40 protein-coding genes are annotated in these 42127 nt (G+C 72.4%); 28 read left to right on the top strand and 12 right to left on the bottom strand.

Annotated elements, in window-relative coordinates:
* Nucleotides 1–216 precede the first annotated feature (216 nt).
* The 7 genes from ACLQ24_RS12915 (at nucleotide 217) to ACLQ24_RS12885 (ending at nucleotide 10217) form a co-directional block, all read left to right on the top strand.
* Nucleotides 217–1767, top strand: a complete 1551-nt coding sequence (locus ACLQ24_RS12915) for an amino acid permease (protein ID WP_425891481.1) — start codon at nucleotides 217–219, stop codon at nucleotides 1765–1767.
* Nucleotides 1768–1882: 115 nt separating this feature from the next.
* Nucleotides 1883–3247, top strand: a complete 1365-nt coding sequence (locus ACLQ24_RS12910; RefSeq protein WP_425891479.1) for a glutamine synthetase family protein — start codon at nucleotides 1883–1885, stop codon at nucleotides 3245–3247.
* A 120-nt stretch (nucleotides 3248–3367) separates the two neighbouring features.
* On the top strand, nucleotides 3368–4714 hold the full coding sequence (locus ACLQ24_RS12905; protein ID WP_425891497.1) for an aldehyde dehydrogenase family protein: 1347 nt from the start codon (nucleotides 3368–3370) through the stop codon (nucleotides 4712–4714).
* 5 nt (nucleotides 4715–4719) lie between these two features.
* Nucleotides 4720–5487 carry a 3-oxoacyl-ACP reductase gene (locus ACLQ24_RS12900; protein ID WP_425891477.1) on the top strand — a complete coding sequence of 256 codons (768 nt, stop codon included), beginning with the start codon at nucleotides 4720–4722 and terminating at the stop codon, nucleotides 5485–5487.
* Between the two features lie 55 nt (nucleotides 5488–5542).
* On the top strand, nucleotides 5543–6292 hold the full coding sequence (locus ACLQ24_RS12895; RefSeq protein ID WP_425891475.1) for a gamma-glutamyl-gamma-aminobutyrate hydrolase family protein: 750 nt from the start codon (nucleotides 5543–5545) through the stop codon (nucleotides 6290–6292).
* 47 nt (nucleotides 6293–6339) lie between these two features.
* Complete coding sequence (locus ACLQ24_RS12890) at nucleotides 6340–6516, top strand: hypothetical protein (protein ID WP_425891473.1); 177 nt, start codon at nucleotides 6340–6342, stop codon at nucleotides 6514–6516.
* Nucleotides 6517–6557: 41 nt separating this feature from the next.
* On the top strand, nucleotides 6558–10217 hold the full coding sequence (locus ACLQ24_RS12885; protein ID WP_425891471.1) for a SpoIIE family protein phosphatase: 3660 nt from the start codon (nucleotides 6558–6560) through the stop codon (nucleotides 10215–10217).
* An 18-nt stretch (nucleotides 10218–10235) separates the two neighbouring features.
* Here the strand turns inward: ACLQ24_RS12885 and ACLQ24_RS12880 are convergent, their stop codons facing one another.
* Nucleotides 10236–10550: an STAS domain-containing protein gene (locus ACLQ24_RS12880; RefSeq protein WP_425891470.1), complete on the bottom strand. Its 315-nt coding sequence runs from the start codon at nucleotides 10548–10550 to the stop codon at nucleotides 10236–10238.
* A gap of 95 nt (nucleotides 10551–10645) precedes the next feature.
* Here ACLQ24_RS12880 and map point away from each other — a divergent pair, with 95 nt between their 5' ends.
* Nucleotides 10646–11503 carry a type I methionyl aminopeptidase gene (gene map, locus ACLQ24_RS12875; RefSeq protein ID WP_425891468.1) on the top strand — a complete coding sequence of 286 codons (858 nt, stop codon included), beginning with the start codon at nucleotides 10646–10648 and terminating at the stop codon, nucleotides 11501–11503.
* The gene (locus ACLQ24_RS12870; RefSeq protein WP_425891466.1) at nucleotides 11500–12213 is read left to right on the top strand and encodes a VIT1/CCC1 transporter family protein; all 714 of its coding nucleotides are present in this window, start codon (nucleotides 11500–11502) and stop codon (nucleotides 12211–12213) included. The genes map and ACLQ24_RS12870 overlap by 4 nt, the downstream gene beginning before the upstream one ends.
* A gap of 292 nt (nucleotides 12214–12505) precedes the next feature.
* Here ACLQ24_RS12870 and ACLQ24_RS12865 read toward each other — a convergent pair whose 3' ends face one another.
* The 6 genes from ACLQ24_RS12865 to ACLQ24_RS12840 form a co-directional block, all read right to left on the bottom strand.
* A complete protein-coding gene (locus ACLQ24_RS12865) occupies nucleotides 12506–13006 on the bottom strand; it encodes a nitroreductase family deazaflavin-dependent oxidoreductase (protein ID WP_425891464.1) in 501 nt (166 codons plus the stop codon).
* A 73-nt stretch (nucleotides 13007–13079) separates the two neighbouring features.
* On the bottom strand, nucleotides 13080–15845 hold the full coding sequence (locus ACLQ24_RS12860) for an FtsX-like permease family protein (protein WP_425891462.1): 2766 nt from the start codon (nucleotides 15843–15845) through the stop codon (nucleotides 13080–13082).
* Between the two features lie 17 nt (nucleotides 15846–15862).
* Entirely contained in the window at nucleotides 15863–16621 is a 759-nt protein-coding gene (locus tag ACLQ24_RS12855; protein WP_425891461.1) for an ABC transporter ATP-binding protein, read from the bottom strand.
* Entirely contained in the window at nucleotides 16594–17196 is a 603-nt protein-coding gene (locus ACLQ24_RS12850; protein ID WP_425891459.1) for a PadR family transcriptional regulator, read from the bottom strand. The genes ACLQ24_RS12855 and ACLQ24_RS12850 overlap by 28 nt, the downstream gene beginning before the upstream one ends.
* 52 nt (nucleotides 17197–17248) lie before the next feature.
* Nucleotides 17249–17686, bottom strand: coding sequence for a ferritin-like domain-containing protein (locus ACLQ24_RS12845; RefSeq protein ID WP_425891457.1), 438 nt, complete (start codon nucleotides 17684–17686; stop codon nucleotides 17249–17251).
* Nucleotides 17683–18135, bottom strand: coding sequence for a hypothetical protein (locus tag ACLQ24_RS12840; RefSeq protein WP_425891495.1), 453 nt, complete (start codon nucleotides 18133–18135; stop codon nucleotides 17683–17685). The genes ACLQ24_RS12845 and ACLQ24_RS12840 overlap by 4 nt, the downstream gene beginning before the upstream one ends.
* 230 nt (nucleotides 18136–18365) lie before the next feature.
* Between ACLQ24_RS12840 and rimP the strand changes: the two genes are divergently transcribed.
* From rimP to ACLQ24_RS12790, 10 genes are all read left to right on the top strand, one after another.
* On the top strand, nucleotides 18366–19064 hold the full coding sequence (rimP, locus tag ACLQ24_RS12835) for a ribosome maturation factor RimP (RefSeq protein ID WP_425891455.1): 699 nt from the start codon (nucleotides 18366–18368) through the stop codon (nucleotides 19062–19064).
* On the top strand, nucleotides 19061–20104 hold the full coding sequence (gene nusA, locus ACLQ24_RS12830) for a transcription termination factor NusA (RefSeq protein WP_425891453.1): 1044 nt from the start codon (nucleotides 19061–19063) through the stop codon (nucleotides 20102–20104). Before rimP ends, nusA begins: the two co-directional genes overlap by 4 nt.
* A gap of 16 nt (nucleotides 20105–20120) precedes the next feature.
* Nucleotides 20121–20453 (top strand): YlxR family protein, encoded by a 333-nt coding sequence (locus ACLQ24_RS12825; RefSeq protein ID WP_355245884.1) that lies wholly within the window; start codon nucleotides 20121–20123, stop codon nucleotides 20451–20453.
* A gap of 93 nt (nucleotides 20454–20546) precedes the next feature.
* Nucleotides 20547–23570 (top strand): translation initiation factor IF-2, encoded by a 3024-nt coding sequence (infB, locus tag ACLQ24_RS12820; protein ID WP_425891450.1) that lies wholly within the window; start codon nucleotides 20547–20549, stop codon nucleotides 23568–23570.
* Between the two features lie 90 nt (nucleotides 23571–23660).
* On the top strand, nucleotides 23661–23957 hold the full coding sequence (locus ACLQ24_RS12815) for a DUF503 domain-containing protein (protein ID WP_039905658.1): 297 nt from the start codon (nucleotides 23661–23663) through the stop codon (nucleotides 23955–23957).
* A gap of 127 nt (nucleotides 23958–24084) precedes the next feature.
* Nucleotides 24085–24585, top strand: a complete 501-nt coding sequence (gene rbfA / locus ACLQ24_RS12810) for a 30S ribosome-binding factor RbfA (RefSeq protein ID WP_425891448.1) — start codon at nucleotides 24085–24087, stop codon at nucleotides 24583–24585.
* Nucleotides 24582–25640, top strand: a complete 1059-nt coding sequence (locus ACLQ24_RS12805) for a DHH family phosphoesterase (RefSeq protein ID WP_425891446.1) — start codon at nucleotides 24582–24584, stop codon at nucleotides 25638–25640. Before rbfA ends, ACLQ24_RS12805 begins: the two co-directional genes overlap by 4 nt.
* A gap of 124 nt (nucleotides 25641–25764) precedes the next feature.
* Nucleotides 25765–26172, top strand: a complete 408-nt coding sequence (locus ACLQ24_RS12800) for a hypothetical protein (RefSeq protein ID WP_425891444.1) — start codon at nucleotides 25765–25767, stop codon at nucleotides 26170–26172.
* On the top strand, nucleotides 26172–26381 hold the full coding sequence (locus ACLQ24_RS12795; RefSeq protein WP_355245992.1) for a DUF6186 family protein: 210 nt from the start codon (nucleotides 26172–26174) through the stop codon (nucleotides 26379–26381). The genes ACLQ24_RS12800 and ACLQ24_RS12795 overlap by 1 nt, the downstream gene beginning before the upstream one ends.
* 474 nt (nucleotides 26382–26855) lie before the next feature.
* A complete protein-coding gene (locus ACLQ24_RS12790; RefSeq protein WP_425891442.1) occupies nucleotides 26856–28178 on the top strand; it encodes an MATE family efflux transporter in 1323 nt (440 codons plus the stop codon).
* Nucleotides 28179–28190: 12 nt separating this feature from the next.
* On the opposite strand, the gene ACLQ24_RS12785 is transcribed toward ACLQ24_RS12790, so the two are convergent.
* Together ACLQ24_RS12785 and ACLQ24_RS12780 are read right to left on the bottom strand one after the other, a co-directional pair.
* The gene (locus ACLQ24_RS12785) at nucleotides 28191–29201 is read right to left on the bottom strand and encodes a hypothetical protein (RefSeq protein WP_425891440.1); all 1011 of its coding nucleotides are present in this window, start codon (nucleotides 29199–29201) and stop codon (nucleotides 28191–28193) included.
* A gap of 11 nt (nucleotides 29202–29212) precedes the next feature.
* Nucleotides 29213–29515, bottom strand: coding sequence for a hypothetical protein (locus ACLQ24_RS12780; RefSeq protein WP_425891439.1), 303 nt, complete (start codon nucleotides 29513–29515; stop codon nucleotides 29213–29215).
* Nucleotides 29516–29702: 187 nt separating this feature from the next.
* On the opposite strand from ACLQ24_RS12780, the gene truB reads away from it, so the two are divergent.
* The 6 genes from truB to dapB all read left to right on the top strand — a co-directional run bounded on the left by truB (nucleotide 29703) and on the right by dapB (nucleotide 36955).
* Nucleotides 29703–30587: a tRNA pseudouridine(55) synthase TruB gene (gene truB, locus ACLQ24_RS12775; RefSeq protein ID WP_425891437.1), complete on the top strand. Its 885-nt coding sequence runs from the start codon at nucleotides 29703–29705 to the stop codon at nucleotides 30585–30587.
* Between the two features lie 79 nt (nucleotides 30588–30666).
* Nucleotides 30667–31596: a bifunctional riboflavin kinase/FAD synthetase gene (locus ACLQ24_RS12770; RefSeq protein ID WP_425891436.1), complete on the top strand. Its 930-nt coding sequence runs from the start codon at nucleotides 30667–30669 to the stop codon at nucleotides 31594–31596.
* Between the two features lie 190 nt (nucleotides 31597–31786).
* Nucleotides 31787–32056 (top strand): 30S ribosomal protein S15, encoded by a 270-nt coding sequence (gene rpsO, locus ACLQ24_RS12765; RefSeq protein WP_007456699.1) that lies wholly within the window; start codon nucleotides 31787–31789, stop codon nucleotides 32054–32056.
* Nucleotides 32057–32282: 226 nt separating this feature from the next.
* Nucleotides 32283–34673, top strand: coding sequence for a polyribonucleotide nucleotidyltransferase (locus tag ACLQ24_RS12760; protein ID WP_425891434.1), 2391 nt, complete (start codon nucleotides 32283–32285; stop codon nucleotides 34671–34673).
* A gap of 47 nt (nucleotides 34674–34720) precedes the next feature.
* On the top strand, nucleotides 34721–36118 hold the full coding sequence (locus ACLQ24_RS12755; protein WP_425891432.1) for a M16 family metallopeptidase: 1398 nt from the start codon (nucleotides 34721–34723) through the stop codon (nucleotides 36116–36118).
* An 84-nt stretch (nucleotides 36119–36202) separates the two neighbouring features.
* On the top strand, nucleotides 36203–36955 hold the full coding sequence (dapB, locus tag ACLQ24_RS12750; protein WP_425891430.1) for a 4-hydroxy-tetrahydrodipicolinate reductase: 753 nt from the start codon (nucleotides 36203–36205) through the stop codon (nucleotides 36953–36955).
* Nucleotides 36956–37041: 86 nt separating this feature from the next.
* Here dapB and ACLQ24_RS12745 read toward each other — a convergent pair whose 3' ends face one another.
* Together ACLQ24_RS12745 and ACLQ24_RS12740 are read right to left on the bottom strand one after the other, a co-directional pair.
* On the bottom strand, nucleotides 37042–37194 hold the full coding sequence (locus ACLQ24_RS12745) for a hypothetical protein (RefSeq protein WP_425891428.1): 153 nt from the start codon (nucleotides 37192–37194) through the stop codon (nucleotides 37042–37044).
* A gap of 114 nt (nucleotides 37195–37308) precedes the next feature.
* Nucleotides 37309–37890: a GNAT family N-acetyltransferase gene (locus ACLQ24_RS12740; protein WP_425891426.1), complete on the bottom strand. Its 582-nt coding sequence runs from the start codon at nucleotides 37888–37890 to the stop codon at nucleotides 37309–37311.
* 36 nt (nucleotides 37891–37926) lie between these two features.
* Between ACLQ24_RS12740 and ACLQ24_RS12735 the strand changes: the two genes are divergently transcribed.
* The gene (locus tag ACLQ24_RS12735; protein ID WP_425891424.1) at nucleotides 37927–39201 is read left to right on the top strand and encodes a glycosyltransferase 87 family protein; all 1275 of its coding nucleotides are present in this window, start codon (nucleotides 37927–37929) and stop codon (nucleotides 39199–39201) included.
* Here ACLQ24_RS12735 and ACLQ24_RS12730 read toward each other — a convergent pair.
* The gene (locus ACLQ24_RS12730; protein WP_425891422.1) at nucleotides 39100–39651 is read right to left on the bottom strand and encodes a GNAT family N-acetyltransferase; all 552 of its coding nucleotides are present in this window, start codon (nucleotides 39649–39651) and stop codon (nucleotides 39100–39102) included. The genes ACLQ24_RS12735 and ACLQ24_RS12730 overlap by 102 nt on opposite strands.
* Nucleotides 39652–39731: 80 nt before the next feature.
* Here ACLQ24_RS12730 and ACLQ24_RS12725 point away from each other — a divergent pair, with 80 nt between their 5' ends.
* Together ACLQ24_RS12725 and ACLQ24_RS12720 are read left to right on the top strand one after the other, a co-directional pair.
* Complete coding sequence (locus ACLQ24_RS12725) at nucleotides 39732–40961, top strand: winged helix-turn-helix domain-containing protein (protein ID WP_425891420.1); 1230 nt, start codon at nucleotides 39732–39734, stop codon at nucleotides 40959–40961.
* 91 nt (nucleotides 40962–41052) lie between these two features.
* Nucleotides 41053–41574: a DUF2752 domain-containing protein gene (locus ACLQ24_RS12720; RefSeq protein WP_425891493.1), complete on the top strand. Its 522-nt coding sequence runs from the start codon at nucleotides 41053–41055 to the stop codon at nucleotides 41572–41574.
* Nucleotides 41575–42127 lie beyond the last annotated feature (553 nt).

Here is a 42127-nt window from a genome sequence, read left to right as displayed (position 1 = left end):
CGTGGGCCGTGGGCCGTGGGCCGTGGGCCGTGGGCCGTGGGCCGTGGGCCGTGGGCCGTGGGCCGTGGGCCGTGGGCCGTGGGCGGTGGGCCGTGGGTACCCGCGAGGTATTGACCGCACCTGATCATCGGGACGACACTTTGCGCACTCGTTGACCGAACCACCTCAGGGAGGTGCGCAGTGGCCACGACGCCCGTTCCGACCGCAGAGCAACCGATGGACGACGATGCCCGGCGGCTCGCCGAGCTCGGCTACAAGCAGGAACTGCGCCGCAAGTGGAGCGGCTTCTCCAACTTCGCGATCTCGTTCTCCATCATCTCGATCCTGGCCGGCTGCTTCACCACGTTCGGCCAGGCGTGGAACAACGGCGGACCGGTCGCCATCTCCTGGGGATGGCCACTGATCTCACTGTTCATCCTGATCATCGGCTTCTGCATGGCCGAGCTGGTATCGGCGTACCCGACGGCCGGCGGCATCTACTGGTGGGCGGCGACCATGGGTCGCCCGGTGCACGGCTGGTTCACCGGCTGGTTGAACCTCGTCGGCCTGGTCGCGGTCACCGCGTCGGTCGACTACGGCTGCGCGACGTTCCTCAACCTCACCCTGTCGGCGCTCTTCGACGGCTGGGCCGGGACGCTGCGGCAGGCGTTCGTCCTCTTCGTGATCATCCTGGCGCTGCACGGCCTCATCAACATCTACGGGCACCGGATCATCGACGTACTCCAGAACGTCTCGGTCTGGTGGCACGTGGCCGGCGCGGCCGTCGTGGTGGCCATCCTGGTGTTCGTTCCGGACAACCACCAGAGCTTCCAGTTCGTGTTCACCGAGCGGTTCAACAACTCCGGCTTCGGTGACGGGGACACCGGCGGGCTGACGTTCTGGTTCTACGTGCTGCCGCTGGGCTTCCTGCTGACCCAGTACACGATCACCGGCTTCGACGCCTGCGCGCACGTCTCCGAGGAGACCCGGGGAGCCTCGCAGGCCGCCGCCCGTGGGCTCTGGCAGTCGATCTTCTACTCGGCGGTCGGCGGCTGGATCCTGCTGCTGGCCTTCCTGTTCGCGGCCACCGACGTCGAGGCGGTCAACGCCGCCGGCGGCTTCTCCGGGGCCATCTTCGAGTCGGCGTTGACCCCGGTCTTCTTCAAGACCGTCATCATCATCTCCACCATCGGGCAGTTCTTCTGCGGCATGAGCTGCGTGACGTCGATGAGCCGGATGGCGTACGCGTTCAGCCGTGACCGGGCCGTGCCGGGCTGGCGGCTCTGGTCGAAGGTCGACCGCAACGGCACGCCGGTCAACGCGATCATCGGCGCCACGATCGCCGGTCTGGTGCTCACCCTGCCGGCGCTCTACGAGAGCTCCGCCGGCATCCCGATCGCCTTCTACGCGGTGGTCTCCGTCGCGGTGCTCGGCCTCTACCTGTCCTTCCTCATCCCGATCGCGCTGCGGCTACGGCTCGGTGACCGGTTCAACCCGGGACCGTGGACGCTGGGACGCAAGTACCGGCTGCTCGGCTGGATCGCGGTCATCGAGATCGCCGTCATCGCGGTCTACTTCGTGCTGCCGATCGTGCCGGCCGGGGTGCCCGGCAACGACGGGTTCACCTGGTCGGCGGTGAACTATGCGCCGCTCGCCGTCGGCGGGGTGCTGCTGGTGGTCGCCGTGTGGTGGTACGCGTCGGCGCGCAAGTGGTTCACCGGCCCGGTGCGTACCGTCGAGCAGCGTGCGGCGGCGGCCGACCCGGCGCCCGCCGACGGCCCGGCCTGACCCGCGCCCGGCGGGATGGTCCGCGCGGCCGTCCCGCCGGGTTTGCCGCCCGCGCCACCGGGGGCATTGACGGTGATCCGGTTTGCCAGTAGACCTTGGTGATGGAGGCCCGCTCATGAGGAATGCGCCGCTCACGCTGGAACAACTGCGGGTCGCCGTCGACGATGGCGAGATCGACACCGTCGTGCTGGCCCTCGTCGACATGCAGGGCCGGTTGCAGGGCAAACGGTTCCACGCGCCGTTCTTCCTCGACCAGGTCGTCGAGGGCGGCACCGAGGGTTGCAACTACCTACTCGCCGTGGACGTCGACATGAACACCGTCGACGGGTACGCGATGTCGAGCTGGGAGCGCGGCTACGGCGACTTCGCCATGGTGCCGGACTTCGCCACGCTGCGGCGGATGCCCTGGCAGCCCGGGTCCGCGCTGCTGCTGGCCGACCTCGCCTGGCTGGACGGCTCCGGTGACGTGGTCGCCTCGCCCCGGCAGATCCTGCGCCGGCAGCTCGACCGGCTGGCCGAGCAGGGGCTGACCGCGTACGCCGGCACCGAGCTGGAGTTCGTGCTGTTCCGCGACTCGTACGAGGACGCCTGGCGGCGCGGCTACCGCGACCTCACGCCGGCCAACCAGTACAACGTGGACTACTCGCTGCTCGGCACGGCCCGGGTGGAGCCGCTGCTGCGCCGAATCCGCACCGAGATGGCCGGCGCAGGCCTCACGCCGGAGAGCGCCAAGGGCGAGTGCAACCTCGGCCAGCACGAGATCGCCTTCCGGTACGACGAGGCGGTGGCGTGTGCCGACCACCACGTCATCTACAAGAACGGCGCGAAGGAGATCGCCGCCCAGGGGGGCATGTCGATCACCTTCATGGCCAAGCCCAACGAGCGGGAGGGCAACTCCTGCCACATCCACTTCTCGCTCCGGGACGCGTCCGGCTCGTCGGCGATGCTCGGTGACGGGCCGGCGCACCTGTCGCCGACCGGGCAGCGGGTGCTCGCCGGGCTGCTCGCCACGATGCGGGAGCTCAGCCTGCTCTTCGCCCCGAACATCAACTCCTACAAGCGGTACCAGCCGGACTCGTTCGCCCCGACGGCGCTGCGTTGGGGCGTGGACAACCGCACCTGCGCGCTGCGGGTGGTCGGGCACGGGCAGGGCATGCGGGTGGAGAACCGGCTGCCCGGGGCCGACGTCAACCCGTACCTGGCGATCGCCGGGCTCATCGCGGGCGCGCTGCACGGCATCGAGCGGGAGTTGGAGTTGGGCCCGGAGTGCACCGGCAACGCGTACGACGACCCGGAGGCCGAGCGTGTCCCCACCACGTTGCGCGACGCCCTGGCCCTCTGGGAGGAGTCGACGCTGGCCCGCGAGGCGTTCGGCGACGAGGTGGTGGCCCACTACGCCAACCAGGCGCGGGTCGAGTTGAAAGCCTTCGACGCGGCGGTCACGGACTGGGAGCTGACCCGTGGCTTCGAACGCCTGTGACGGCCCGCCCCACCGTGTCGATCATGGACTTGTGGTGGGCGGGGTACGGTGGTTCGCGCCTTTCGTTCGGCACCACAACTTCATGATCGACGGGTATCGGAAGGTGGGGGCGTGACGGTTCTGGTGGACCCGGCTTCCGGGGAGGGGCTTCGGGAGGTTTCCGGGGCCTCGGAGGCGGACGTGGACGCGGCGATCTCGCGTGCCGCGTCAGCGTTCGAGGCGTGGCGGGTCGTCGCGCCGGGGGATCGCGCCCGGCTGCTGCGGCGGTTCGCCGCAGTCGTCGACGCGCACCTGGACGAGTTGGCCGCGTTGGAGGTCCGCAACTCCGGGCACACCATCGGCAACGCCCGCTGGGAGGCCGGCAACGTCCGTGACGTACTGGACTACTACGCGGGCGCGCCGGAGCGGTTGACCGGCCGACAGATCCCCGTACCCGGTGGCCTGGACGTCACCTTCCACGAGCCGCTCGGCGTGGTCGGCGTGATCGTGCCGTGGAACTTTCCGATGCCGATCGCCGCCTGGGGTTTCGCCCCGGCCCTCGCCGCCGGCAACACGGTGGTGCTCAAGCCCGCCGAGCTGACCCCGCTCACCGCGCTGCGCCTGGCCGAACTGGCCCGCGAGGCCGGCCTGCCCGACGGCGTGTTCACCGTGCTGCCGGGTGCGGGCGCGGTGGTGGGGGAGCGGTTCGTCAGCCACCCGGCCGTTCGCAAGATCTGCTTCACCGGCTCCACCGAGGTGGGCACGCGCATCATGGCCGGCTGCGCCGCCCAGGTGAAGCGCCTCACCCTGGAGTTGGGCGGCAAGAGCGCCAACATCGTGTTCGCCGACGCCGACCTGGAAACCGCCGCCGCGACCGCGCCCGGCGCGGTCTTCGACAACGCCGGCCAGGACTGCTGCGCGCGGTCGCGGATCCTGGTCCAACGACCGGTGTACGACCGCTTCCTGGAACTGCTCGAACCAGCGGTACGCGCGGTACGGGTCGAGGACCCGTCCCGCGACACCGCGGAGATGGGCCCGCTGATCTCGGCGGCCCAGCGGGACCGCGTCGCCGGTTACGTGACCGGAGCGAAGGTCGCCTTCACCGGCTCCTGCCCGGACGGTCCCGGCTTCTGGCACGCGCCCACCGTGCTGCTGGCCGGTTCGCCGGCCGACCGGCACTGGCGGGAGGAGATCTTCGGGCCGGTGGTCTCGGTGCTGCCGTTCGACGACGAGGCCGACGCGGTCCGGCTCGCCAACGACACCGAGTACGGCCTCTCCGGCTCGATCTGGACCCGGGACGTCGGGCGCGCGCTGCGGATGGCGCGCGCCGTCGACTCGGGCAACCTCAGTGTCAACTCGCACTCCTCCGTGCGCTACTGGACCCCGTTCGGCGGGATGAAGCGCTCCGGACTTGGCCGCGAGCTGGGCCCGGACGCGCTGCACTCCTTCACCGACGTCAAGAACGTGTTCATCGCGACGAAGGAGTGAGGCCAGTGCAGGGTCGGTTGCAGGAGCGGGTGGCCGTGGTCACCGGCGCGGGCAGCGGCATCGGGTTGGCCACCGTCCGGCGGTTCGCCGCCGAGGGGGCCCGGGTGGTGTGCGTGGACATCGACGCGGAGGCCGGCACGCGGGCCGCCGAGGAGTGCGGCGGCGAGTTCGTGGCCACCGACGTGGCCGACGAGTCGGCGGTACGCGATCTGTTCGACGGGGTGGCCGAGCGGCACGGGCGGGTCGACATCGCGTTCAACAACGCCGGCATCTCCCCGCCGGACGATGACTCCATCCTGGACACCGGCCTGGACGCGTGGGAGCGGGTGCTGCGGGTCAACACCACGAGCGTCTACCTGTGCTGCAAGTACGCGATTGCGCACATGCGCCGGCAGGGCAAGGGTTCGATCATCAACACGGCCTCCTTCGTGGCGTTGATGGGTGCCGCGACGTCGCAGATCGCGTACACCGCGAGCAAGGGCGGGGTGCTGGCGATGACCCGCGAGCTGGGCGTGCAGTTCGCCCGCGAGGGCATCCGGGTCAACGCGCTCTGCCCCGGCCCGGTGGCCACGCCGCTGCTGCTGGAGTTGTTCGCCGCCGATCCGGAGCGGGCCGCCCGCCGGCTGGTGCACGTGCCGATGGGTCGGTTCGGTCAGCCGGAGGAGATCGCCGCCGCGGTGGCCTTCCTGGCCAGCGACGACGCCTCCTTCATGACCGCCGCGCAGTTCGTGGTCGACGGCGGCATCACCGGCGCGTACGTGACGCCCCTGTGAGCGCGAGGAGTGAGCCGGTTTTGCGAGCCCCGCAGTCGCGAACGCTGGCGGTCCTGTGAGGCGGCCCCTGATCGGGATCAGCGCGTACGTCGAGCCCGCCGACTGGGCCGTCTGGCGTGGTGTGCGGGCGGTCCTGGTGCCCGAGGCGTACGTGCGGGCGGTGACCGCCGCCGGAGGCCGGGCGGTGGTGCTGCCCCCGGACGACTGGGACGCCGACGTGCTGGCGGTCCTCGACGGGCTGCTGCTGGCCGGGGGCGCGGATGTGGGCCCGGGTCGGTACGGCCAGCAGCCGCACCCGCGGACCGAGGACCGGCCGGATCGCGACGTCGGTGAGCTGACCCTCCTGACGGCGGCCCTCGCCACCGATATGCCCGTGCTCGGTGTCTGCCGGGGAATGCAGTTGCTCGCCGTCGCGTACGGCGGCACCCTCCACCAGCACCTGCCCGACGTGCTGGGCTCCGAGGCGCACCGTCCGGCGCCGGGGGTCTACGGCACCCATCCGGTGCGGTTCGCGCCGGGCAGTCTGGCGGCGCGGACCATGGTCGGGGTTCAGCAGGTCAACTCGTACCACCATCAGGCGGTCGCCACCCCGGGCCGGCTCGCGGTCACCGGCTGGGCCTCCGACGGCGTGATCGAGGCGGTGGAGGACCCGGGTCGTCCCTTCGTGCTCGGGGTGCAGTGGCATCCGGAGAACGAGTCGGACCCGCGCCCGATCACCGCGCTGGTCCGGGCCGCCGGGCGGTCCGGTCCGTCGGTGGGTGACCGCGACGAGGGGGTACGCGTGACGGGGTCAATGGCCATGTGACGCAGGTCGCCCCCGTCGTGTGGGTCGGCCGGCGGGAGGATCAGCGCATGGGCACGGTCTATCCGGAGATCGACGGTCGGCTGCGGGAGTTCATCGCGGCCCAGCCGGTCTTCTTCGTCGCCACCGCGCCTTCCGGTCCCGAGGGTGCAGGTAACCAGCGTCCGCGGGTCGTCATGCGTTACGTTCCTGGTCCGCCGGGGTACAAGTCGGAGCACGGCGCTTGAAGATCAACGGCTGCGGGGTACGGCCGAAGCGGGGAGGCTGCATGAGCTCGGCCCAGGGGGGCGCGGACGCGGGGCGTTCCTTCGCGGACGGCCAGCAGATCCCCCCGCTGTTGGCCGCCGCCTTCGCGAACGGCGGTGAGCTGGGCGAACGGCTCCGCGCCTTCGACTGGTCCACCGCACCACTGGGCGGGCCGTCCCGCTGGCCGGTCGCCCTGGCCAGCGCGGTCGGCATGATGCTCTCCTCCAGCGCGCAGATCGTCATGTTCTGGGGCGACGACCAGCTCGCCTTCTACAACGACGCGTACCGGCCGACGATCGGCAGCAAGCACCCGCACGTGCTCGGTCAACCGGCCCGACACCACTGGGCCGAGACGTGGGACGTCCTCGGTCCGCTGCTCGACGGCGTTCGCCGGACCGGGCTCTCCTACCGTGGCGCCGACCACCCCTTCCTGTTGGACCGCTCCGGCTTCGTCGAGCAGACCTACTTCGACGTCTCGTACGACCCGATCCGGGGCGCCGACGGATCGGTCAGCGGCGTCTACTGCATCGTCAACGAGACCACCGGTCGGGTGGTCGGTGAACGCCGACTGCGGGCGTTGGCGGAACTGGGCGCCGAGCTGGCCGACGTGCGCAGCGCCGGCGAACTGGGCCGGACGGCCGCCGACGTGCTCGGCCGGCACTGCGCCGACGTGCCCTTCGCACTGATCTACCTTGCCGACGATTTGGGTGAGTTCCGCCTGACCGGGGCCAGTGGCGTCGATCCGGCGGCGGTCGCCGTCACGCCGGACAGGTTCGCCGAGCTGGTCGCCGAGGGTGCTTCGGCCACCATGCGGATGGGCGACCTCCTCGTGCAGCGACCCGGCGATGCGGCCGACCAGGCCTTGGTGTTGCCCGTCAAGGCGACCAACGAGACGGTCGGCGCGCTCGTCGTCGGCGTGGCCCGGCGGCTGCCGCTCGGCGACGAGTACCGCGACTTCCTCGACCTGGTGGCCGCGCAGGTCTCCCGGGCGGTCGGCACCCAGCGGGCGTACGAGCAGGAGCGCGCCCGGGCCGCCGAGCTGGCCGCGCTGAACCGGGCGAAGACCAACTTCTTCGCCAACGTCAGCCACGAGTTCCGTACGCCGTTGACCCTGGTGCTCGGCCCGCTGGAGGACATGCTGGCCGACCCGGAACTGCCCGCCGCCTACACCGAGCGGCTCGTGATGATGCACCGCAACGCGTTGCGGCTGCTCAAGCTGGTCAACACCGTGCTCGACTTCTCCCGGCTGGAATCCGGACGGCTCGCCGCCCGCTACCAGCCCACCGACCTGGCCGACTACACCGCCCGACTGGCCAGCACCTTCCGTTCGGCCACCGAGCGCGCCCGCCTGCGCCTGGTCGTGGACTGCCCGCCGCTGCCCGCGCCGGTCTTCGTCGATCGGGACATGTGGGAAAAGATCGTCCTCAACCTGGTGTCGAACGCCGTGAAGTTCACCTTCGACGGCGAGATCCGGGTGCGGGTCCGGGCCGACGGCCGCGTCGCCCGCCTGGATGTCGTCGACACCGGCGTCGGGATCGTCCCGGCCGAGCTGCCGCACGTCTTCGAACGTTTCCACCGGGTGCCCGGCGCGCGCTCCCGTACCCACGAGGGCACCGGCATCGGGCTGGCGCTGGTCCGCGAGCTGGTCGAGATGCACGGCGGTGAGGTGGGGCTGACCAGCCAGGTCGACGAGGGCAGCACCTTCACGGTGACCGTCCCGTTCTCCTCGGCGCACCTGCCCGCCGGCCGGGTGGTCCCGTTCGCCCCCCTGCCGACGGGTGAGCCCGAGCAGGCCCGGCTCTTCGTTGCCGAGACGGGCCTGTGGGCGGACGAGGGCACCCTCGGGGAGGTCGGTTACCAGCCGGCTGCCGCCGCCCCCACCGGCCGCATCCTGGTCGTCGACGACAACGTCGACCTGCGCGAGCACGTCACCCGGTTGCTCTCGCCGAGCTGGGAGGTGGTCACCGCGAGCGACGGGCTGGCAGCACTGACGCTGGCCCGTGAGGGTGGGTTCGACCTGGTGCTCAGCGACGTGATGATGCCCCGGTTGGACGGGTTCGGCCTGGTCGGCGCGCTGCGCGCGGACCCCCGTACCCGCGATGTGCCGATCGTGCTGCTCTCCGCCCGCGCCGGCTCCGCGGAGGCGGTCGCCGGCCTCGCCGCCGGTGCCGACGACTACCTGACCAAGCCGTTCTCCGGGCAGGAGCTGATCGCCCGGGTCCGGTCCAACGTCGAGCTGGGCCAGCTACGCGGGCAGATCATCCGTCGCCTCCGGGCCCTGGCCGACGCGGCGGTGGCGGTCAACACGGCCCGCTCCACCGGCGACGTGCTCAAGGTCGCCGCCCGACACGCGCTCAGCCTCGCCGAGGCGGCCCGGGTCGTGGTGAGCGCGGCCGGCTCCCGGTTCGAGGCCGACGGTGGCGGTGACACCGCCACCGATCCGACGTTCGTGGCTCCGCTGACCGGGACCGGCCGCGAGCAGCTCGGCGAGCTGCGGGTCTGGCGAGCCGCGGAGGACGATGCGCAGGCCGACGAGGCCGCGCTCACCCAGCTGGCCCGACTGGTCGGTGTCCGACTGGAGAACGCCCAGCTCTACGAGGCCGAACACCGCATCGCCACCACGTTGCAGCACAGTCTGCTGCCGAGGCTCCTGCCCCAACTGCCGGGCGCGGTCGTCGCGAGCCGTTACCTGCCGGGCAGCGCCGACGTCGAGGTCGGTGGGGACTGGTACGACGCGCTCGTGCTCGACGGCGACAACCTGGTGCTGGTCATCGGGGACGTGGTCGGCAAGGGCGTCCAGGCCGCCGCGGCGATGGGGCAGCTACGTAACGCGCTGCGGGCGTACCTGTTGGAGGGCTTCGACCCGGGCGAGTCACTGAGCCGCCTCAACCGGCTGGTCCGGTCCACCGAGGAGTCGTCGTTCGCGACGGTGCTCTGCCTGCTGTTCAACCCCCGCACCGGTCGGCTGCGGTACGCCAGCGCCGGCCACCCGTCCCCCCTGCTGATCCGAGGAGACGACGTGGCGTTCCTGCACGACCGCGCGCTCGGCCCGCCCGTCGGCACCATCCCCGGCGCCACCTACCCGACCGCCGAGGGGGAACTGTCCCCGGGCAGCCGGCTGCTGCTCTACACCGATGGGCTGATCGAGGACCGCCAGCTCGACATCGACGCCGCGCTGGCCCAGCTACGCGTCGACGCCGCCACCCCCGGCGAGCACGTGGCGGATCTGGTCGACACGGTGGTCGATCGGGTTACCGGGCGACCGCGCCGCGACGACGTGGCGGTGCTCGCCGTGGAGGCGGCGGAGCTGAACCGGTTCGCGTTGCGGCTGCCGGCGGACCCGACGCGGTTGAGCGTGCTCCGCAAGCGCCTGGAGGACTTCCTCGTCGCGCACAACGTCGGCGAGACGGACCTGTTCGACCTGACCGTGGCGGTCTCGGAGGCCGCCGCGAACGCCATCGAGCACCCCGTCCACCCCGCCGAGGCGATGATCACCGTGGAGGTCGGCATCGAGGACCGGACGGTGATCGCCACGGTGCGCGACACCGGGCAGTGGCGGGAGTCCACCGACTCCGGTTTCCGGGGGCGCGGACTGTCGTTGATCAAGGCGCTGGGTGACCTGATGGTGCGGCGTACCGACGAGGGCACCGAGGTGACGCTGCGGCGGCAGTTGCAGGGCTGACCCCGCGCGCCCGCGGGGTCAGACCGGGTCGAGCCAGGTCTGGTCGCCCAGACCGGAGATCTCCAGCACCCGGCGTACCTGCCGGGACGGCAGCACGGTGAGCGCGCCGGAGAACTGCTGGGCGAGCCGCACCAGGGCGTGGATGGCCGCCGAGTCGAAGAAGGTCACCGCGCGCAGGTCGAGGGTGATCCGGCTGGCGGGCTCGCGCAGGGCGGTCTCCAGCATCGTGTCGGCCGTCGCCATGTCGACCTCGCCGGTCACCACCACGTGGAGGTGCTCTCCGTCGATCTCCACGCGGGCGGAGAAGACGGGTGGTGCTCCCCCTTGATCCACGCAGACACCATGGCACAGCTGACCTGGCAGGGCAACAACCGGTACCGACCGGCCGTGGCACAGGTCACCAGCCGCCGCGGCGATAGGCTTACCGCATGACCGTCCGTGCGCCGCTGACCCCAGGCACGCTCTCCCCGACGCGACCGGTGCCCACTCATATTCCACGCCCGGAGTACGTGGGCAAGAAGGGCCCGCGGCCGTGGCGCGGCTCGCACGTGCAGACGCGGGAGACCATCGAGAAGATGCGGATCGCCAGCCGGCTCGCCGCCCAGGCGACACAGCTCGCGGGCGAGCACTGCAAGCCCGGCGTCACCACCGACGAGATCGACCGCGTGGTGCACGAGTTCCTCTGCGACCACGACGCGTACCCGTCGACGCTCGGCTACCGGGGCTACCCCAAGTCCTGCTGCACCAGCCTCAACGAGGTCATCTGCCACGGCATCCCGGACTCCACCGTCCTCACCGACGGCGACATCATCAACGTCGACGTGACCGCGTACATCGGCGGGGTGCACGGTGACACGGACGCCACCTTCTGCGTCGGCGAGGTCAGCGAGGAGGCCCGGCTCCTCGTCGAGCGCACCCACGAGGCGATGATGCGCGGCATCCGCGCCGTCGCGCCCGGCCGCCAGATCAACGTGGTGGGCCGGGTCATCGAGTCGTACGCCAAGCGGTTCGGCTACGGCGTGGTCCGCGACTTCACCGGCCACGGGATCGGCGAGACCTTCCACAGCGGTCTCTACGTGCCGCACTACGACAGCCCTCGCCCGACCGACGTCATGGAGCCGGGGATGACCTTCACCATCGAGCCGATGATCACCCTCGGCACCTACCAGTACGACATGTGGGACGACGGGTGGACGGTGGTCACCAAGGACCGCAGGTGGACCGCCCAGTTCGAGCACACGATCGTCGTCACCGACGACGGCCACGAGATCCTGACCCTGCCGTGACCGACGCCCCCGCGGCCCTGCGTGAGGCGCACCACGCGGACGTCTCCGGCGGCTGGCTGCGCCCGGCCGTCTTCGGCGCGATGGACGGCCTGGTCACCAACATCGCCCTCATCGCCGGCGTCGGCGGCGGTGGCGTCTCGCCCCACAGCATCGTGCTGACCGGCACCGCAGGCCTGGTGGCCGGCGCGATCTCGATGGGGCTCGGCGAGTACACCAGCGTGCGCTCGGCCAACGAGCAGGTCGCCGCCGAGGTCGCCAAGGAGCGGCGCGAGTTGGAACGGCACCCCGAGGCCGAGGCGCGTGAGCTGGCCGACGCCTGGGTGGCGCGGGGCCTGCCCCGCGACCTCGCCACGCAGGTCGCCGAGGCGGTACGGCGCGACCCGGAGGAGGCGCTGCGGGTACACGTCCGCGAGGAGTTGGGCGTCGACCCCGACGACCAGCCCAGCCCGTGGGCGGCGGCGATCTCCTCGCTCGTGTTCTTCTCGGTGGGGGCACTGATCCCACTGCTGCCGTACCTGCTCGGCGCCACCGAACTCTGGCTGGCGCTCGCCGTCGGCGGTCTCGGGCTGTCCGCCGCCGGTGCGGTGGTGGCCCGGTTCACCAACCGACCCTGGTGGACCAGCGGCCTACGTCAACTCGTGCTGGGCGCGGCCGCGGCCGCGGCCACCTACCTGGTCGGCTCCCTGATCGGGGTGCAGGGCGGGCTGTGATGCCCGCTCACCCGCCGAGCAGTTCGTCGATCGTGCCGTCGACCGGGCGGCCACGCGCCGCCAGCTCGTCGGCCTGCCGCGCCAGCACCGCACCGACCTCGGTCATGTCCGCGCCGGCCAAGCCCGTGCGCCGCGCTGCCCCGGTACCAGGCCTGCCGCGCCGCCGTGCTGAACTCCGCCGGCCGGGCCCGGGCGAGTCGGCCCAAGTGCTCGTCCCGCAACGTCCGCAGCCAGCCCGTCGGGTCGTACAGCGACCGGTGGTGACACCTCCCCTTGGGCGGCTGCCGTCAGCCTAGCCAGCCGACGGCGGGCCGGCCGGTGCGCCGCGCCCGGTCGGCACCAGCCGGAAGATGCGGATCTCGCGCCCGCCGGCCCGCTCGACGTACGTGCGGTACGCCGGCCACTGGGCGACGAGCAAATCCCACAGGCGGTCCCGTTCGGCCCCGGTGGCCGGCTCGGCGTGCACCGGGAAACGGCGACCCTTCACGTCCACCTCGGCGGCGGGTTCGGCGAGCAGGTTCATGGCCCAACCGGGCTGGTGGGTCTGCCCCCAGTTGGAGCCGATCACCACGTACGCGTCGCCGTCGGGCACGTAGAGCAGGGGATTGCTGCGCGGCTTGCCGGACCGGCGGCCGGTCGTGGTGATCACCAGGGACGGGAGCAGACCGAGGGCGACCACCCGGCCTCGAGTGAGCCGGCCGACGATCCGGTCGGCGGGGACCAGCAGTCGGGCGGCGGCCCCGAACCAGCGGTGGTGGCCGAGCCGACGGGTGAGGGTAGCGAGCGCTGACACGCGGATCAGTCTGCCGGCTGCCCCGACCCGGCGGCACCCCCGGACGGTCCGGTTCCCTCCCGCGCCGGCGACCTCAGTCCAGGCGACGTTCGATCGGCAGCCCCGCCCGGGTGAACAGGCCCGCGCCGAGCATCGCCACCACCGGCACCAGCACCAGCACGCCCAGCGCCGGCCACGGCACCAGGTACGGGTACGCCTCCCGTGCCGGCCAGGCCGTGGCGTACTCCCGGTTGGCCGAGAACAGCACGATCGCCGCGGTGCCGAGACCGGCCACGATGCCGAGCACCGAACCGAGACCCGCGATCACCCCGGCCTGGCAGATCGCCAGCAGTCGGCGTACGGCGGGGGCCGCGCCGACCGCTGCGAGCGTGGACAGCTCGGCGCGGCCCTCGGCGGCGGCGAGCGCGGTGGCGATCCCGGCCGCGCCCATCGTGATCACCCCGGCCGCGGCGGCGAGCAGCAGCAGCAGCGGTGAGTCGTCGCGGGGGGCGGCACCCTGCTCCACCTGCACGGAGAACGTTCCGAAGGCCCGCAGGTCGGCGGTGAACCGGTCCTGGCGACGTTGACTGGGCGGCGTCGGGGTGTCGACCACCCAACCGTTCGAAACCGGCTTCAGGGCGAGCTGCCGGGCCGCCGACGCGGACAGCAGGAGGCGAGGCTGGCCGCTCGTCGGCGCCAGGGCGTACCCGGTCAGGTCCCGTCGCGTGGTGGTCGCCTCGTCCCGCCCGGCCCGTACCTCGTTCACCTGCACGGTCACCAGGCCGTCGTGCAGGTAGCGCGGATCGGTCACCACCACGCCCCCGGCGCGCAGCACGGCGGTGGCGGCGGTGGTCACCGCCGGGTCGGCGCCGGTGAGCAGCGGCAGCGCGCTGCCGTCGTCCACCAGCGTCTGTACGTAGCTCCCGAAGTAGTCCGCCGCGCGGTCCCGGCAGCGCGGGTCTGCCAGCGCCTGCCGACGTTGGCTCGCGGACAGGTTGTCCCCGGGCAGGAAGGGGCAGACACGATCCGGCGGGAGTTCCGGTACGACGGAGCAGTAGCTGGCCGGGCCGTCGGCCGACGGGCAGGCCGTCGCCTGCACCAGGGCTACGGCGCTGGCGCCGAGGTGCTCCCGGGCGGCGGTGCTGACCTGCTCCAACGTCGGTTCCGGCCGCAGGGTCGCGTCATCGCGGTTGACCAGTACGTGACCGGTGGGCAGCAGCGGCTGATAGGTACGGGCGTCGCGGACCGCGTCGCTGGCCAGGTAGCCGCCGAGCGCGACGCTGCCGGCCACCGCCGCCATCACGGCGCAGATCGCCGGCGCCGCGGCGGCCCGGTTACGGCTCGCGTCGCGCAGCGCGATCCGGGGCGCCGGCGGCAGCACCCGGCCGAGCCGGGCGAGCCCGCCGATCAGGGTGGGTGTGCAACAGACCAGGCCCAGCTCCCCGAGGATCAGACCGGTCAGGATCACCGCGGGGGACGTCCGACTGGCCCCGAACGCCGCCCCGCCGACCACCAGCGTCAACCCGATGACGAGGGCGCGGGCCCGGGGCGGGGGAGGGGTCCGTCGACCGGCGAGCCCGGCCATGACGTCCTGCCGGGCCGCCGTCCAGGCCGGCGCCAACGCCGCCAGCACCCCGGCCAGCACCGCGACCCCGCCGAGCACGACCAGGGCCAGCGGCCAGCAGCGGTACCCGCCGAAGCGGGCGCCGAACACGTACTGCTCCATGATGGGACGGCCGGCGAACGCCGCTCCGACACCGAGCAGCAGCCCGGCCGCGGCGCCCAGCACGCCCAGCACCACCCCGTCGGCGAGCACGACCCGACGCAGGTGGGCCGCGTCCCCGCCGGCCACCGCGACCAGCGCCAGGTCCCGGCGTCGACGGCGAACCCCCACCGCGAACGCCGGCCCGACCAGTAGCACCACCTCCAGCAACCCCAGCCCGGCGATCAGCACCATCGTGCTCAGGTCGCTGGTGTTGGCGGGGCCGACGTACCCGATGAAGCTCCGGGAAGACGTCGTCGAAGCCGGCACGTGGCGACGCGCCACCACCACTCCGCGTTCGTTGAGCCGGGCGACCATCGCCGCGTCGACGCTGCCGGGCACGTCGATCAGCCACCGACTGTCCGGCTGCGCATCGGCGCGGCCGACGGCCGCCGGGTGCAGCGCGATCACCGGGCCGAGGTCGTCAGGGAACTCGACCACACCGACCACCGTGTACGTCCGGGTCCGGTCGGCGGTGGGCACCGCCTCGCCGAGGCGTCCGTCCAGCCGGCGCAGCGCTGTCGGACTCAGCGCGACCTCTCCGGGTTGCTGCGGCGCCCGTCCCGAGCGGAACCGCACCAGGCCGCGGGCCAGCGGGTCGGTGAGGTCGAGGATCCATGCCTGGAGGGTCTCGTCGCCACGTGGACCCCGCACCGTCACGGGGCTCCCGGCGCGGATCTCGGTGACCCGGCTGCCGGGGCCGAGCAACGCGGTCACCTCGTCGGCGGTGGTCGGACGGCCCATCGCCGACTGGCCGCCATCACGGGGATACCAGGTGTCGCCCCACTCGTCCTGGACGACCGGGGTGTCGGCGAACCAGCGCAGCTCCGCGTCGGCGACGCCCAGCCGGCGGTCGAGCTGTTCCTGCGGTGTCAGCTCGGCCATGTCGTAGCTCGCCGCCAGGAAGGTCAGCACCAGCACCGGAAGCGCGATCATCGCCAGCACCAGGGCGGTACGCCGTCGCGCCCGCCGCGACTCCCGGCGGGCGATCCGCAGCGCGGCCCGCCACGACCCGGTCAGTTCGGCGAACCGTCGCCGCCGCCCGGGTTCGAGCGGTGTCCGTGGCCCGACCGGGGTGTCGACGCGGCCGCGTGTCACCGGCGTCCGGCGCAGGGTCAACGGTCGCTACCGGAGAGGAGTTGCTCGACGCTGCCCAGCGGCGCGGTCGTGTCGACAAGCACGCCGTCGCGCAGGAACACCACCCGGTCGGCCCAGCCGGCGTGCCGCGCCTCGTGGGTGACCAGGATGCCGGCGGCGCCCGCGTCGACACGGCGGCGCAGCAGGTGCAGCACCGCCTCGCCGGTCTGCGAGTCGAGCGCCCCGGTGGGTTCGTCGGCGAGCACCAACCGTCGCTCGCCGACAAGCGCGCGGGCGATGGCCACCCGCTGCTGCTGCCCACCGGAGAGCTGGTCGGGGAAGCGGTCCCCCAGCGCCGGCAGGCCCACCTCGGTCAGCGCGGCCAGGGCGGCCGCCCGGGCCCGGCGGCCGCCGACACCGTCGAGCTCCAGGGGAAGCGCCACGTTCTCCAGCGCGCTCAGGCTGCCCAGCAGGTTGAGGTGCTGGAAGATGTAGCCGATGCGGCGTCGGCGTAGCTGCGCCAGCCCCCGGCGGTCCAGCGCGCCGAGCGGCTGTCCCTCTACTCGGACGTCCCCACGGGTCGGGCGGTCGAGTCCGCCGGCGAGGGCCAGCAGCGTCGACTTTCCGGAGCCGGACGGGCCCATCACGGCGACCAGCTCGCCGGGCCGGACGACCAGGCTGACACCGCGCAGCGCGTGCACCGCCGCCGGGCCGACCCCGTGGGTGCGGTGGACGGCGCGCAGCTCAAGCACCGCGTCGTCCGATCCGCTCACCGTCGCGCCTCCTCGTCGGTCCATCGTGCGGCGTCGGACGCCGCAGTAGCGGCCGGTCGGGGTGGATGCGGCGGCGGACCGCCGGGCTGGTGTCGCACCAGACTGCTCTCGCAGTGGTCCAGCCAACGCACCTCGGCCTCGGCCTGGAACACCATCGAGTCCAGGACCAGCCGCCACGGCAGGTCCTCCGGTCGGTCGCTGCCGTACTTCAACCGGGTCAACTCCTGCAACGCGCGCATCGTCGCGCTGCGCTGGGCCTGCACCACCGAGCGGACGTCCACGCCGGGGGTGGTGAGCGCCAGGGCCAGTTTGATCGCCAGCTCGTCGCGCGGCCGGTCGGTGCGGCTGATCGGGGTGGCGAACCACAGCGCGAGGTCCGCCCGGCCGGCGTCGGTGATCTCGTACGGGCGCTGCCCGGCCTCGCTCTCCGGCAGCGGGCGCACCAGACCGTCCCGCTCCAGCCGGGCCAGCGTGGTGTAGACCTGCCCGATGTTCAGCGGCCAGGTCGAGCCGGTCGACTCCTCGAATGCGGCGCGCAGCTGGTATCCGTACATCTGGCCGCGTTCGAGGAGGGCGAGCAGCCCGTGACGGATGGACATGGCAACGGAGTATGCATACCCGGTATGGGCTCCGCAACCGGGGCGGGTCGGTTCAGGTCGGGCGACCGGGAAATGCGACAGTCGGTGGGGTCATCCCGGCGGCCTTGCGCCACCGGGTGGCCCGCACGGCGTACTCGACCAGAGCCGCCAGCGCCTGGTCACGATCGGCGCCGGTGGTGGACGCCAACGCGGCCCGCCAGTGTGCCGCGGTGCGCTCCTCCACCTCGACGGCCAGCCGTAACCCGCTCGCCCGGTCGGTGACGGGGAACGGCAGCGCGTACCCGGCCCGACCCGGTGGAATGGTGCCCCCCGCGGTGCTCAACTGCACCACCAGCGCGTCGCGCCGGCGTCGGTGCGCGGCCTCCGCCTGGTGGGCGGCGTCGCGTGCGGCACCGGTGAGTCGGACGCCGATCCGCCCGTAGGCGTAGATGGCCGCGTACTCGGCGGAGAGGGCGGCGGCGAGGGCCTCCTCGGCGGTGGGCTGCCTCACTTCAGTGCCTCCTGGTGGGTGGCCCGCGCGGCGGCGATCGACCCGAGCAGCGCTGCCCGCTCGGCGGGCGCCGCCGCGCAGGCGGCGGTGGCGGACTGTTGGGCGGCCTTCTCCCGCGCGCGCAGGGCGGCGAGCGCGCCGGCCGGCTCGGTGGCTGCGGTGGCGCTCGGGTCGACGGCGGGCGCGGACCCGAGGGTGACGCCGACGATTCGGGCGAGCTCGGTGGCGTGCGCGGTGTGCGTGTCCGCAATGGGATTGAGTCGGTCGGCCAGGTCCGGGTGGGCGGCGGCGCTCGCCCGGTACGCCGCGGCCAGGCCCAGCGACTCGTCCACCATCTGCCGCAGCGGGTCCGGTGGTGGCGCCGGCTCGTCGTCACGGTCGAAAAGATCACAGCCTGTCAGCGGCGCTGCCGCTGCGCCGAGCGCCAGGAGCGCTCCGGCGCGCAGGATCTTTCGCCGGGAATGTCCGGATACTTGGTTGCGCGGTGTCGTTCTGCCGATCCCCACCGGGCAAGTCAACACCATCGGGGCCGGTGTGGGGGCCACCGACGTCGGTGCGCCGCCCGGTCCGCCGCCCGGCAGGCGCGTTACGCTCTGCGCAGCCGCCGGCGCGTCCGCTCCGGTGGCGTGCCGACATGGCGGGACGACCGTCCCTCATCGACCAGGGAAAGGGTGCGCAGATGACGCAGCGTGGCCGTGCCACCAGGTCGACGGGTCGACCCCGCGACGACGCGGGCCCCCGCGGTCCACGCGGCGGCGGTGATCTCGCGGCCCGGCGTACCCGGTTGCGGGCCGTGATCGAGCCGGTGGTCAACGGCGTGGGCTGCGACCTGGAGGACCTGTCGGTCTCCCGGGCGGGTCGCCGGCACGTGGTGCGGGTGATCGTGGACGCGGACGGCGGAATCGACCTGGACGCCGTCGCGGACGTCTCCCGCGCGGTCTCCAAGGCGCTGGACGCGGCCGAGGAGGCCGACGGCGACATCGTCGCCGGGGAATACCAGCTCGAGGTCAGCTCGCCCGGCGTGGACCGGCCGCTCACCCTGCCCCGGCACTGGCGGCGCAACGTGGGCCGACTGGTCAAGGTCACCGTCCGGGGCGCTGCCGCGCTGCCCGGCCAGCGCGGCGAGCAGCCCTCCGGGGACCGCCAGCTGACCGGCCGGGTGGTCGGGGCCGACGACGAGGGCGTGCGACTGGAGACCGACGGTGGCGAGGGCCGGTGGGCGTACGCCCAGCTGGGCCCGGGTCGGGTGCAGGTCGAGTTCACCCGCCTCGCCGAGCTGGGTGAGCCGGACGATTTCGACGACGCGGACGAGACCGACGAGTACGACGATGCAGACGACATCGACGACGATGATGATGTGGAGGACGAGGAGAGGTGAACATCGACCTCGCGGCGCTGCGCGCACTCGAGCGCGAGCGGGAGATCCCGTTCGACACGATCCTCGCGGCGATCGAGACCGCGTTGCTGACCGCCTACCGGCACACCGACGGCGCCGAACCGCACGCCCGGGTGGAGATCGACCGTAAGTCCGGCGCGGCCCTGGTGTACGCGCAGGAGATGGACTCCGACGGCTCGCTGGTGCGGGAGTGGGACGACACTCCGCACGACTTCGGCCGGATCGCCGCCATGACCGCCAAGCAGGTGATCCTCCAGCGCCTGCGGGAGGCCACCGACGAGGTGCACTTCGGCGAGTACGTGGGCCGCGAGGGTGACCTGGTCACCGGCGTGGTGCAGGCGCACGAGACGCGTACCGAGAAGGGCATCGTCAGCGTCGACCTGGGCAAGCTGGAGGGCGTGCTGCCGCAGTCCGAGCAGGTGCCCGGCGAGCGGTACGCGCACGGCGAGCGGGTCCGGTGCGTGGTGGTGCACGTGGCCAAGGGCATGCGTGGGCCGCAGATCACCCTGTCCCGGTCGCACCCGGCGCTGGTCAAGAAGCTGTTCGCGCTGGAGGTCCCGGAGATCGCCGACGGCACCGTCGAGATCGGCGCGATCGCCCGTGAGGCAGGTCACCGTACGAAGATCGCCGTCCGTTCCACCACCCCCGGTGTGAACGCCAAGGGCGCCTGTATCGGCCCGATGGGTCAGCGGGTGCGTGCCGTGATGAGCGAGCTGCACGGTGAGAAGATCGACATCATCGACTGGTCGGATGACCCGGCCACCTTCGTCGGGAACGCGTTGTCCCCGGCCAAGGCGCTGCGGGTCGAGGTCGTGGACCTGGCCGGACGGGCTGCCCGGGTGACCGTTCCGGACTTCCAGCTCTCGCTCGCCATCGGCCGTGAGGGGCAGAATGCCCGTCTTGCTGCCCGACTGACCGGTTGGCGGATCGATATTCGGTCCGACGCGGAGCAGGTCGCTCCGGCCGCCCGTGGGGCTGCGGATCAGGTGCCGGAGCCGGGCAGCGCGATCTCGGGCAGCTAGGGGTAGACTTCTTCCAGTGGTACGACGCACTCAGCCGGAGCGCACCTGTGTGGGTTGCCGGCAACGTGCGCCGGCCAGCGAATTGCTGCGGGTCGTCGCGATCGGAAACGAGGCTGGTCACAGCCTCCGGCCGGATCCGCGCCGCAGGCTGCCGGGTCGGGGAGCGAACATGCACCCGGATCCGGCCTGCTTCGCGCTGGCGGTGCGGCGCCGCGCCTTCGGGCGAGCGCTGCGCATCACCGAGGTCCTCGACCACGGTGTGCTGGCAGAGCATGTCGATGCGCCAACCACTACGTCCGGTCAGCCCGACCGGGCGAGGGTCGCTAGCAGGGTAGGACGACCGACATGAGCACACGATGAAGTCCCTGAAATGACCAGGCTTCAAGTGCACGAGTGAGGTCGCTGCGGGTGCTGCCCGCACGACCTCGGAGTGAGGAGTGCAGTGGCAGGCAAGGCCCGCGTACACGAGCTTGCAAAAGAGCTCGGGGTCGAGAGTAAGACCGTTCTCGCCAAGCTCAAGGAGATGGGCGAGTTCGTCAAGTCCGCGTCCAGCACGGTCGAGGCGCCCGTCGCCCGACGGCTGAGGAACGCATTCGTCGCGTCCGCCGGTGCTCCGGCGCCGGCCGCCCCGTCGGCGCCCGCGCCGACGCCGGCTTCGACGCCGACCCCGACGCCGTCCCCGACCCCGGGCGCGCCCCGGGTCTCGGCCAAGCCGATGCCGCCTCGGCGGCCGGCCGCGCCGGTGCCCGGTCCGAAGCCCAAGGGTCCGGTGCCCGGTGCGCCGCAGTCGGCGGCCCCGGTCGCCAAGCCGGCGAGTGCCCACGACATCGAGGTGGCGGCCGCGGAGGCGCGTGCCGCCGCGCTGAAGGCTGAGCAGGAGGCCGCGGTCAAGGCCGCGCAGGCCGCCCGCCAGCAGCAGCGTGAAAACCCCGTCCGCCGGGAGCCTCCGGCCGACGGCAACCGGCCCGGTCCTCGGCCGGGTCCCGCGGCCATGCCGCCCCGTCCCGGTTCACCGGCTGCTCGACCGAGCACGCCGGCTCCCGGTCCGGGTGCTCGGCCGGGCGGTCGTCCGCCGGCGCGCGGTGCCGGCAACAACCCGTTCGGCATCCAGGGCGGCCAGCAGCAGCGGCCGCCGGCCGCTGGCGCGGGTGGCCCCCGGCCGAACAGCCCGGCGGGTATGCCGCCGAGGCCGAGCCCGAACTCCATGCCGCCGCGGCCGAGCCCGGCGTCCATGCCGAGTCAGCGTCCGGCCGCCGGTCGTCCCGGCCCCGGTGGCGCGGGTCGCCCCGGTGGCGGTGGCGCCGGTCGTCCCGGTGGCGGTGGCGGTGGTTTCCGTGGCGGTCCCGGCGGTGGCGCCGGTGGCGGTGGCGGTGGCGGTTACCGCGGCGGCCCCGGTGGCGGCGCGGGTGCCGGCGGTGGCGGTGGCTACCGTGGCGGTCCCGGCGGCGGCGGCGGTGCTCCCGGTGGCGGTTTCCGTCCGGGTGGCCCGGCCGGTGGCGGCGGTCGTCCGGGTGCGGGCGGTCGTGGCCGTGGCGGCGGCGCCGCGGGTGCCTTCGGGCGTCCGGGTGGTCGGCCGACGCGCGGTCGCAAGTCCAAGAAGCAGCGCAGACAGGAGTTCGACAACCTGTCGGCTCCGACCATGAGCTCGGGTGCTCCCCGGGGTCAGGGTCAGGTCGTCCGGCTCTCCCGTGGCGCCTCGCTGTCGGACTTCGCCGACAAGATCAACGCCAACCCGGGTTCGCTGGTCCAGGAGATGTTCAACCTGGGCGAGATGGTGACCGCGACCCAGTCCTGTTCTGACGACACCCTGCACCTGCTGGGTGAGCACCTGGGCTTCGACATCCAGATCGTCAGCCCGGAGGACGAGGACCGCGAGCTGCTCGCGCAGTTCAACATCGACCTCGACGCGGAGGTGGCCGAGGAGCGTCTGGTCAGCCGTGCGCCGGTGGTGACCGTCATGGGTCACGTCGACCACGGTAAGACCAAGCTGCTCGACGCCATCCGTAAGGCGAACGTCGTGGCCGGCGAGGCGGGTGGCATCACCCAGCACATCGGTGCGTACCAGGTCCACGTCCCGCACGAGGGCGAGGACCGGGCGGTCACGTTCATCGACACCCCGGGTCACGAGGCGTTCACCGCCATGCGTGCCCGTGGTGCCCAGGTCACGGACATCGTGATCCTGGTCGTCGCGGCCGACGACGGCGTGATGCCGCAGACCATCGAGGCGTTGAACCACGCCAAGGCGGCCGACGTGCCGATCGTGGTCGCGGTCAACAAGGTCGACAAGCCGGACGCCAACCCGGACAAGGTCCGCCAGCAGCTGACCGAGTACGGCCTGGTCGCCGAGGAGTACGGCGGCGACACCATGTTCGTCAACGTGGCCGCGAAGCCGGGCATCGGCATCGAGGAGCTGCTCGAGGCCGTCCTGCTGACCGCCGACGCGTCGCTGGAGCTGACCGCTCCGATCGACGGGCCGGCGCAGGGTGTGGCCATCGAGGCGCACCTGGACAAGGGCCGCGGTGCGGTGGCGACGGTGCTGGTGCAGAAGGGCACCCTGCGGGCGGGCGACTCGATCGTCGCCGGTGGGGCGCACGGCCGGGTCCGGGCCATGCTCGACGAGAACGGCAACCAGCTCTCCGAGGCTGGTCCGGCGCGTCCGGTCATGGTTCTGGGTCTGACTGCGCCGCCCGGTGCGGGTGACACGTTCCTCGCCGCGGCGGACGACCGTACGGTGCGGCAGATCGCCGAGCAGCGGCAGGCACGGCGGCGGGCGGCGTCCTTCGCCAACTCCCGTGGCCGGGCCACTCTTGAGACGCTCATGGAGCAGCTCAAGGAGGGCGAGAAGACGTCGCTCAACCTCATCCTCAAGGGCGATGTCTCCGGTTCGGTGGAGGCCCTCGAGGACGCGCTGTTCAACCTCGACATCCCCGAGGAGGTCCAGCTCAAGGTCCTCGACCGGGGCGTCGGCGCGATCACCGAGAGCAACGTCATGCTCGCCAGCGCGTCGTCCGAGCCGGTCACGATCATCGGCTTCAACGTGCGGGCCTCGAACAAGGTCCGCGAGATGGCCGACCGCGAGGGCGTGGAGATCCGGTACTACACCGTCATCTACCAGGCCATCGAGGAGATCGAGGCAGCGCTCAAGGGCCTGCTCAAGCCGGAGTACGAGGAGGCCGAGCTGGGCAGCGCGGAGATCCGCGACGTGTTCCGCTCGTCCAAGATCGGCAACATCTCCGGTTGCATCGTCCGGTCGGGCATCATCCGGCGCAACGCGAAGGCTCGGCTGCTTCGGGACGGGACGGTCGTGGCGGACAACCTCACGATCACCTCGCTCAAGCGGTTCAAGGACGACGCCACGGAGGTCCGCGAGGGCTTCGAGTGCGGTCTGACCCTGGGTGGTTACAACAACGTCCAGGTCGGCGACGTCATCGAGACCTTCGAGATGCGGGAGAAGGTTCGCGCCTGATCCGGCAGTGACACGCTGATCAAGGGGTTTACGCCGGGCGGCGTAAACCCCTTGATCATGCGGGGTGGGGCGGCGGTATCGTCCCAGGCGATGTTCACCGGAACCGCGGTCTTCGACCTGCTGCTGCCGGGCGACTCCCGGTCGCTCAAAGCCAAGAGATCATATGTACGGCCGATCGTGGCGGCGCTGCGCCGCTTCGAGGTCTCGGCCGCCGAGGTGGGTGCGCTCGATCTGCACGGTCGAGCGGAGATAGCGGTGGCCGTGGTCGCCGCCGAGGCGGCGCACGTCCGCGAGGTGCTCGACTCGTGTGAGCACCTGGTGGCCGCTCGCCCCGAGGTCGAGCTGCTGTCGGTTCGACGCCGGTTGTACGGCGTGGATGACGACTGACCCACGGGGCTGGCGGTGCCCGGCGACCGGTGCCGCCACGAAGGTAGTGTTCGAGATGTTGGCCGGTCGGCCGGCGGCCTCCGGGCCGCCGGGCCGGCCGGGAGCGGGACGCCGTGGAGGTGGCGAGATGTCTGATCCGGCCAAGGTACGCCGGCACGCGGAACGGGTGCGTGAGCTGGTCGCTTCGGTGGTGCGGAGCCAGATCAAGGACCCGCGCCTGGGCATGATCACCATCACCGACGCTCGGATTACCGCGGACCTGCGCGACGCGACGGTCTTCTACACGGTGCTGGGTGACGCGGTGGCCCAGGCGGACACCGCGGCCGCCCTGGAGAGCGCCAAGGGGCTGCTGCGCAGCACGGTCGGTAAGGCGCTCGGGCTGCGGCACTCGCCGACGCTGGCGTTCGTCCTCGACGACGTGCAGGACCAGGTCAAGCACATCGACGACCTGCTCGCCGCGGCTCGCAACGCCGACGCGGAGGTGCAGCGGCTCGCCGCCCGGGCGGAGTACGCGGGCGAGGCACAGCCGTACCGGGTCGAGGACGAGGCGGACGAGGCCGACGAGACGGACGATGCCGCCGAGGCCGCCGACGTCACGGAGAACCCCCGGGGTGGGGCAGCGCGGTGACGGGCGCCGCCGGTGCCCAACTCGCCGCGACGGTCGACGTCGGCCCGGCCGAGGCGGACTGGGCGGCGGCCGAGGCGTTGATCCGCGCTCTCCCGTCGACCGCTCGGGTGTTGTTGATCTGTCACGTCAACCCGGACGGTGACGCGCTGGGCAGCATGCTCGGCTTCGGTCTGGGTCTGCGTCAGTTCGGCGTACACCGGTTGCAGGCGACCTTTCCCGGGCCGCCGGAGGTGCCCGAACCGTTCCGGGGTCTGCCCGGGTTGGAGCTGTTGGTCCCGGCGAGCGCTGCGGATCCGGCCCCGGACCTGGTGATCTGCTTCGACGCGGCCAGCGAGTCGCGTCTCGGTGAGCTGGCCGACCGGTTGTCGACGGCCCCTGCCGCTCTGGTGCTGGACCACCATGCCTCGAATCCGGGCTTCGGCGCGGTCAACCTGGTCGACCCGGGGGCCGCGGCCACGTCGGTGGTCGCCGATCGACTGTTGGCGCGGCTGGGCGTGACCGTGGACCGGGCCATCGCCGAGTGCCTGTACGTGGCGCTGACCACGGACACCGGCTCGTTCCGGTTCGAGGCGACCACTCCGGCCGTACACCAGTTGGCCGCCCGGCTGCTCGCCACCGGCATCTCGCCCGGTGACATCTCCCGGCGGGTCTTCGACACCAGGCCCTTCGGCGCGGTCCGCCTCTTCGGAGAGGTGCTCGGCCGTGCCCGCCTGGAGCCGGCCGCCGCCGATGGTCGAGGGCTGGTGTGGACCTTCGCCACCCTCGACGACCTGGCCCGCCACGACCAGCGGCCGTACGTGTTGGAGGCGCTCATCGACTCGGTGCGGTGCACCGCCGAGGCGGACGTGAGCTGCGTGTTGAAGCAGACCGGGCCCGACGAGTGGGCCGTGTCGATGCGCAGCAGGGGCGCGGTGAACGTCAGCCGTGTGGCGGTCGTGTTGGGCGGCGGCGGCCACACGTTCGCTGCCGGTTTCACCGGCCGGGGGAGCGCCGAGCAGGTCGTGGCGGCGATCCGTGGCGAGTTGGGCGCGGCGCTGATCGCTGGCGTCGTCTGACCGCTCGCGGCCCGTTCCGCTCGGGTGGCGGTGTTGGTCGAGGGTGCGTGGGGCGGCAAGTTCAGGGTCAGCTCCGGGGAGTGTTGGTCTTCCCACGCTGCGTGAGACCGGGAAGAATTGCGGGATGGAGCAGCCGCACGATCTCACCGTGGAGGCCCCCCGAGCCTGGAACCGGCCCGCCGTCTCCGTTCCGGTTCTCCTCTGCCTGTCCCTCGTCGGTGGTCGGTTCGCGTCGTTCTCCACCGAGGCGAATCTTTATACGCTCGGCACCGGCGGGGTGTTGATCTGGCTCGGTCTGAGCAACCGGGTGCCCCGGCGTCCGGCACCGCCCCGGCTGGGCGTGGGAGCGGCGTGGTGGGCCCTGCCGGTGGTGATCTTCGGGGTCTTCGAGGGTGCGACCTTCGTGCTCGCCGTGGGGGACGACTTTCCCACCTTCTCCCGGCTCGCCGATCCGCTGTTGGAAGATCACCTGACCCGTTCGGCGGCCTGGTTCGCCTGGTTGGCCGCGTTCTGGGGCTTGGTGCGGCGATGATGCGGGCCCTTGCGATCGGCGGTTTCCTGACCGCGTTGGCCCTCTTCGTCGTGGTCGAGTGGCTGGCCCGGCGGGAGGATTCCCGGGTTCCCACGCTGGGCGACGTGTGCGCGTACGTCATGCGCTACGAGGTCGGGCCGGTGCCGGTGGGCAGGATCGGTCTGTTCGGTTTCTGGTGGTGGCTGGGCTGGCACTTCCTGGCCCGGTGAGGCGGGCTGCCGGCCGTCCAAATGGTGGGAACCGTGGGCAGCATATGGACCTGAACGATAACTTGGGAGGCGGCCGGCACCGCGTTGTGGTGCAGGTCGTGGGCGGTGGTGCCACACCTCGCGCTGCCTCCCTCCAGGGTCGGACCGACCCGGGCTCCAGCTGCCCAGTCGGCTGCTCCGGTGACCCCGGACCGCCGTGGGGCGCTCTGCACGACCGCCCGTGAGGGCCGCCGCCCGCCGGTGGCTCGCACCCTGGAAGGAGCGCCACCATGCCGAACAAGCCCAAGCCCGAGACCACCGACGACGCCCGCGAGCAGGCCCGCCGCGCGCTGCAGACGTCGATGGACACCCGTCAGTGATCTGATCCGTCCGGCGGTGATGCCGGCTCCCGGCCGAGCTGCGCTCGACCCGCCGTCGGCGTAAGTCACCCACTGGGTTGCGGCCCTTACTGCGCTCGTGCCACGATCGGCGGCGATGAGCCAGACCGCCACCGTCGACCGATCCGCCTCACCACGCCGGATCGCGAGTCTCGCCCTGCCGGCGCTCGTGGTGCTCGCCGCCGAGCCGCTCTACGTGCTCGTCGACACCGCCGTCGTCGGGCACCTCGGTCGGGTGCCCCTCGCCGCGCTCGCCGTCGGCGGCACGGTGATGACGCTCACCGCCTGGCTCGGCACGGTCGTCGCGTACGGCACCACGGGGCGCTCGGCCCGTCGCTTCGGCGCCGGCGACCGGGCGTCGGCGGTGGCCGAGGGAGTGCAGTCGTCCTGGCTGGCGCTCGGCGTCGGGCTGCTGGTCGCGATCGGCATGCAGATCGGCGGGGGCGCGTTGGCGCGTACCCTCGCCGGAGGTGGTGGCGACGTGGCCGGCGCCGCCGCTCAGTGGCTGCGCATCGCGGCGCTCGGCGCTCCCGGCCTGCTGCTCGCCGCGGCCGGCAACGGCTGGCTGCGCGGCGTGCAGGACACCCGCCGCCCGTTGTACTTCGTGCTCGGCCCCAACCTGGTCTCCGCGCTGCTCTGCCCGCTGCTGGTCTATCCCGCCGGCCTTGGCCTGACCGGCTCGGCGGTCGCCAACGCGGTCGCGCAGACCCTCTGCGGAGTGCTCTTCGCCGGGGCGCTGGTCGCCGAGCGGGTGTCGCTGCGACCCCGGCCGCGCCTGATCCGCGACCAACTCGTGCTCAGCCGGGACCTGCTGATCCGGGGCCTGGCGTTCCAGGCCAGCTTCCTCTCCGCGACGGCGGTCGCCGCCCGTTTCGGCACCGCCGCCGTCGGCGCCCACCAGATAGCCCTGCAACTGTGGTTCTTCACGGCGCTGGTGCTCGACGCCCTCGCCATCGCCGCGCAGTCCCTGGTCGGCGCCGCGCTCGGGTCCGGCGACGCGGTGGGCGCGCGGACGCTGGCCCGGCGGATCGGACTGCTCGGCGGCGTCTGCGGAATCGCCTTCGCCCTGGTGATCGCCGCCGGCGTGGGCGTCGTGCCGTCCTGGTTCAGCTCCGACGAGCAGGTACGCGAGCAGGCCATGGTCGCCTGGCCGTGGTTCGTCGCCATGCTGCCGCTGGCCGGGGTGGTGTTCGCGCTCGACGGCGTGCTGATCGGCGCCGGCGACGTCCGCTACCTGCGCAACCTCACCATCGTGGCGGCGCTCGGCGGCTTCCTGCCGGCGATCTGGCTGGCGTACGTGCTCGACCTGGGGCTCGGTGGCATCTGGGCGGGGCTCACCCTGTTCGTGGTGGTCCGACTGGTCGCCCTGCTGCTGCGGGTGCGCTCCGGCGGCTGGGCGGTGGTCGGGGCGGTTCGCTGACCCGCTCGCCGGTCAGCAGCGGACGGTGGTCGGCGCGGGTGCGTCGAGATCGAAGATCGTGCCCGGGTCGCCCGCGGGTAACCGATCCCCGTGCGTATCGGCCACCCAGAACTGCTCCTGCACCCAGCCGCCGCGGAGCTTGCCGCAGTCCGCGTTCCAGGTCACCACCGCCGCTGAGACGATCCACAGGCCTCGAGCGGAAGCCGGCACGTCCTCCGGGTGGGGCACCTGCCACACCACACGGTCACGCAGCGCCACCACACCGGCGCCGGCCGGCGCTCGCAGGTCCACGTCGAAGGGGTACGCCCACACGAACTCCGTGGAGACCTCCAGCATTCGGGTGCCGTTCTCCGTGGTGGCCCGGTAACTGACCCGTCCGTCGGCTCGGATGCCGGGCTCCCCGTCCGAGGGCGACGCCATCCGGGTCGCGTACCGCAGGAAGGCGTTGCCGGTGAAGTCCGACCTGAGCTGCTCACGAACGTCCGGGGCGAGCAGCCGGAGGAACGGTTCCGGGTCGCCCGAGAGCATGGACGTGTCCAGTCGGCTCTCGATCAACCCCTTACGCACCGTCTCCAACGCCGCCCCTACCTGGGCCTCGGTGAAGGGCCCGGTGGCCTTCGCCGCCGGCATCCGCACGGCCTGTTCACCGGGGGCGAAGGAAGCCGCCGGTGAGCCGGCGAACAGGTCCCGCGGTTCGCCCACTCTGCTCACCGGCGGGGTGCCGCTCGGGGTGGGAGTCGCCGAGGTGGACGTGCGGACGCCATCGGCTAGTCGGTCGACGATCACCAGGCCCCCGCCGACCATCACCAGGGCCAGTACCAGTCCAAGTCCCAACATCAGTGCGCCGTTGTGCCGGGCGGAGAAGAAGCGGACCCGATCCCAGCCGGTGGGCTGGTGCTCGGTCTGCGCCGAGTTCATCCACTCCGGTAGCGCCACCGGGTTGACCTTCGCGACAGCGGCCGGCGGCGAGGGCGGATCGGTCGGGCCCGGGGGTGTGGGCTCGTTCGGCGCAGTCCGCGTCATGGTTCGTCCCGTCAGTAATCGCCGCTGGCGGCCAGCGCGAGTAGGTAGTAGGCGCCCGTCACCAGGGCAGTGCCGAGGACGCCAGCCGCGATGAAGGACAGCACGGCGACGAGGTGTGGATGCGTTTCGCTCCACCGAGCCCGGTCGCGTCTGCGCCACATCGCGCGGCGGACCGTCCGCAGCGCCGGCGAACGTTCGATCAGATCGTCGACGTAGCGTGCCGGGGTGCGCCGCTTCGGTGTCGGATGCCGCATCCAGTGCGGCAGATCGACCCGAGCGTGGTGCTCGTGGGCCGGACGGCGGTCGGGGGTCATCGGAGTCCTGGTCCTCGTCTACGAGAGCGGGCGGATGATCTTCGCATCTTCGGAAGGTCGTTGGCCGACCCGTGGGACAAACCGGCCAAACCAGCGAATCGGCTGGACCTGCGGAAGCGGAGGCTCTGGTCACGGCGGGCGTGCCCACGCAGCGCGCGGTTCGGGTCGTCTGGCAGGCTTGGGCGACGTGAGCACCGATGGTCTGATCGTCGTCGACAAGCCCGGCGGCATGACGTCGCACGATGTGGTGGCGCGAATCCGCCGCCTGGCCAAGACCCGGCGGGTCGGGCACGGCGGCACCCTCGATCCGACGGCCACCGGCGTGCTGGTGATCGGCGTCGGCCGTGCCACCCGGCTCCTGACCTACGTGATCGGTGCGGGCAAGAGCTACACCGGCACCATCCGGCTCGGCCAGGCGACCGTCACCGACGACGCCGAGGGTGACGTGATCGCCACGACGCCGGCCGGTCACGTCACCGACGAGGCCGTCCGCGCCGCGCTGACCGCGCTGACCGGCGAGGTCGACCAGGTGCCGAGCGCGGTCAGCGCCATCAAGATCGACGGTCAGCGGGCGTACAAGCGGGTACGCGACGGCGAGAGCGTCGAGCTGCCGGCGCGGCGGGTCACCATCTCCCGGCTGGAGGTGCTGGCGATCCGCCGCACCGAGCCCGACGTGGTCGACGTGGACATCGACGTGACCTGCTCCTCGGGCACGTACATCCGGGCCATCGCGCGGGACGCGGGCCTGTCCCTCGGTGTCGGTGGCCACCTCACGGCGCTGCGCCGGACCGCGGTGGGTGGCTTCGCCCTCGCCGAGGCGGCCACCCTCGACGAGCTCCAGGAGCGCGCCCCGGAGGTGGTCAACCTGCCGTTGGACGCGGCTGCCGACCGGTTCTTCCCCCGTCGTGACGCGACCCCCGACGAGGCGAAGGTGCTCGGTCACGGCGGGCCGTTGGACCCGGCCGGCATCGTCGGGCCGTACGCCGTCTTCGGGCCGACCGGTGGCCTCATCGCCATCGTCAGCGAGCGGGACGGCCGGGCTCGCGCGGAGATCGTGCTCGCCCCGGCCTGACGGCGGGACGCAGGTCCGCCGGCCCCCCGGTCGGCGCAGTCGACCCGCCGACGCGCGGGACAGCAGGAGAGGGATTGGCATGCAGCGGTGGCGGGGGTACGACGCGGCGCCCGGAGGTTGGGGGCGCTCGGTCGTCACCATCGGCGTCTTCGACGGCGTGCACAAGGGGCACCAGGCGACCATCGGACACGCCGTGTCCCGCGCCCGGGAGCTGGGCGTGCAGTCGGTGGTGGTCACGTTCGACCCGCACCCGGCCGAGGTGGTCCATCCCGGGTCGCACCCGACGATCCTCACCGAGCCGGGCCGCAAGGCCGAGTTGATCGAGGCCCTCGGCGTGGACGTGCTCTGCGTGGTGCCGTTCACTCCCGAGTTCTCCCGGCTGCCGCCCGAGCAGTTCGCGCACGACATCCTGGTCGAGCACCTGCACGCGGCGCTGGTGGTGGTCGGCAACAACTTCCGCTTCGGGCGCCGCGCGGCGGGCGACGTGGCGTTGCTGGAGCGGCTGGGCCAGACCTTCGGCTTCGGGGTCGAGGGCAGCCCGCTGATCGCCGAGGACGGCACGGTCTTCTCCTCCACGTACATCCGCTCCTGCGTCGACGCGGGCGACGTGGGGACCGCGGCGGGGGCGCTCGGTCGCGCGCACCGGGTGGAGGGCGTGGTGGTCCGTGGTGACCAGCGCGGCCGGGTGCTGGGCTTCCCCACCGCGAACCTGCTCTGCCACCGGTACGCGGCGGTACCCGCCGACGGGGTGTACGCGGCCCGCATGATCCGCCGCGGCCAGCCCGAGCCGCTGATGGCCGCGGTGTCGGTGGGCACCAACCCGACCTTCTCCGGCCGGGAGCGGCGGGTGGAGGCGTACGCGCTGGACTTCTCCGGTGATCTCTACGGCGAGCGGTTGGCGCTGGACTTCGTGACGCACCTGCGTGGGCAGGTCCGATACGACTCGATCGAGCCGCTGATCGCCCAGATCGAAGAGGACGTCGAGCGCACCCGGCGGGCCCTGAGCTGATCATCCACGGGGCCGCACGGGCCCTTGGCCGGGTGTTACCCGTGGGTGCTGGTAGTCTTGCGGGGACGTCGGGTGACCGGCGTGGGGCCTCGCGTGCCTGCTCGACGCCGCGGGTGCGAGGTACCGGTCCGTTTCGGTCCCGTCGGGACGACGGACACCTACTTGATCAACCCATCGAAACAGGGAGAACATGGCGCTCGACCAGGAAGCCAAGGCCAGCATCCGCGCGGAGTACGCGACCGCCGAGGGCGACACCGGTTCGCCGGAGGTCCAGGTCGCGGTCCTCACCAAGCGGATCGCCGAGCTGACCGAGCACCTGAAGGTGCACAAGCACGACCACCACAGCCGCCGCGGGCTGCTGCTGCTGGTCGGCCGTCGCCGCCGGCTGCTCAACTACGTCCAGAAGAAGGACATTGCCCGCTACCGGACGCTCATCGAGCGGCTCGGTCTGCGCCGGTGACGTGACGGGGGAGTGGCCGACCGGCCGCTCCCCCGATCGGCGTCCCACCTGAAGAGAACACGGGCCGCGCGACCACCCGAGAGGGAGCCGGTCAGCGTACCGGTCTCCGGTAGTGGCCCCCGGGAACCCGGCAGCACGCCGGCACCCGGGCGCTTCGATCGAAGACCGGCCGGCTGAGCAGCTCCCCGACGTCGCGGGCCCACGACGCGAAGGAGCACGACAGCACATGACCGAGACCAAACTCGGCACCGAATCCCGCACCGCCGTGATCGACAACGGGTCCTTCGGCACCCGCGAGATCACCTTCTCCACCGGACGGCTGGCTCGCCAGGCCGCCGGGTCCGTCATCGCCCAGCTGGGCGAGACGGTGGTCCTCTCCGCCACCAGCGCCGGTAAGCACCCGAAGGAGCAGTTCGACTTCTTCCCGCTGACCGTCGACGTCGAGGAGCGGATGTACGCCGCGGGCCGCATCCCCGGCTCGTTCTTCCGCCGTGAGGGTCGGCCCAGCGAGGACGCGATCCTCACCTGCCGCCTGATCGACCGGCCGCTGCGCCCGTCCTTCGTCAAGGGCCTGCGCAACGAGGTCCAGGTCGTCGAGACCATCCTCGCGCTCGACCCGCAGCACCCGTACGACGTGGTGGCGATCAACGCCGCCTCGATGTCGACCAAGCTCTCCGGCCTGCCGTTCTCCGGCCCGATCGGCGCGACCCGGGTCGCCCACATCGACGGCCAGTGGGTCGCCTTCCCGACCCTGGAGGAGCTGGCCCGCGCCACCTTCGACATGGTCGTGGCCGGCCGCACCCTGGACGACGGCGACGTCGCGATCATGATGGTCGAGGCCGAGGCCACCCCGAACGCCGTAGCCCTCATCTCGGCCGGTGCCACCGCCCCGACCGAGGAGATCGTCGCCAGCGGCCTGGAGGCCGCCAAGCCGGCGATCCGCGAGCTGTGCCGCGCGCAGGCCGAGTTGGCCGAGGTGGCCGCCAAGCCGGTCACCGAGTTCCCGGTCTTCCTGGACTACCAGGACGACGTGTACGACGCGGTCGCCGACCTGGCCCGCGCCGACGTGGCCGAGGCGATCACCATCGCCGGCAAGGCCGACCGCGAGGAGGCCCTGGACCGGGTCAAGTCCCGGGTCGCCGAGGAGCTGGGCGCTCGGTTCGAGGGTCGGGAGAAGGAGCTCAGCGTCGCCTTCCGCTCGCTGACCAAGTCCGAGGTGCGCAACCGTGTGCTGCGCGAGCAGGTCCGCATGGACGGCCGCGGCCCGCGTGACATCCGGCCGCTGACCGCCGAGGTCGGCGTGCTGCCCCGGGTGCACGGCTCGGCGCTGTTCGAGCGCGGTGAGACCCAGATCCTGGGCGTCACCACGCTGAACATGCTCCGCATGGAGCAGATGGTGGACACGCTGTCCCCGGAGAACCGCAAGCGCTACATGCACAACTACAACTTTCCGCCGTACTCGACCGGTGAGACCGGCCGGGTCGGCTCGCCGAAGCGGCGCGAGATCGGCCACGGCGCGCTCGCCGAGCGTGCGCTGATCCCGGTGCTGCCGTCGCGCGAGGAGTTCCCGTACGCCATCCGGCAGGTCTCCGAGGCGCTGGGCTCCAACGGCTCCACCTCGATGGGTTCGGTCTGCGCCTCGACGCTCGGCCTGCTCTCCGCCGGTGTGCCGCTGAAGGCGCCGGTCGCCGGCATCGCCATGGGGCTCATCTCGGACGAGGTGGACGGCAAGACCCAGTACGTGACGCTGACCGACATCCTCGGTGCCGAGGACGCGTTCGGCGACATGGACTTCAAGGTCGCCGGTACGCCGGAGTTCGTCACCGCGCTGCAGCTCGACACCAAGCTCAACGGCATCCCGTCGGACGTGCTGGCCGCCGCGTTGCAGCAGGCCAACGAGGCCCGGCAGGTCATTCTCGGCGTCATGAAGGCGGCCATCGAGGCGCCGGCCGAGATGTCCGACTACGCGCCGCGGGTCACCACCGTCAAGATCCCGGTGGACAAGATCGGCATGGTGATCGGCCCGAAGGGCCAGACCATCAACGCGATCCAGGACGAGACCGGCGCCGAGATCTCCATCGAGGACGACGGCACGATCTACGTCGGCGCCACCAACGGCCCGTCGGCCCAGGCGGCCGTCGACCGGATCAACGGGATCGCCAACCCGACGCTGCCCAAGCAGGGTGAGCGGTTCCTCGGCACGGTGGTCAAGACCGCCGCATTCGGCGCGTTCGTCTCGCTGCTGCCGGGCCGTGACGGCCTGCTGCACATCTCCAAGGTGGGCGACGGCAAGCGGGTCGAGCGCGTCGAGGACTTCCTCAACGTCGGTGACCGGGTCGAGGTCGAGATCGCGGACATCGACGCCCGCGGCAAGATCTACCTGGACAAGGTCCGCCCGGAGGGCGCCGAGGCGCCGGCCGCCGGTGAGGCCGCCGGTGGCGACCGTCCGTCCGGCCGGGACCGGGGCGACCGGGGTCCGCGTGACCGGGGGGACCGCGAGCGTGGCGGCGACCGCGGCGGGCGTGGCCCGGAACACGGTGACCGTGGCGAGGGTGGCGGCGGCGAGGGTGGTGGCGAGGGCGGCGAGCGTCCGCGCCGCCGGACCCGGCACAGCTGACCACCAGCACCTGCAACACCCACCCCTCGTCGAACCGGGAGCAACACGTGAGTCGGGCCTTCAGTGCGCCGTATCCACCGGATCGACGGGGGGTGGCCCCGTCTCGGGACACCGCGGCGGGCCGCTCCGGCGGCGCCGCCCGCGCGGTCACGCGGACGCTCAGCGACGACCCGCTGGGCGGCACGATACGACGTACCGTGCTGCCCAGCGGCCTGCGCGTGCTCACCGAGGCGATCCCGGCGATGCGCAGCGTCTCCTTCGGCATCTGGGTGGCGGTGGGCTCGCGGGACGAGACCCGTCCGCAGGCCGGCGCCGCGCACTTCCTGGAGCACCTGCTCTTCAAGGGCACCCACAAGCGGACCGCGCTGGAGATCTCCTCGCAGATCGAGGCGGTCGGTGGCGAGACGAACGCCTTCACCACGAAGGAGTACACCTGCTACTACGCCCGCGTGCTGGACGAGGACCTGCCGCTGGCGATCGACGTGATGTGCGACCTGGTCGCCGACTCACTGCTGGAGCCGGCCGACGTGGAGACCGAGCGTGGCGTGATCCTGGAGGAGATCGCCATGCACGACGACGAACCCGGTGACGAGGTGCACGACCTCTTCGCCCGGGCCGTCTACGGCGACCACCCGCTGGGCCGACTGATCTCCGGCACCGAGGAGACCGTCACGCCGATGACCCGCCGGCAGATCCAGTCCTTCTACCGGGGTCGCTACACGGCGCCGCAGATCGTCATCGCCGCCGCCGGCAACCTCGACCACGCCGCGGTGGTCAAGCTGGTCCGCCAGGCCGTGCGCGGCACGCCCCTGGACAGCGACCCCGCCGCGCCGGCCGCATACCGCGCGGCTACCCCGGCGGTACGCACCAAGCCGGCCACCACCCTGGTGGAGCCGAAGGAGACTGAGCAGGCGCACGTCATCCTCGGCTGCCCGGGCATCGACCGCATCGACGACCGGCGCTTCGCCCTCGGCGTGCTCAACAACGTGCTCGGCGGCGGCATGTCCAGCCGCCTCTTTCAGGAGATCCGCGAGCAGCGCGGCCTGGCGTACTCGGTCTACTCCTACGCCAGCCAGTACGCCGACAGCGGCCTGTTCGCCGTCTACGCCGGCTGTGCCCCGGGCAAGGTGGACGAGGTGCTGGCCCTGACCCGCGCCGAGCTGGCCCGGGTGGCCGCCGACGGGTTGACCGAGGCAGAGGTGGCCCGGGGCAAGGGCATGAGCAAGGGCTCGTTCGTGCTCGGCCTCGAGGACACCGGTTCGCGGATGAGTCGACTGGCCAAGGGGGAGCTGCTCTACGGCGACCTGATGCCGGTGGACGAGCTGCTCCGCCGGGTCGACGAGGTCAGCGTCGCGGACGTGAACACCCTCGCCGCCGAGTTGCTGAGCCGGCCGATGTCGCTGGCCGTGGTCGGCCCGTTCGGCGCGGGCGACTTCTCCGGCTGAGGCTGCCGGCCGGGGCGTACCGGTCGGTGGAGCGAGCCGGATCCGGCGGCGATGGCACGTCCCGATTGGGATAGGTTGTGCCGCGTGACTGACGAGCAGGGGACGACCCGGGTCGGTGTGTTCGGTGCGCGCGGCCGGATGGGCATCGAGGTCTGCAAGGCGGTCGACGCCGCCACCGACCTCGAACTGGCGGCGTCGATCGACCAGGGCGACAGCCGTTCCGACGTCTCCGCCGTCGACGTGGTCGTCGACTTCACCACGCCGGACGTGGTCATGGACAACCTCCAGTGGGCCATCGGGCAGGGCATCAACGCGGTCGTCGGCACCACCGGCTTCACCGAGCAGCGGCTGGAGCAGGTGCGCGGCTGGTTGGCCGACAAGCCGGGGGTGGGCGTGGTGATCGCCCCCAACTTCGGCATCGGCGCCGTACTGATGATGCAGTTCGCCACGCGGGCCGCCCGGCACTTCGAGTCCGTCGAGATCATCGAGCAGCACCACCCGCGCAAGCTGGACGCACCGAGCGGCACCGCCACGCACACCGCCCGGCAGATCGCCCAGGCTCGCGCGGAGGCCGGTCTCGGCCCGGTGCCGGACGCCACCAAGGACGAGGTGCCGGGTGCGCGCGGGGCCGACATCGACGGGGTACGCGTGCACGCCGTGCGCGCCACCGGGCTCGTCGCCCACCAGGAGGTGCTCTTCGGCACCACCGGTGAGACGCTGACGATCCGGCACGACTCGTACGACCGGGCGTCCTTCATGCCCGGCGTGCTGCTGGCCGTCCGCGCGGTGCGCAACCGCCCCGGCCTGACCATCGGCCTGGACCCCCTCCTCGCCTGACCCCCGGCTGTGCCGCAGAACTTGGACGGTTTCCGTTAGCTGCTAACGGAAACTGTCCAAGATCTCCACAACCAGGCCCGGCCGCGCTAGCCGGGTGTCCCACTGGGCGGCGTCAGCCGGACCGTGCCGCCGGGCACGTCCGGGTAGAGGCCCGTCGCGGCCTGGAGTAGCAGCACCGCACCCGCTGCGGCACACGCCTGTGGACGGCAGGCCGCCGGGTACGGCACCGGACGGTTCACGAGTGCACGGTCGTCGCCGCCGTACAGCTCCGGCATCCGGTTGCCGAACGCCTCCGCCGCCGAGAGCAGCCCCTCGGCCAGGTCGAGGGCGGCCTCCCGGTGCCCGGCCCCGGTTCACTCGGTCGGGACCTTCTCGGCCGGTACGGCCACGTGCAGGCGCACCTGAGGCACCAGCATGTCGTCGACGTCCAGCGCCCGGGCCGCGCCGTCGGGCTCCCAACCGGTGCTGGTGAGAAACTTCCGGGTCGCCTCGTCGCCGTCGAAAGCCCAGGCCACCGCCTGGCTCATCCCGTCCTCGCGCCACAGGTCGACGGTGGCGGCGAGCAGCCGGCTGCCGTGCCCACGCCGACCCCAGCGCGGTTCGACCAGCAGGTCGGTCACCGCCGCCACGTCCGGGCCGAGCGCGTCGGCCGGCTCACCCGGCGCAAGGGCCTCGCCGTCGGCCGGACCGGAGGCGGCGAACCCCACCAGATACGATTGCTCGGCCTGTTCGACGGCGACCAGCACCCGGTGCGCGCCCGAGGGCGGCTCCAGCATCGCGGCGCTCCACCGCCGGGCGAGGAACGCCTCGTCCAGGTTGTCGAGCACATGCCGAGGCAGGATCCGGCGGTACGCGACCCGCCAGGTCGCGAGCTGGATGCGTGCGATCTCGCCGGCGTCCTCGGGACGCGCCGGGCGGACGTATCCGAGAGCCATGGGACGGAAGCCTACTCAAGGGCCAGGGAGGCGACGGTGGCGCAGGGTGCCAACAGGACGAGGGCGCAGGTCGTCGGAGTGGTGGTGCTCGCCGCGGCGGTCGCCGTGTTCCTCGCCGTCGCGGCCGTACGACACGGCTTCTTCGACCTGAAGGTCTACTACGGCGCGTTGACGTGGTGGGTGCACGACGGCGGGGAGATCTACGACTACCTCAAGCCCGGCACCCAGTACGGCTTCACCTACCCGCCGTTCGCCGCGTTGGTCATGCTCCCGATGGCGTACCTGCCGTGGACGGCCGCGATCGTGGTGAGCGTGCTCGCCAGCGTGGCCACCACCACGGTGCTGATCTGGTGGTTCGTCGACCCGATCGCCCGGCGCGTCGGGTGGACCCGCTGGTTCGCCTTCGCCGTCGCGCTCTGCCTGGCCGCCGCGTTCGAGCCGATGCGCGAGACGGTCAACTTCGGCCAAGTCAACACGCAGCTGCTCTTCCTGGTCGCGATCGACCTGCTGTGGCTGCTGCCCGCCGGCAACCGGTGGGCGGGCGTGGGCATCGGCCTGGCCACCGCGATCAAGCTGACCCCGGGCATCTTCATCGTCTACCTGCTCGTCACCGGTCGGTGGCGCGCGGCGCTCACCGCCAGCGGCGCGGCCGCCGGCGTGTCCGTGCTGGCCGGCGCGCTCTTCCCGGACGCCTCCCGGGAGTTCTGGACCGAGGCGCTGTGGAACACCGGGCGGGTCGGCGAGCTGGCGTTCGTCTCCAACCAGTCGCTGCGCGGCGTGGTCGCCCGCCTCGATCCGCAGCACCCGAGCACCCTGCTGTGGCTGCTGCTGGTACTCGGCGCCCTGGCGCTCTGGGCCTGGCGGTCCCGCTCGGCCGTCGCGGCCGGCGACGAGGCGACCGGCCTGGCCCTGACCGGCGCGGTGATGTGCCTGGTCAGCCCGGTCACCTGGGTGCACCACCTGGTCTGGCTGCTGCCCGCGCTGATCCTGCTCGTCGACAACGCGATGGCCGCGCCGGCCGGCCGCCGCCGGGGCGTCCTGCTGATCGCCGCGACCATCGGGTACGTGCTGCTGATCAGTCGGACCGTCTGGTTCTGGGAGAAGGACTTCACCGGGGTCGACGGCTTCTTCGGCAGCAACGCGTACGTCTGGATCAGCCTCGCCCTGCTGGCCTTCCTGCCGGTCCGGCGGTGGCTGAGGCCGGGCGGGTCAGTCGTCGAGGCGTCCGGCGTACCGCAGCTCGACGAGCCCGACCGGCCCACGCCCGCCGGCGAGCGGCACCTGGTAGGTCGACCGCTCACCGTCCGGTGACAGGCCGGACCGTTCGCAGAACCGGCGGGCCCGACCGTTGTCGGCCAGCACCCACAGCCGGTAGCCGGCCCAGCCCCGCTCACTGAGCCCGGCGCGGGCGGCGTCGAGCAGCGCGGTGGCCGTCCCGTCGCCCCAGAACGCCGGCTCGACGTAGAGCGCCAGCACCTCGCCGATGCTCGGGTCCAGGTCGTCCCGGTCCTGGTTGCGGCGGTACGGCCCGAACGTGGTGAAGCCGACGGTCAGGCCGTCCACCTCGCCGAGCAGGGTGGTGAACGGGTGCTCCGGGTCGGCGGTGCCGACATCACGGCGGCGCTGCGCCCACGCTGCCACGTTGAGCCGCCCGAGCACCTCGTCCGGCATCACACCGGCGTAACCCGACTGCCAGCCGTGCACATGCACCCGGGCGACCGCCTCGGCGTCGTCCGGCTCCTCCCGGCGGATGGTCAGCATTGCACCGTTCTATGCCCCGATGACGGTCCGAGTCCAGCTTCCCGCACCGGCGTCGTACCGATGATTTATCGTCGCCGACGATGGCCGCACCGGAATCACTCTCGCTCGCCCAGGCCCGGCGGGTGGCGCTCGCCGCCCAGGGCTTCGCCGACCCGCCGCCGACCGGCGTGCCCACCCGTCGGCACCTGCGCCGCGTCCTCGACCGGGTCGCCCTGATCCAGATGGACTCGGTCAACGTGCTGCAACGGGCGCACTACCTGCCGCTCTACAGCCGACTCGGTCCGTACCCGACGACCCTGCTCGACCACTCCGCCTACCGCCGCCCCCGGGAGCTGTTCGAGTACTGGGGCCACGAGGCGTCCCTCGTACCGGTCGGGCTGCACCCGCTCCTGCGCTGGCGCATGGCCCGGGCGCACAGCGAGGCCTGGGGCGGCATGCGGCGCATCGCCCAGGAGCAGCCGGACCTGGTGGCCTGGGTGCGCGACGAGGTGGCCGCCCGGGGTCCGTTGACCGCCGCCGAGATCGAGCACGACGCGCCTCGGCAGACCGGCAACTGGGGGTGGAACTGGTCGGCGGTCAAGCAGGCGCTGGAGTTCCTGTTCTGGGCCGGCGAGGTGACCGCCGCCGAGCGCAGCACCTCCTTCGCCCGCCGGTACGACCTGCCCGAGCGGGTGCTTCCGGCGTCCGTGCTGGCCACGCCCACACCGACCGACGCCGAGGCGTTCCGCGGTCTCGTGGCCCTGGCCGCGCGGTCGCTCGGGGTGGCCGCCGAGCCGGAGCTGCGCGACTACTTCCGGCTGCCGGTCGCCGGCGCCCGCCAGGCGGTCGCCGAGCTGGCCGAGGCCGGCGATCTGGCCCCGGTGACCGTGGCGGGCTGGCGGCAGCCGGCGTGGCTGCACACGTCCGCCCGGCTGCCCCGGTGGGTTCGGGGCAACACGCTGGTCAGCCCGTTCGACCCGCTGATCTGGGAACGTGCCCGCACCGAGCGGCTGTTCGACTTCACCTACCGGATCGAGATCTACGTGCCGGCGCCCCAGCGGGTGTACGGCTACTACGTGCTGCCGTTCCTACAGGGCGACCGGTTCACCGCCCGGGTCGACCTCAAGGCCGACCGCAAGACCGGGGCGCTGCTGGTGCCGGCCGCCTGGCTCGAATTCGGCGCGGATGCGGGGGAGACCGCCGTGGCGCTCGCCGCCGAGTTGTACCGGCTCGCCGGATGGCTCGGGCTGGACGCGGTTGCGCCACCCGCCGCCGGCGACCTGGCCGGTCCGCTCACGGCCGCCCTGGCGAGCGTGTCGGGTGTACCGTGAACGCGTGACGAGCGTTCCCGGACCGGTCGACCAGTCACCGCCCAGCGCCGGTGCCGTCCACACGGTGCCCGCCTCCGACGCTGCCCACGCCATGTCCGCCGCCGGCTCTGCGCCGACCGGATGGTCGGCGGGTCCCCCCACGGGTTACGCCTACCAGGCGCCCGAGCCGGACCGGCTGACCCGGCTCGTCCTGCGGATCCACGAGCGTTCGCCGCGCTGGGCCGTCCCACTGGCCGCGGTCGGCTGCGTCGGGCTCGGCATGGCCTACGCGCTGCTGAGCAACCCGACCCGCGCCGACCCGGACGCCGCGCCGACGTGCATCCTCAAGCTGACCACCGGGTTCGACTGCCCGGGCTGCGGCGGCACCCGAGCGCTCTGGTATGTGCTGCACGCCGACCTGCCGGCCGCCGCCCGACACCACTTCCTGTTCGTCTTCTCGCTGCCCTTCCTGGCGTACCTCTTCGTGGCCTGGGCGGGTAACCAGGCGTTCGGCTGGCGGCTGCCCGAGCTGCGGATCAGCCCCAGGGTCATCAGCGGCTTCATGGGTGCGTGGCTGGCGTTCACTGTGGTGCGTAACCTGCCCTGGGCGCCATTCGCCTCGCTCTACGTCTGACCGCGCTGCTCTTCCAGTCCGGCTCGCTGCTCTTCCGTCCGGCCCCGCTGCCTTGGGCTGGTCCCGCGGCCTTGGGCTGGTCCCGCGGCCTTGGGCTGGTCCCGCTGGTCCGACGCCTGGCTTCGCTGCCGCCTGACGCAACCCTGGCCAAGCCCCTTCCCGGAGGGAGGCAGGACCTGGTGGTGTGTCCCTGTCGAGCTGCCCCAGATATGGGGCGCCAGAGGACGGTAGGAGCGGCACCAGAAGCGGGGCGGGTGCGTTGCGGGTGGGCGTTGCGGCCCAGGCAGTGGGGCGGCGAGCGCGTTGCGGCGCGGGCGCTGCGGGTGGGCGCGTTGCGGGCGGTGTGGGCGCGTGCACTGCGGGGTCGGCACTGCGGGGTCGGCACTGTGGGGCCGGTGCGCTGTGGGGGGCCGGTTCGGTCGGCGGGGCAGAGACCTTGGCCGCGCGGTTCCTGCCCCACTTCTGGGGCAGCTCTAAGAGACTGTCGGGTAACTGGGTGGGGGCGGAACGTCACGCCGAGACACGTCGATGGAAGGTCCTCGACAAATAGATC

Source organism: Micromonospora sp. DT4 (assembly GCF_049841675.1).
Taxonomy (GTDB): Bacteria; Actinomycetota; Actinomycetes; order Mycobacteriales; family Micromonosporaceae; genus Micromonospora.
The sequence above is the reverse complement of the archived record's forward strand: the minus strand, read 5'-3'. Positions and strand labels throughout refer to the sequence as shown.

Excerpts from the sequence above, each read along its gene's own strand:
- ACLQ24_RS12915 (WP_425891481.1), top strand. The coding sequence starts at position 217 with ATGGACGACGATGCCCGGCGGCTCGCCGAGCTCGGCTACAAGCAGGAA.
- ACLQ24_RS12910 (WP_425891479.1), top strand. The coding sequence starts at position 1,883 with ATGAGGAATGCGCCGCTCACGCTGGAACAACTGCGGGTCGCCGTCGAC.
- ACLQ24_RS12890 (WP_425891473.1), top strand. The coding sequence starts at position 6,340 with ATGGGCACGGTCTATCCGGAGATCGACGGTCGGCTGCGGGAGTTCATC.
- ACLQ24_RS12885 (WP_425891471.1), top strand. The coding sequence starts at position 6,558 with ATGAGCTCGGCCCAGGGGGGCGCGGACGCGGGGCGTTCCTTCGCGGAC.
- map (WP_425891468.1), top strand. The coding sequence starts at position 10,646 with ATGACCGTCCGTGCGCCGCTGACCCCAGGCACGCTCTCCCCGACGCGA.
- ACLQ24_RS12855 (WP_425891461.1), bottom strand. The coding sequence starts at position 16,621 with ATGGACCGACGAGGAGGCGCGACGGTGAGCGGATCGGACGACGCGGTG.
- ACLQ24_RS12850 (WP_425891459.1), bottom strand. The coding sequence starts at position 17,196 with ATGTCCATCCGTCACGGGCTGCTCGCCCTCCTCGAACGCGGCCAGATG.
- rimP (WP_425891455.1), top strand. The coding sequence starts at position 18,366 with ATGACGCAGCGTGGCCGTGCCACCAGGTCGACGGGTCGACCCCGCGAC.
- ACLQ24_RS12815 (WP_039905658.1), top strand. The coding sequence starts at position 23,661 with ATGTTCACCGGAACCGCGGTCTTCGACCTGCTGCTGCCGGGCGACTCC.
- rbfA (WP_425891448.1), top strand. The coding sequence starts at position 24,085 with ATGTCTGATCCGGCCAAGGTACGCCGGCACGCGGAACGGGTGCGTGAG.
- ACLQ24_RS12800 (WP_425891444.1), top strand. The coding sequence starts at position 25,765 with ATGGAGCAGCCGCACGATCTCACCGTGGAGGCCCCCCGAGCCTGGAAC.
- ACLQ24_RS12795 (WP_355245992.1), top strand. The coding sequence starts at position 26,172 with ATGCGGGCCCTTGCGATCGGCGGTTTCCTGACCGCGTTGGCCCTCTTC.
- ACLQ24_RS12790 (WP_425891442.1), top strand. The coding sequence starts at position 26,856 with ATGAGCCAGACCGCCACCGTCGACCGATCCGCCTCACCACGCCGGATC.
- ACLQ24_RS12785 (WP_425891440.1), bottom strand. The coding sequence starts at position 29,201 with ATGACGCGGACTGCGCCGAACGAGCCCACACCCCCGGGCCCGACCGAT.
- ACLQ24_RS12780 (WP_425891439.1), bottom strand. The coding sequence starts at position 29,515 with ATGACCCCCGACCGCCGTCCGGCCCACGAGCACCACGCTCGGGTCGAT.
- ACLQ24_RS12770 (WP_425891436.1), top strand. The coding sequence starts at position 30,667 with ATGCAGCGGTGGCGGGGGTACGACGCGGCGCCCGGAGGTTGGGGGCGC.
- rpsO (WP_007456699.1), top strand. The coding sequence starts at position 31,787 with ATGGCGCTCGACCAGGAAGCCAAGGCCAGCATCCGCGCGGAGTACGCG.
- ACLQ24_RS12760 (WP_425891434.1), top strand. The coding sequence starts at position 32,283 with ATGACCGAGACCAAACTCGGCACCGAATCCCGCACCGCCGTGATCGAC.
- ACLQ24_RS12740 (WP_425891426.1), bottom strand. The coding sequence starts at position 37,890 with ATGGCTCTCGGATACGTCCGCCCGGCGCGTCCCGAGGACGCCGGCGAG.
- ACLQ24_RS12730 (WP_425891422.1), bottom strand. The coding sequence starts at position 39,651 with ATGCTGACCATCCGCCGGGAGGAGCCGGACGACGCCGAGGCGGTCGCC.
- ACLQ24_RS12725 (WP_425891420.1), top strand. The coding sequence starts at position 39,732 with ATGGCCGCACCGGAATCACTCTCGCTCGCCCAGGCCCGGCGGGTGGCG.
- ACLQ24_RS12720 (WP_425891493.1), top strand. The coding sequence starts at position 41,053 with ATGTCCGCCGCCGGCTCTGCGCCGACCGGATGGTCGGCGGGTCCCCCC.